This window comes from Actinoplanes sp. NPDC051859, from assembly GCF_044452725.1.
Lineage (GTDB): Bacteria > Actinomycetota > Actinomycetes > Mycobacteriales > Micromonosporaceae > Actinoplanes.
On sequence record NZ_JBITBX010000003.1, the window covers coordinates 1 to 57,671 of the forward strand.

At 70.1% G+C, this 57,671-nt stretch carries 45 protein-coding genes and 1 tRNA gene (1 of these 46 running past the window's edge); 22 read left to right on the forward strand and 24 right to left on the reverse strand.

Annotated features, from left to right (window positions below; genetic code table 11):
• Nucleotides 1-66 precede the first annotated feature (66 nt).
• Complete coding sequence (locus ACIA1L_RS07870) at nt 67-6,630, forward strand: amino acid adenylation domain-containing protein (protein WP_396072443.1); 6,564 nt, start codon at nt 67-69, stop codon at nt 6,628-6,630.
• The gene (locus ACIA1L_RS07875) at nt 6,627-6,881 is read left to right on the forward strand and encodes a phosphopantetheine-binding protein (RefSeq protein ID WP_396071794.1); all 255 of its coding nucleotides are present in this window, start codon (nt 6,627-6,629) and stop codon (nt 6,879-6,881) included. The genes ACIA1L_RS07870 and ACIA1L_RS07875 overlap by 4 nt, the downstream gene beginning before the upstream one ends.
• Before the next feature lie 70 nt (nt 6,882-6,951).
• Here the strand turns inward: ACIA1L_RS07875 and ACIA1L_RS07880 are convergent, their stop codons facing one another.
• From ACIA1L_RS07880 to ACIA1L_RS07910, 7 genes are all read right to left on the reverse strand, one after another.
• Complete coding sequence (locus tag ACIA1L_RS07880) at nt 6,952-8,721, reverse strand: ABC transporter ATP-binding protein (protein ID WP_396071795.1); 1,770 nt, start codon at nt 8,719-8,721, stop codon at nt 6,952-6,954.
• Complete coding sequence (locus ACIA1L_RS07885) at nt 8,714-10,468, reverse strand: ABC transporter transmembrane domain-containing protein (protein ID WP_396071796.1); 1,755 nt, start codon at nt 10,466-10,468, stop codon at nt 8,714-8,716. The genes ACIA1L_RS07880 and ACIA1L_RS07885 overlap by 8 nt, the downstream gene beginning before the upstream one ends.
• Entirely contained in the window at nt 10,461-11,342 is an 882-nt protein-coding gene (locus tag ACIA1L_RS07890) for a siderophore-interacting protein (RefSeq protein ID WP_396071797.1), read from the reverse strand. The genes ACIA1L_RS07885 and ACIA1L_RS07890 overlap by 8 nt, the downstream gene beginning before the upstream one ends.
• Complete coding sequence (locus ACIA1L_RS07895) at nt 11,339-12,184, reverse strand: ABC transporter ATP-binding protein (RefSeq protein WP_396071798.1); 846 nt, start codon at nt 12,182-12,184, stop codon at nt 11,339-11,341. The genes ACIA1L_RS07890 and ACIA1L_RS07895 overlap by 4 nt, the downstream gene beginning before the upstream one ends.
• A 26-nt stretch (nt 12,185-12,210) precedes the next feature.
• Nucleotides 12,211-13,284: a FecCD family ABC transporter permease gene (locus ACIA1L_RS07900; RefSeq protein ID WP_396071799.1), complete on the reverse strand. Its 1,074-nt coding sequence runs from the start codon at nt 13,282-13,284 to the stop codon at nt 12,211-12,213.
• A complete protein-coding gene (locus ACIA1L_RS07905) occupies nt 13,281-14,339 on the reverse strand; it encodes a FecCD family ABC transporter permease (RefSeq protein WP_396071801.1) in 1,059 nt (352 codons plus the stop codon). Before ACIA1L_RS07905 ends, ACIA1L_RS07900 begins: the two co-directional genes overlap by 4 nt.
• Nucleotides 14,340-14,416: 77 nt before the next feature.
• Nucleotides 14,417-15,511 carry an ABC transporter substrate-binding protein gene (locus tag ACIA1L_RS07910; protein ID WP_396071802.1) on the reverse strand — a complete coding sequence of 365 codons (1,095 nt, stop codon included), beginning with the start codon at nt 15,509-15,511 and terminating at the stop codon, nt 14,417-14,419.
• A gap of 196 nt (nt 15,512-15,707) precedes the next feature.
• On the opposite strand from ACIA1L_RS07910, the gene ACIA1L_RS07915 reads away from it, so the two are divergent.
• Nucleotides 15,708-16,469, forward strand: coding sequence for a helix-turn-helix domain-containing protein (locus tag ACIA1L_RS07915; protein ID WP_396071803.1), 762 nt, complete (start codon nt 15,708-15,710; stop codon nt 16,467-16,469).
• On the opposite strand, the gene ACIA1L_RS07920 is transcribed toward ACIA1L_RS07915, so the two are convergent.
• Nucleotides 16,460-17,299: a sugar phosphate isomerase/epimerase family protein gene (locus tag ACIA1L_RS07920; RefSeq protein WP_396071804.1), complete on the reverse strand. Its 840-nt coding sequence runs from the start codon at nt 17,297-17,299 to the stop codon at nt 16,460-16,462. The two genes, ACIA1L_RS07915 and ACIA1L_RS07920, sit on opposite strands and share 10 nt — an antisense overlap.
• A 197-nt stretch (nt 17,300-17,496) precedes the next feature.
• Here ACIA1L_RS07920 and ACIA1L_RS07925 point away from each other — a divergent pair, with 197 nt between their 5' ends.
• Together ACIA1L_RS07925 and ACIA1L_RS07930 are read left to right on the forward strand one after the other, a co-directional pair.
• On the forward strand, nt 17,497-18,123 hold the full coding sequence (locus ACIA1L_RS07925) for an isochorismatase family protein (RefSeq protein WP_396071805.1): 627 nt from the start codon (nt 17,497-17,499) through the stop codon (nt 18,121-18,123).
• A gap of 25 nt (nt 18,124-18,148) precedes the next feature.
• Nucleotides 18,149-19,486 carry a lysine N(6)-hydroxylase/L-ornithine N(5)-oxygenase family protein gene (locus ACIA1L_RS07930; protein WP_396071806.1) on the forward strand — a complete coding sequence of 446 codons (1,338 nt, stop codon included), beginning with the start codon at nt 18,149-18,151 and terminating at the stop codon, nt 19,484-19,486.
• Nucleotides 19,487-19,488: 2 nt separating this feature from the next.
• Here the strand turns inward: ACIA1L_RS07930 and ACIA1L_RS07935 are convergent, their stop codons facing one another.
• Entirely contained in the window at nt 19,489-20,694 is a 1,206-nt protein-coding gene (locus tag ACIA1L_RS07935; RefSeq protein ID WP_396071808.1) for an acyltransferase family protein, read from the reverse strand.
• A 498-nt stretch (nt 20,695-21,192) separates the two neighbouring features.
• On the opposite strand from ACIA1L_RS07935, the gene ACIA1L_RS07940 reads away from it, so the two are divergent.
• A complete protein-coding gene (locus tag ACIA1L_RS07940) occupies nt 21,193-22,683 on the forward strand; it encodes a hypothetical protein (RefSeq protein ID WP_396071810.1) in 1,491 nt (496 codons plus the stop codon).
• Here the strand turns inward: ACIA1L_RS07940 and ACIA1L_RS07945 are convergent.
• The 5 genes from ACIA1L_RS07945 to ACIA1L_RS07965 all read right to left on the reverse strand — a co-directional run bounded on the left by ACIA1L_RS07945 (nt 22,667) and on the right by ACIA1L_RS07965 (nt 27,862).
• A complete protein-coding gene (locus ACIA1L_RS07945) occupies nt 22,667-25,033 on the reverse strand; it encodes a hypothetical protein (RefSeq protein ID WP_396071812.1) in 2,367 nt (788 codons plus the stop codon). The two genes, ACIA1L_RS07940 and ACIA1L_RS07945, sit on opposite strands and share 17 nt — an antisense overlap.
• Nucleotides 25,034-25,142: 109 nt before the next feature.
• Nucleotides 25,143-25,218: transfer RNA gene (locus ACIA1L_RS07950), tRNA-Arg, on the reverse strand.
• 82 nt (nt 25,219-25,300) lie between these two features.
• A complete protein-coding gene (locus ACIA1L_RS07955) occupies nt 25,301-26,941 on the reverse strand; it encodes a methyl-accepting chemotaxis protein (RefSeq protein ID WP_396071814.1) in 1,641 nt (546 codons plus the stop codon).
• A gap of 85 nt (nt 26,942-27,026) precedes the next feature.
• On the reverse strand, nt 27,027-27,533 hold the full coding sequence (locus ACIA1L_RS07960) for a hypothetical protein (protein WP_396071815.1): 507 nt from the start codon (nt 27,531-27,533) through the stop codon (nt 27,027-27,029).
• Complete coding sequence (locus ACIA1L_RS07965; RefSeq protein WP_396071816.1) at nt 27,530-27,862, reverse strand: hypothetical protein; 333 nt, start codon at nt 27,860-27,862, stop codon at nt 27,530-27,532. Before ACIA1L_RS07965 ends, ACIA1L_RS07960 begins: the two co-directional genes overlap by 4 nt.
• A gap of 413 nt (nt 27,863-28,275) precedes the next feature.
• Here ACIA1L_RS07965 and ACIA1L_RS07970 point away from each other — a divergent pair, with 413 nt between their 5' ends.
• The 3 genes from ACIA1L_RS07970 (at nt 28,276) to ACIA1L_RS07980 (ending at nt 31,264) form a co-directional block, all read left to right on the forward strand.
• Complete coding sequence (locus ACIA1L_RS07970; RefSeq protein WP_396071817.1) at nt 28,276-29,310, forward strand: hypothetical protein; 1,035 nt, start codon at nt 28,276-28,278, stop codon at nt 29,308-29,310.
• A gap of 204 nt (nt 29,311-29,514) precedes the next feature.
• Nucleotides 29,515-30,126, forward strand: coding sequence for a GNAT family N-acetyltransferase (locus ACIA1L_RS07975; RefSeq protein WP_396071818.1), 612 nt, complete (start codon nt 29,515-29,517; stop codon nt 30,124-30,126).
• Between the two features lie 28 nt (nt 30,127-30,154).
• Nucleotides 30,155-31,264, forward strand: a complete 1,110-nt coding sequence (locus tag ACIA1L_RS07980; RefSeq protein WP_396071819.1) for a DNA glycosylase AlkZ-like family protein — start codon at nt 30,155-30,157, stop codon at nt 31,262-31,264.
• Nucleotides 31,265-31,273: 9 nt separating this feature from the next.
• On the opposite strand, the gene ACIA1L_RS07985 is transcribed toward ACIA1L_RS07980, so the two are convergent.
• The 4 genes from ACIA1L_RS07985 to ACIA1L_RS08000 all read right to left on the reverse strand — a co-directional run bounded on the left by ACIA1L_RS07985 (nt 31,274) and on the right by ACIA1L_RS08000 (nt 36,594).
• Nucleotides 31,274-31,570, reverse strand: coding sequence for a DUF3040 domain-containing protein (locus ACIA1L_RS07985; RefSeq protein ID WP_396071821.1), 297 nt, complete (start codon nt 31,568-31,570; stop codon nt 31,274-31,276).
• Nucleotides 31,571-31,663: 93 nt separating this feature from the next.
• Nucleotides 31,664-32,920 carry a glycosyltransferase gene (locus ACIA1L_RS07990; protein WP_396071822.1) on the reverse strand — a complete coding sequence of 419 codons (1,257 nt, stop codon included), beginning with the start codon at nt 32,918-32,920 and terminating at the stop codon, nt 31,664-31,666.
• A 143-nt stretch (nt 32,921-33,063) separates the two neighbouring features.
• Nucleotides 33,064-35,442: an ArnT family glycosyltransferase gene (locus ACIA1L_RS07995; protein WP_396071824.1), complete on the reverse strand. Its 2,379-nt coding sequence runs from the start codon at nt 35,440-35,442 to the stop codon at nt 33,064-33,066.
• 72 nt (nt 35,443-35,514) lie between these two features.
• On the reverse strand, nt 35,515-36,594 hold the full coding sequence (locus ACIA1L_RS08000; protein WP_396071825.1) for a 3-deoxy-7-phosphoheptulonate synthase: 1,080 nt from the start codon (nt 36,592-36,594) through the stop codon (nt 35,515-35,517).
• 278 nt (nt 36,595-36,872) lie between these two features.
• On the opposite strand from ACIA1L_RS08000, the gene ACIA1L_RS08005 reads away from it, so the two are divergent.
• Nucleotides 36,873-37,277 (forward strand): hypothetical protein, encoded by a 405-nt coding sequence (locus ACIA1L_RS08005; RefSeq protein ID WP_396071827.1) that lies wholly within the window; start codon nt 36,873-36,875, stop codon nt 37,275-37,277.
• Here ACIA1L_RS08005 and ACIA1L_RS08010 read toward each other — a convergent pair.
• Complete coding sequence (locus ACIA1L_RS08010) at nt 37,224-38,834, reverse strand: ATP-binding protein (RefSeq protein WP_396071828.1); 1,611 nt, start codon at nt 38,832-38,834, stop codon at nt 37,224-37,226. The genes ACIA1L_RS08005 and ACIA1L_RS08010 overlap by 54 nt on opposite strands.
• A 1-nt stretch (nt 38,835) precedes the next feature.
• On the reverse strand, nt 38,836-39,570 hold the full coding sequence (locus ACIA1L_RS08015) for a response regulator transcription factor (RefSeq protein WP_396071829.1): 735 nt from the start codon (nt 39,568-39,570) through the stop codon (nt 38,836-38,838).
• A 227-nt stretch (nt 39,571-39,797) separates the two neighbouring features.
• Between ACIA1L_RS08015 and ACIA1L_RS08020 the strand changes: the two genes are divergently transcribed.
• Complete coding sequence (locus tag ACIA1L_RS08020) at nt 39,798-41,372, forward strand: hypothetical protein (RefSeq protein ID WP_396071830.1); 1,575 nt, start codon at nt 39,798-39,800, stop codon at nt 41,370-41,372.
• On the opposite strand, the gene ACIA1L_RS08025 is transcribed toward ACIA1L_RS08020, so the two are convergent.
• Entirely contained in the window at nt 41,317-43,482 is a 2,166-nt protein-coding gene (locus tag ACIA1L_RS08025; RefSeq protein ID WP_396071831.1) for a hypothetical protein, read from the reverse strand. The genes ACIA1L_RS08020 and ACIA1L_RS08025 overlap by 56 nt on opposite strands.
• A 131-nt stretch (nt 43,483-43,613) precedes the next feature.
• Here ACIA1L_RS08025 and ACIA1L_RS08030 point away from each other — a divergent pair, with 131 nt between their 5' ends.
• Both ACIA1L_RS08030 and ACIA1L_RS08035 read left to right on the forward strand, forming a co-directional pair.
• Nucleotides 43,614-44,003 (forward strand): tetratricopeptide repeat protein, encoded by a 390-nt coding sequence (locus tag ACIA1L_RS08030; protein WP_396071833.1) that lies wholly within the window; start codon nt 43,614-43,616, stop codon nt 44,001-44,003.
• Nucleotides 44,004-44,012: 9 nt separating this feature from the next.
• Complete coding sequence (locus ACIA1L_RS08035) at nt 44,013-44,303, forward strand: Smr/MutS family protein (protein ID WP_396071834.1); 291 nt, start codon at nt 44,013-44,015, stop codon at nt 44,301-44,303.
• Here the strand turns inward: ACIA1L_RS08035 and ACIA1L_RS08040 are convergent.
• Nucleotides 44,300-46,690: a M20/M25/M40 family metallo-hydrolase gene (locus ACIA1L_RS08040; protein ID WP_396071835.1), complete on the reverse strand. Its 2,391-nt coding sequence runs from the start codon at nt 46,688-46,690 to the stop codon at nt 44,300-44,302. The two genes, ACIA1L_RS08035 and ACIA1L_RS08040, sit on opposite strands and share 4 nt — an antisense overlap.
• Before the next feature lie 73 nt (nt 46,691-46,763).
• Here ACIA1L_RS08040 and ACIA1L_RS08045 point away from each other — a divergent pair, with 73 nt between their 5' ends.
• The 9 genes from ACIA1L_RS08045 to ACIA1L_RS08085 all read left to right on the forward strand — a co-directional run bounded on the left by ACIA1L_RS08045 (nt 46,764) and on the right by ACIA1L_RS08085 (nt 56,911).
• Nucleotides 46,764-47,111: a hypothetical protein gene (locus ACIA1L_RS08045; protein ID WP_396071836.1), complete on the forward strand. Its 348-nt coding sequence runs from the start codon at nt 46,764-46,766 to the stop codon at nt 47,109-47,111.
• 196 nt (nt 47,112-47,307) lie between these two features.
• Entirely contained in the window at nt 47,308-48,498 is a 1,191-nt protein-coding gene (locus tag ACIA1L_RS08050; RefSeq protein WP_396071837.1) for a PP2C family protein-serine/threonine phosphatase, read from the forward strand.
• The gene (locus ACIA1L_RS08055; protein ID WP_396071839.1) at nt 48,495-50,087 is read left to right on the forward strand and encodes an ATP-binding protein; all 1,593 of its coding nucleotides are present in this window, start codon (nt 48,495-48,497) and stop codon (nt 50,085-50,087) included. Before ACIA1L_RS08050 ends, ACIA1L_RS08055 begins: the two co-directional genes overlap by 4 nt.
• Entirely contained in the window at nt 50,084-50,539 is a 456-nt protein-coding gene (locus ACIA1L_RS08060) for a response regulator (protein WP_396071840.1), read from the forward strand. The genes ACIA1L_RS08055 and ACIA1L_RS08060 overlap by 4 nt, the downstream gene beginning before the upstream one ends.
• Nucleotides 50,532-51,341 carry an inositol monophosphatase family protein gene (locus ACIA1L_RS08065; RefSeq protein WP_396071841.1) on the forward strand — a complete coding sequence of 270 codons (810 nt, stop codon included), beginning with the start codon at nt 50,532-50,534 and terminating at the stop codon, nt 51,339-51,341. Before ACIA1L_RS08060 ends, ACIA1L_RS08065 begins: the two co-directional genes overlap by 8 nt.
• Complete coding sequence (locus tag ACIA1L_RS08070) at nt 51,341-52,099, forward strand: SDR family NAD(P)-dependent oxidoreductase (protein ID WP_396071843.1); 759 nt, start codon at nt 51,341-51,343, stop codon at nt 52,097-52,099. Before ACIA1L_RS08065 ends, ACIA1L_RS08070 begins: the two co-directional genes overlap by 1 nt.
• Before the next feature lie 64 nt (nt 52,100-52,163).
• Entirely contained in the window at nt 52,164-53,177 is a 1,014-nt protein-coding gene (locus ACIA1L_RS08075; protein ID WP_396071845.1) for a coiled-coil domain-containing protein, read from the forward strand.
• 41 nt (nt 53,178-53,218) lie between these two features.
• Nucleotides 53,219-54,715, forward strand: coding sequence for a fused MFS/spermidine synthase (locus ACIA1L_RS08080; protein WP_396071846.1), 1,497 nt, complete (start codon nt 53,219-53,221; stop codon nt 54,713-54,715).
• A gap of 126 nt (nt 54,716-54,841) precedes the next feature.
• Nucleotides 54,842-56,911 carry a protein kinase gene (locus ACIA1L_RS08085; RefSeq protein ID WP_396071847.1) on the forward strand — a complete coding sequence of 690 codons (2,070 nt, stop codon included), beginning with the start codon at nt 54,842-54,844 and terminating at the stop codon, nt 56,909-56,911.
• Between the two features lie 25 nt (nt 56,912-56,936).
• Here ACIA1L_RS08085 and ACIA1L_RS08090 read toward each other — a convergent pair whose 3' ends face one another.
• Together ACIA1L_RS08090 and ACIA1L_RS08095 are read right to left on the reverse strand one after the other, a co-directional pair.
• Complete coding sequence (locus ACIA1L_RS08090) at nt 56,937-57,605, reverse strand: potassium channel family protein (RefSeq protein WP_396071849.1); 669 nt, start codon at nt 57,603-57,605, stop codon at nt 56,937-56,939.
• A protein-coding gene (locus ACIA1L_RS08095) for a TrkH family potassium uptake protein (RefSeq protein ID WP_396072444.1) crosses the window boundary here: on the reverse strand, nt 57,598-57,671 show its 3' portion. 1,183 nt of this gene lie beyond the right edge of the window; 74 of the gene's 1,257 nt are visible here — the last part of the coding sequence; the start codon falls outside the window, past its right edge — the gene reads right to left on this strand; it ends in the stop codon at nt 57,598-57,600. The genes ACIA1L_RS08090 and ACIA1L_RS08095 overlap by 8 nt, the downstream gene beginning before the upstream one ends.

The window sequence follows — 57,671 nt, forward strand, 5'->3', positions numbered from 1 at the left end:
GTCCCAACGCTCGGTGGCACGGCTGGGCGGGTGCCGCAGACCCACACCGAGCAGGTGCTGGCCGAGGTGTTCCAGGAAGTTCTGCAAGTACCGGCGGTGTCGGTGGACGATGACTTCTTCCGGCTTGGTGGGCACTCACTGCTGGCGACTCGGGTTGTTACTCGGGCGAATGCTCGCCTTGGTGCGTCGCTGACGTTGCGGAATCTGTTCGACCGGCCCACCGTAGCCCGCCTCGCCGCGCTGCCGGAGGCCTCGGTGACCGCGGCCGCGCCGTCCGTTCGCTTTACGGACGTGACGCGTCCCGAGGTGATCCCGGCCTCCTACGGGCAGCAGGCGCTCTGGCTCACCGAGCAGGTGTCCGGCGACAGTGCCTACCGTGCCGGGGACGCTTTCCGGTTCCGCGGTCGGGCCGACGCTGCCGCGCTCGACCGGGCGCTCAGCCGGCTGATCGAGCGGCACGAGGTGCTACGGACGACGTTCGCGTTCGACGGTTCCGGTGCGCTGACTCAGGTCGTACACCCGGCACCCGCAACCGGTGTGCTGCGCACAGAGCAGATTTCACCAGACGCGGTGCAGCAACGGATCGCGGCGCTGCTCGACCAGCCGGTCGACATCACCGCTGAGCCGGGGATGCGGTTCACGCTGCTGCGGACCGGCGAGATCGACATCCTCGCGGTGCACGGTCACCACATCGTCACCGATGAGCAGTCCGCCACGCCGATGCTGCGGGACCTCGACGCGTACTACACCGAGGAGACTGGCGGAGCCCCTGCCGGACTCGTTCCGCTGGCCGGGCAGTACGCGGACTTCGCTGTGTGGCAGCGGCGGGTGCTCGGTGAACGGGACGACCCGAAGTCGCTGTTCGCCGCCGAGCTGACCCATTGGCGGGAGACGCTCGGCGGGCTACCCGTCGAGACACCGCTGCCCCTCGACCGCGAGCGAGCCGGGATCGAGGCACCGACGGTGCGTTCGGTGGCGGTCGAGCTCGCCGCCGCCGAGGTGGACGACCTGCTCGACCTGCTGGCCGAGCGGGCGGCCACCCCGCTGCACGCGCTCGTCGGCGCGCTCGCGCTCGCCCTCTGGAGCGAGGGAGCGCCGACGTCGATCGGGGTGGGCACGCCGGTGGACCTGCGCGACGACCCTGGTCTCGACGATCTGATCGGCTACTTCGTGAACACCGCCGTCGTGCGGGCGGACATCGCACCGGACCGTGGCTTCGCACAGACGCTGCGGGCCGTCCGCGATCGCGCGATCGAGGCCAGCGAGCACAAGCTGGTGCCGTTCGAGAGCATCGTGGAAGCGGTCAACCCGCCGCGGCTGCCGGGAGTAAGCCCGCTCTTCCAGGTGATGGCGGCCTTCTTCGACCTCGATGACGAGTCGCAGGCCGTCGCCGGGGAGCACCTGCTTCCGTACGCGCCCGAAGCGCCCGACTACACCGAACTCGACGACGACAACGCCCCACCGGCGCTGTTCGACCTGGTCTTCGCCCTGGCTCGGAAGTCCGGTGGCGGGTACCGGTTGCACCTCGACGGCGTACGCGAGTTGTTCTCGGCCGAGACCACCCGGCGGTTGTTGGCAACCACCCGCCTGTTCCTGGTGCTCGGTGGCCGCCACCCGGCCCTACCGGTGATTCAGCTCGCCGAGTTGGTGCGGTTGGCCCGCGACTCCGCTCCGTCCGTCGACGTCGCACCGACCTACCGGTACGCGATCCCTGATTTCGACATCGTCGACGCGCCGCTCTGGCGGGCCGCCGCCGACCATCTGACGCTGGCACTGCCCGGCGCCGCGCCTCTGGTGGTGAGCATCGATGACGGCGGGCTGGGCTGGCTCGCCACCGCGGACGCGAACCCCGAGGTGTTGGACGCGTTGACGCCGGCGGCCGCTCGACTGGTCGAGGCGTACCGGGTCGGCACGGTGTTGACGGTCCGCCCGGGCGAGGAGTCGTCGGTTGACGTCGGCGACCTGCGTACGGTGCTCGACGATCCTTTCTGGGACGACCACGTCGATGCCCTCGCCGACGCGGAGCCGTGGCAGCCGATCATCCAGAATGGACAGACGGCAGCGTCTGTCGTGGGTTCGGCACCGGTGTGTGCTGGCGAGCCGTCCGCCGTCCGCGCTCGCCTTGCGGCCGCCGTGGTGCGAGCACTGGGCGTGACAGACGATCTCGTGATCGAGTTTGCGGAGCCGGTCCCGAATCTGGCCGGCGGCGTGCGCTGCCTCCCGGCCGTGATCCCCGGCGATCTCTGCGCCGACATCATCGCCGGCGACGAGGCGATGCCGGGCCTCCAAGCGGCACTCACCTGGGACCCCCGGCGCGCCGACGAGTACGCGGCATTGTCGGGCGACCCCAACCTGAGCCGCTACCTCGACGACGTCCCCGACCCCACCGTGCGGATCGAGCTGTTCCGGACGGCCGCGGAGAACATCGGCGACCGGGCCAGCAACGCGCCCTTGTCCGTCGCAGTGCTCGTCGCGCCAGGCCAGGTGACGGTACGGGTGGTGACCACGGCCGGTGTCGACGCCGCGCAGGTCGCCGAAGCGATCCTCGAGGACATCGCGACCCGAGGGCTGGTCGCCGGCGACGTTGCCGTTGCCGCGCCCGAGCTACGTCGCGCCGACCGGCTACCGCTGTCGGCCGCTGAGGCGGCGCAGGTACGGGCACGCTACGGCGCCGATGCTGAACTGATGCCGCTGTCGCCATTGCAGAGCGGCCTGCTGTACCACATGGTGCGGGCCCGGGAGACTGACGACCACAACGCGTACGTGTCGCAGGTGACCCGCAACCTGTCCGGTCTGGTCGACCCGGTGCGGATGGGCGACGCGGTGGCGGCGGTGCTGCACCGCCACCCGAACCTGCGCGCGGGCTTCGTCGCGCTGGGCGAGGGCGAGGTGCAGGTCGTGCCGGCGGCCGCCGCGCTGCCTTACCGGGTCGCCACAGGAGTGGCCGACCCGGCCGCGTTCCTGGCTGCCGAGCGGGCGGCGCCGTTCGACCACGAGCAGCCTCCGCTGCTGCGCTTCGTGCTGCTGGAACGGGCGCCGGCCGAGTGGACGCTGGCGATGACCTTCGAGCACATCCTGATGGACGGCTGGTCGCTGAACCTGGTGATGGCCGAGGTGATCGCGGCCTACCAGGACCCGGAACGCGCGGATCGCGTCGCGGCCGTACCGTTCCGCGACTACCTGGACTGGCTGGCCGACCGGGACGCCGAGGCCACCTACTCGGCCTGGCGGGACTACCTCGCCGACCTGGCCGGACCTTCGATCGTCTGGCCGGCCGGCGGCGACCTCGGTGACAGCCGGGTCGACACTGGGGACCTGCACCACGATCTCGAGCCGGCCACCGCGGCGCGCGTCTTCGCGGCTGCCCGAGCCGCCGGGAGCACGGTCGGAACCCTGTTGCAGGCAGCCTGGGCGATCACGCTGGGCCGGCTTACCGGCAGCGGCGACGTGGTGTTCGGCAACACCGTCTCGGGGCGACCGCCGGAACTGGTCGGGGCCGAGCGGATCGTCGGCCTGCTGTTCAACACGTTGCCGCTGCGGGTCACCCTCGACCCGTTCGAGCCGGTCGAAACCCTGCTGTCCCGGATGCAGGCCGACCAGGCGACCGTGGTGGACCACTCCTACGCCTCGCTGAGCCGGATTCAGGACGAGACGGGGCTGGGCACGCTGTTCGACACGCTGTTCGTCGTGCAGAACTTCCCGTACGAAGTGGACAGCGATGCGGGCAGTGACGCGAAGGTGACCGGTGGCGGGTTGGACGACGCGACCCACTATCCACTGACGTTCGCGGTCAACCCGTGGGAGACCGCGGGCACCCCGGCCGTGCACGTCCGGCTTTCGTTCCGCCGCGACGCGTACGAGCAGGAGGCCGCCGGTGTGGTCATGGAGCGCTACCTGCGGGTGCTGGGCTTCCTGACCGAGCACCTCGCGGATCCGGTCGGCCTGGTTCCTGCCCTGCTGCCCCACGAGAAGAGCGCACCAGACGCCGCCGCGGTCCGTGCTGTCGATGCGGTGACGGTTGGTGACCTCCTGGCGGAGCAGGTCACGCGGTCGCCGGGAGAGACCGCGCTGGTCGCCGGGGACCGGTCCTACACCTTCACCGAGTTCGCCGCCGAGGTTCACCGGTACGCCCGTCTGCTGCTGTCCGAGGGGGTGCGGCCGGAACACCGGGTCGCGCTGCTGCTGCCCCGGGACGAGCGCATGGTGATCGCGATGTTCGCCGTGTTCGCTGTCGGCGCGGCCTATGTGCCGGTCGACGCCGAGCACCCCGACGACCGGATCGACTACATGCTGTCGGTCGCCCGGCCCACGGTCACTCTGGTGACGGACCGCGACGCGCACCGGCTCAGCGACCACGCCGGCCGGATCGTCAACCTGGACACCCTTTCCGTACGGGAGCGGATCGCCGGCTTCGACACCGGGGCGATCACCGTGGCCGAGCGTGGCGGCGCCATCTCGCTCGACAACCTCGCCTACGTCCTGTTCACCTCCGGTTCCACCGGGCGCCCCAAGGGCGTGGCCGTTGGCTACCGCGGCTTGACGAACATGTACGCCAACCACGTGGAGGAGATCTTCGACCGGGTCGTCGCACATCAGGGCGGCCGGCGAATGAAGATCGCGCACACCACGTCGTTCTCCTTCGACGCCTCCTGGGAGCAGCTGTTCTGGCTGCTCAACGGGCACGAGGTACACGTGATCGACGAGGAGTTGCGGCGCGAGCCCGCCCGTCTGCTGGCCTACTACGACGAGACCCGGATGGACGGTTTCGACGTCACCCCGTCGTACGGTCAACTGCTCGTGGACGACGGCCTGCTCGACCGGGACCGGCCCGCGGGCCGCTCGGTGTCGGCCGACGCACCCGGCGTGGTGTTCGTGTCGCTGGGCGGTGAGGCGGTGCCGGAACGGCTGTGGCAGCAGCTGCGCGACGCACCGGGCGTCGAGGCCTACAACCTCTACGGTCCGACCGAGTACACGATCAACGCGCTCGGCGCCGATCTGGCGGACAGCCCGACCTCGAGTGTGGGCAAGCCGATCTTCAACACGCGGGCGTACATTCTCGACGAGAACTTGCAGCCCACCCTGCCCGGCGTCGCCGGTGAGCTGTATCTCGCGGGGGCCGGCACCGCCCGTGGCTACTGGGAGCAGGCCGCGCTGACCGCCGAACGGTTCACCGCCTGCCCGTGGGAGCCGGGGCAGCGGATGTACCGCACCGGTGACCTCGCACGGTGGACTCCGGAGGGGAACATCGACTTCCTCGGCCGGGCCGACGACCAGGTGAAGATCCGCGGCTACCGGATCGAGCCGGGCGAGGTGGCCGACGTGCTCGCGGCCGACCCGCAGGTGGCCCGCGCCGCGGTGATCGCCCGCAAGGACGCCTCCGGTGCGGTGCAGTTGTACGGCTACCTGGTGCCCGCCGCCGGCGACCCCACGGGTGTCGACATCGACGCCGTCCGGTCCAGAGTCCGGGCGCTGCTGCCCGACTACATGGTTCCCGCCGGCCTGGCCGCGGTCGCGGACATCCCGCTGACCGTCAACGGCAAGATCGACGCCCGGGCGCTGCCCGAGATCGAGACCGCCGGTGCGGAATACGTCGCACCGCGTACGCCGACCGAGGAGCTGATCGCGGCCGCGGTCGCCGAGCTGATCGGGGCCGAGCGGGTGTCCACGACGGCGAACTTCTTCGAGATCGGCGGCAACTCGCTGCTGGCGATGCGCCTGGTAGCCCGGGTCAACGCCGCAGGCGAGCACGGTCTGCTGGTGAAGCAGGTCTTCACCCATCAGACGGTGGTGGCGCTGGCGCAGAGCATCGACGCACGGGCGGGATCCTCCGGTCCGACCCTGCACGACGCGGTGGTGCTTCCGCTGCGCGAGAGCACGGGCGACCGGGCGCTGTTCTGCTTCCACGAGTACACCGGACTGGCCACGATGTACCGAAGGCTGCTCGGCATGCTGCCGGACGACTGGGGCCTGTACGGCCTGCAGGACCCGGCGCACGGCGGACTGCAGGTGGACTTCGCCGACTTCGCGGACCTCTGCCGGGCGTACACCGACGTGATCGTGGAGACGCAGCCCGCCGGGCCGTACGATCTGCTCGGCTTCTCCTGGGGCGGGCACCTCGCCTACGGGGTCGCCCGAGAACTGACCGCCCGCGGCCATCGCGTACGCGGCCTCGGCATCGTCGACGCCATCCCGGTCGCCGAGGGGCCTTTGCGGGAGAACGTGGACATCGTCGACGTGCCGATGGCGGACCTGCTGGCCGACGTCGCCCTGCAGGACCGGGTCGCCGACCAGTTGCAGGAGGAAGTTCTGGATCTCCGCGAGCGGGTATTCGGTGGCCTCAGCGCCGAGCAACGGCGTTCGATCGCCATCGCAGCGACCCGCGCCGACTTGCTGCTGGCCGAGCCAACCCGCGGCAGGCTGGACGTGCCGGCGCTGCTGGTCGCAGCGACCGAGGACGGCGAGGCGGAGGACTACCCGCAGCAGCTCGCCACGATGTGGTCGTCGTTCCTGCCGAAGCTGCGTACGGTCTCCGTCGCGGCCAGCCACCTGGAAGTCATCATCGGGGACGCTCCCACCCAGCAGTGGGTGCCCCGCCTCGTGGAGCTGCTCACCGAAGGAGAAAGTGCATGAACATCACTGCCGAGCAGGCCTTGGCTGACATCGCCGAACTGCTGTATCTCGAGCCTGCCGACCTCGATCACGAGGCCGACCTGCGCGACCAGGGCATGGACTCAGTCCGCGTCATGGAGCTGGTCGAACGGTGGCGCAGCGCCGGCTTGACGCAGATCGACTACATCGCGCTCGCCGAGGACCAGCGTGTGGCGCACTGGCTCACCGTGTTACGCGAGCTGCAGCTCAGTGGCGAGAACGTGGCCGGCTGACGAGGTAGGGCCGAGGCGGTGGCGGGGGAACGCCATCACCTCGGCCCTCAGCTCATCAGGTACGCCAGTCTCAGGAGCGGCCGTTGTCCCAGGCGCTCCAGAGCTCGGCGTACCGGCCGGCCGCGGCGATCAGATCGTCATGGGTGCCGCTCTCCACCAGCCGCCCGCCTTCCAGCACGATGATCCGGTCCGCGGTGCGGGCCTGGGAGAGGCGGTGGGCGATGACGAGCGCGGAACGGCCTGCCGTGACGGCGGTCGTTGCCCCGTCGAGCACAGCGGTGTCGGCCGTGTCCGCCTCGGCGGTGGCCTCGTCCAGGATGACCAGGGCCGGGTCGGCGAGCGCCAGCCGCGCCAAGGCGAGGTGCTGGGCCTGCGCCCCCGTGACGGCATAGCCGCCGTCGCCCACCTCGGTATCGAGGCCGTCGGGTAGCAATGCGACGATGTGCTCGGCGCCGACCCGCCGCAACGCCGCGGTTACCCGTTCGTCGGTGGCGCCGGGCGCGACGAGGGTGAGGTTGTCCCGCACGGTGCCGGCGAACACGTGTGTTTCCTGCGTGACGGTGACGATCCGCTGTGGCTCGACCCGGCGGATGACCTCGCCCTTTCCGGGCCGGTAGACCCCGGCGACCAGTGCGGCCAGAGTGGACTTACCTGACCCGGTGGCTCCGACTACGGCGAGCATCGTCCGGTCCTCGATCCGGGTGTCGACCGCGGTGAGCACCGGCCGATCCGGTCGGTAGGCAAAGTGCACACCGGCAAGCTCGACGGCCGGCCCAGCGTCCGTCCGGGTGGTGTCCGACGTGCTGTCGGCGGTGTTCGGCACGGTCGACGTGACGCCGATGATGCGGCCGAGCGAAGCCAGGGCCGACTGCAATTCGTCCATCAGGAACAGCAGTTCCGCGATGGGTGCGACGGTTCGCAGGAACAGGAGAACGGCGGCGGTAACCTGCCCGGCCGTGGCCTCGCCGGTGAGAGCGAGCCAGATTCCGATGCCGAGCACGGCCAGCAACCCGAGCACCTCGGCGACGTTGAGATGTCCGTACATTCGATTCTGGATGATCCGGGTGCGCATCGCCCACCGGACGGTCTGCCAGGACGCCGTCTTGATGCGGTGCAACTGGCGGTGTTGCAGCCGGTGTGCCGTCACCGTCGGCAGTTGGGTCAGCGTGCCCAGGATCTCATCTCCCCTGGCCGACTCGGCGGCGCGCTGGGCGACATAGACGCCTGGAGCACTGCGCAGATACCACCGTACGGTCAGGGCGTACACCGGGACGGTGAGTGCATAGCCCGCCAGGAACCATGGGTCGAGCGCAGCGAGGCCACCCGCGACCAGCACCATGGTCAACACCGAGACGCTCACCCGCGGCAGCACGTCCGGCAGCGTGCCGGAGACCTGCGAGATGTCGTCAGACGCGCGGGTGACCACATCACCGGTGCCGGCGGTCTCGATCGTGGCCCGCGGTAGATCCAACGCCGCCGCGACGTAACTTTCCCGCAACTCGGCGACCACAGTTTCGGCGAGCCGGGCCAGGGCAAACGTGGCCAGCCAGGCTAGCACCCCGGCTGCCACCGCCGTGGCGGGGAGCAGCGCGACCTGCCACCAGAACGACCCCGGCACCCCGGCACCGCCGGCGGCCCGTACGGTGTCGACCAGGTTGCCGATCACCATCGGAAAGACGAGTGCGAGGCCCGCCTCGATCAGGAAGAGCGCCAGAATTCCGCACAGTGCCGGGCGGCGTCCAGCGAGCATCCGCCACAGGACGGACGCGACCGTGCGACCGGACGCGACCGGCAACGTCCCGCCAGCGGCGTCCGGCCCTCGGGAGGTCGGCTCAGACATCGACACTCGTTTCCTGTTCGGCGGTGATGACCCGGTCGGCAACCGCGCGGAAGGCTGGTGCTGCGGTCAGCACGACGGTGGTCCGGCCGGCGCGGTGGGCCCGGAGCGCAGTGGCGATGGTGTGCTCGGTGACCGCGTCCACCGAGGTGGTGGGTTCGTCGAGGATTAGCAGCTCGGGGTCGGCGGCGACCGCACGGGCCAGGGCGATGCGCTGCCGCTGCCCGCCGGAGAGTTGCCAGCCGCCGTACCCCGCGATCGTCTCGAAACCGTCGGGCAGTTCGGCAGCGCTTAGCGCCGCCACCGCCAGTGCCGTGTACGCGGCCTCGGCCGTGACCGGCTCGTCCCCGGTGGCGCGGACGTTGTCGAGCACCGTCCCCGGCAGCAGCGCCGGGGTGTGCGGGGCGATGAGTGCCCGTCTGCGCCAGCGATCCGCAGAGTGCTCAGCCGGTGGCCGGCCAGCGAAAGTGAGGATGCCGGCGGCGGGTTCGACCCGAAGGGAAAGGAGGTCGCCGAGTGCTCCTCGTGCCGCGTGCGGCAGGTGCAGGACGACAAACTCTCCGGGGTCGATCCGCCCGTGCAGGATCAGGCCGTCGGTCAATGCCAGATGCTCGAACGCCAGAGCCGGCGCCCCGTCCTGGCCGGCCGCAGCGGTTCCGGCACTGGCGGGGTTACGGGGCGTGCGGAGCAGGTCGAGCAGGCGTTCGCCGGAGGCCTGGGACATGGCCCAGATCGATCCCTGTACGCCGATCAGCGCGTCGAGCGGACCGATCAGGGTGAGGGCGACGCCGGACACCGTGATCAGCTGACCCACGGTGATCTGTCCACCGAAAGCCAGCAGTGCCGCCGTGATGGTCACCCCCGCAGCGAACAGGTTGCCGACAGCGGTGCTGGCGCCGTCGAACGCCGCCTCCGCGGACCGGGCTGCCAATGTCGCCCGCAGCGCGTCCCGGCTGACCTTGCGGTAGCGGCCGGCGGCGGTGCGCTGGGCGTGCAGGCCGCGGATCACCCGGAATCCGGCGACCAGGTCGGCGGCCTCGGCGGCGGCGTCGGCGAGCCCCGCCTGCTCGTCTTTGCTGCGCAGCCGCAGCGGGTAGGCGGCCAAGTGCATCAGCCCGAGCACGATGGGCAGGGCCAGGATGACCCCGATGCCGAGGGCGGGGTACACCGCGAACAGCACTCCCGCGGCGACCAGCAGTCCGATCAGCTCACCGGGCGGGTAGATCGACACGTACACCGACTGGCACGCCTGGAATGCGTCGGACGTCACCAGCGAGAGCAACCGCCCGGGCGGCTGCGCGGTAGCCCCCAGGTCGCGCTCGTCGAGCACCCGCTTCAGGGTGCCCTGGGACAGCTCGTAGTGTGCGCGCTGCACCCCGTACCACCCCAGCCGCCCGCCGAAGCGGAAGCCGATGTTCATCAGCACGTACAGGCCGATGAGGGCGCTCGTCCAAGCCGCCAGCGGCAAGCCGATGTCCCGGGCGCTCGCGCCGCTGGCCGCCGGCGCGACGACGTCGTCGACCAGCGTGCCGACCACGACGGGTACCAGCACCTCGGTGACATTGAACAGTATTCGCAGGCTGGCGCCGGCCGCTGCGTACGGCCAGACCGACGCGATGATCGCCCGGGTCAGCCGGGCCGGTGACCAGGCCGGATCGACACGCAGCCGGATCCGCTCGTCGGGCACGGCGGGCGCCTCGAACCGGCCCCAGCGCTGCTCGGCCGGACCGCCGGATGCCGGTTCAGTCATCGTCGATGTCGGAGTCGTGGTGGTCGAAACCGCCGACGCCGCGCTTCCAGTACCCGTCGACGACGACCTGGTCCACGGTGAGGCCCATCTCGTTGCGTAGGTACCGCCGGATCGGCTTGAGCGAGTTTGTCTCCCCGGCAGCGAACGCGAACAGGCTGCTCGAATCCGCCGGCGACTGCCAGGCGCGCAACGCGGTCTCCAGGGGGCTCAGGTGTCCGTCGCCCACCGGTGCCGAGTCGCGGTGGATCCAGTGCAGGTCGACGTCGGCCGGGCCGGTCAGCTTCTGCTGCTCGCCGGCGTCGGCGATCTCGATGAAGGCTGTGACGTGCGACCCGGCCGGTGCTTCGCTGATGATCCGAGCGAGGGCCGGTAGGGCGGTCTCGTCGCCGAGCGCGAGGTAGTGCGGGTAGTTCTCGGGCAGCCGCCAGTTCGAGCTCGGACCGTTCACCACCAGCAGGTCCCCCGCCTGGGCCCGCTGCGCCCACCGGCCGGCGACGCCGTGGCCGTGCAGGACGAAGTCGAGGCTGAGTTCGCGGGTCTCGGGATCCCAGGCCCGCACGGTGTAGTCGCGGTGGATCGGATCACCGGTGCCACCTTCGTTGGGCCAGCTCCCGTCGGGCTGCTCCCGCGGCGCCACCAGCTCCCCGGTCTTGGGGTGGGGGAAGAACACCCGGACGTGATCGGGGGAGAAGGGCACGTACGGAAAACCGTCGGCCAGGTCGTCTCCGACGAAAACGACGCGCCGGTACCGCGGCGTGATGTCCTCGGTCCGTGCCACCCGCAGGTCGCGACGAATGAGCCGGTCCAGGTAGTTGAACTGAAGTTCACCGGTCAGGTTCGGTCCGGTGAACCGGGGCAGCTTGTCTCTGTTCATCGAATGCTCTCCTGGGGGCGTGGTTCTTCGTGGGGCTCGACCGGGTGGACTGCCGCGGTACGGGGATCGAGGGGAATGACCGTGGGGGTGCCGGTGACCGGATCGGGCGCGACCAGGGCACGCAGCCCGAACACGGCCTCGACGAGCTCGGCGGTGATGATGTCGCCCGGCGCCCCGGTCGTGACGATCCGGCCGTCACGCATGACGATTAGGTGATCGGCGTAGCGGGCGGCCTGGTTGAGGTCGTGCAGCACGCTGACGATGGTCTTGCCCTCGTCGTGGAAGGTGCGGAACAACTCCATCAGTTCGTACTGGTGGGCGATGTCCAGAAACGTGGTGGGCTCGTCCAGCAGCATGATCGGGGTGTCCTGGGCCAGCAGCATCGCCACCCACACCCGCTGCCGCTGCCCGCCGGACAACTCGTCCACCAGACGTCCGGAGAGCTCGGTGAGGCGGGTCGCCGCGAGCGCGGCCACCACCGCCTGCTCGTCCGAGGAACGCCACTGCTGGATCAGATTTTGGTACGGGGCACGCCCTCGGGCGACGAGGTCGGCAACCCGGATGCCGTCCGGAGCGAGCGACGTTTGCGGCAGCAGCCCGATCCGGCGAGCGACCTCTTTGGATTTGTACGAGCCGATCGCCTTGCCGTCGAGCAGCACCGTCCCGGTGGTGGGCGTCAGCACACGCGCCAGTGCCCGCAGCAGGGTCGATTTGCCGCAACCGTTGGGGCCGATGATCGCGGTGAACGACCCGTCCGGGATCGCCACCGACAGCCGCTCCGAGATGGTGCGCTTGTCGTAGCCGATGGTGGCGTCGCGGGCGGCGACACGGGAGTCGGTCATCTCGTCCTTTCCGGGTTCGCCGGGGCTCATCGGGTGAGTCCGTACCGTTGGTGGGCTTCGCGGATCAACAGCCAGATGAGGTAGCCGCCACCCAGACACACCGTGATCAGCCCGACCGGCACCGGGCGGTAGGCCTGAGCGATGAGCAGGGAGATCAGGTGGGCGCCGGACAGGAGCGCGGCACCCATGGCCGCCGAGGCCAGCAGGCTCACTCCGGGCGATCGGGTCAGCCGGCGGGCGACCTGAGGCGCCGCGAGTGCGATGAAGCTGATCGGGCCGGCAGCTGCGGTGACCACCGCGACCGTAGCGACGCCCGTCACGACCAATCCGAGCCGCGCCGGTCCGGGCCGGGTTCCCAGCGTCACGGCGGCGTCGTCGCCGAGCTCGAGCCGTCGCATCGAGGGGGCGAGCAGTATCGCCGAGACGGCGATCGCCGCGGCGATCAGGAGGGAGGGGAACATCGAGGCCCAGGTGACGCGCGCGATGGAGCCGGCACCCCAGTAGCCGACGGAGAGCGCGTCCTCGAGCGTGGCGCGGGAGACCAGGTAGGAGTTCAGCGAGCCGAGCATCGCTGCCACGCCGATGCCGACGATGATCAGGCGGAAGCCCTGGATGCCGCCCCGGTAGGACAGGAGGTAGACCGCGAGCGCGGTCACCAGCCCGCCGACGATCGCCGCCGCCGCCAGGTACCAGTAGTTTCTCGTGTCGACGACGAGGATGGCGACCACGACCGCGGTGTACGCGCCGGCGTCGAACCCGATCACATCCGGCGCGCCCAGCGGGTTGCGGGTCAGCGACTGGAAGATGGCCCCGCCGGTGCCGAGCAGCGCGCCGAAAACGACGGCGGCGAGCACGATCGGTAGTCGCCAATCGACGACGATGGTGTGCTCGAAGCCCTGCACGCTTCCGGTGAGCGACCCGAACACCTGCTGGATCGTCAGCGGGTAGTCCCCGTGGGTGAGCGCGACGACCGCCAGTCCGACGGCGATCAGGGCCAGGGCGGCCGAGGCCACCAACAACCGGATGCTGAGCCGGCCGGAGAACGAGCGGTGCCGCACGGTCCGGGAGCGATATCCGAATGCGATGCCGTCCTTGCTCACAGGCCGCTCGCCTTCCGCCGTCGCACCAGGGCGATCAGCACCGGCGCACCGATGACCGCGGTCACGATGCCCACCTCGATCTCTCCCGGTCGGACGATCACTCGCCCGATGACGTCCGCCGCCAGCACCAGGACGGGCGCGGCCAGGGCCGAATAGATGATGATCCACCGTTGGTCCGGGCCGGTGAACCACCGGACGACGTGCGGCACCATGAGCCCGACGAAGCCGATGCCGCCGGTCAGTGCCGTCCCCCCGCCGGCCAGCAGGGTGAGTGCGACGATGCCGAGGATCCGGGTGCGCCCGACCTTGGTGCCCAGCGAGGCGGCCAGGTCGTCGCCGAGCGCGATGGAGTTCAGCGGCCCGGCGAGCATGATCGCGATCAAGAGGCCGGCCAGGAGGAACGGTAGGACGGTGCGGATCTCGTCGGGGCCGGTGCGGGCGATCGAGCCGAGCCCCCAGTTGCGCAGCGCCCGGAACGTCTCCTCGTCGATCAGCGTGAGGAAGGTGGCAAACCCGTTGAGCACCACGGTCAGCGCGACCCCTGCCAGGACGACTGCCTCGGGTGGGGCCGAGGCCCGGCCGGCGGAACCGATCAGGTACACCAGGACCGTGGCTACTGCGGCGCCGACAAAAGCGAACCAGATGTAACCGTTGATGCTGGTCAGGCCGAAGAACCCGACGCCGACGGTGACGGCGAACCCGGCACCGGCGGAGACGCCCAACAGGTCCGCGTCGGCCAGCGGGTTGCGGGTCAACGCCTGGATCAGCGCGCCCGCCACTCCGAATGCCGCACCGACGAGAACACCGAGCAGGGTGCGGGGCAGCCGGATGGTCCACACGATCTGGGACGCCTCGCTGCCGTCCCGGTCCCACAACACCGCCCACGCCCGTACGGGTGGCAGCGGGTTGGCGCCGAACGAGAGGCTCAACAGCCCGACGACCCCGAGCGCCGCCAGGATGACCAGCAAGCCCGCTGCGCGGCGGCCGTACCACGACGGTCGGGTTGCGGCGGCCCGGGGTTTGGCAGGCGGCTGGAGCGTGGGGATTGGCGGCACGGCTTCTCTTTCGAAGACGGTCAGGTGCCGGGATCAGGACCGTGGTGGCACTGTCCCGGCACCTGCTGCGATCTGGGTCAGGAGAGCTTGGCGCCGGCCAGCCACTGATCGGCGACCGCCTTGACCGCCCAGGGCAGGCTGGCCGTGCTGGCGCCGGCCCGCAGCACCCAGGTGGCGTTGTCCACCTGCTTGCCGGCGGTGGTCACGAGCTTGGTCGAGTCGTCCTTCGCCAGGGTCAGCGGAACGTAACGGCCGTCGCTGACCGCCTTGATGGACTTGAACAGGGGCTTGGCCTCGCGGGCCTTGCGGACCTCGTCGCTGACGTAGGTGACCACCAGGATGTCGGCGTCGAGCAGGCCCAGGTTCTCGTCGGAGATCACGTCTTCGTCGACGAACTTCTTCGCGTTGGGGTGCGCGACGAAGCCCAGCTTGAGCATGACGGCCTCGGTGAAGGTGTCCGCGATGGTGTAGTAGGACAGGCCGTACTGGGGGCCGTAGTCGTTGGCGATGGCGATGGTCTTACCGGCGAATTCCGGGTGCGCCTTGGCGACGTCGGCGATTGCCTGCTCGGCTGACGCGACCAGCTTGTCGGAGGCGGCGGTGAGGTCGAGCGTCTGACCGATCAGCCGCTGCAGGTCCTGCCAGGTGATCTCGGCCGCCTCTTCCTTGGTGTCGAGCACCGGGGCGATGGCGGTCAGCTTCGTGTAGTCGGGCTTGCCCTCGAGCGCGCCCACCGCGACGATCAGGTCGGGCTTGGCCGCGGCGATGCCTTCGAAGTTGATCGGGTCCCGCCGGGTGGCGGTGTCCACCTTCTCGATCTTCTTCAGCCAGGCCTGGTCACGCCAGGGCGCGGCGGGGTCGTCGGTGAGGGTGTAGACCGGCGTCACGTTGAGCGCCTGGAGCGCGTCCGCATTGGGGTTCAGGCCGATGACGGCGATCCGCTCGGGCCGCTTGGTCAGGGTCGACTCGCCGGCCCACGTGGTCAGCTTCAGCGGGTAGGCCGTGGTGCCCTCGGCGGCCGGCAGCGCGCCTGCCGGTGCCTGAGAGGAGGAGGTGGCCGGCTTGTCGCTGGCGCCGGTCGAGGCGCAGCCCGTGATCGTCAGGATCGCGGCCAGCGCGGCGACGGAGGTCAGGCGCCACCGCCCGCCACGGCGGAGCAAGGAGCTGGACATGGGGGGTTCCTCCTGGTTATGAGCGACACCGTCTGGTGTGTAGTGAGGCGCGACCGTCGATGCCGCACGCGCCCACTATAAGGTTAGGCGTACCTAAGCTTGTGCGGTGCACTGATTCCGACAGACGTCGCGCAGAATCCGACAGTCTGCGCGCCATCATTCGTGGCCCGCCCTGAAAAAGACCGAGGTCAGTGGAATGTCACAGCGCGCGTACGGCGACGACGTGAGCTCGCCTTGGCGGATCTGGATGCCGCCGGTCTCGATCCCGGTGCAGCAGGAGGACCGCCTGCATGTGCTGCTCTGGCAGGTATGCGGGGACGCGGACCTGGTGGTCGACGGCGTCGAGCGCTCCCTGGTGGCGGGACATGCCCTGTGGGTGCCCGTCGGTGTGCGGCACGAGTTCACGGTCCGGGCCAATTCGGTGACGATGCCGTTGTTCTTCCAGGCCGCGGACATCGCCACCACGCTGACCGAACCCACCCTGGTCACTGTCGACCGGGACCTGCACACTCTGATGCTGGCGTACACGGTGTCGTGGAACACGATCATCGAGCCCGCGCCGAACCTGGCCCGGCAGATTCTCGCCCTGATCGAGGAAAGCCCGGTGTTGTCCACTGTGCTGCCGATGCCGGTCAGCGAGCCGGCCCGGACGATCGCCGAGGCCCTGCGGTTCAATCCGGGCGACATCCGGAGCGTGGAGAAGCTCGCGGAATCGGTGCACACCTCCGCGCGTACGGTCGAGCGGACCTTTCAGGCCGAGACCGGAATGACATTACGGCAGTGGAGAATCCGTAACCGGATGGAAGCGGCCGCCATTCTGCTGCGCTTGAGCGCGGCCCTGGACGCGGTGGCGCACCGCGTCGGTTACACGAACGTGAATGCCTTCCGGCGGGTTTTCAAAGGCCATTTCGGCATTTCGCCGACCGAATATCTCGATCGTTATCGGGCTCAGCGGTGATCGCCGACCGCGGCGACCGGCCGCTCGGGCGATTCCGTCACCTCGGCGATGAGTCGTCGCAGCGCCTCGGCGCCGGCCTTGGCGACCTCGTGCGCCGGCCGTTCCCGGTATCCGGGGTTGAAGATCTCGAGCGAGAGCGGTCCGCGGTAGCCGGCCGAGACCACAGCCGCGACCTGCGCCGCCAGGTCGAACTCGCCCTCGCCGGGGAAGCAGCGGTAGCCGCGGCTCCACGGCAGCAGGTCCATCGGCAGCCAGGGTGCGTCGGCGATCTGGAGGAAGCCGACGGCGTGCGGCGGCAGCTGTGTCAGCATGTCCGTGGTCTCACCCCGGGCGTTCATGTGGAACGTGTCCACCACCAGGCCGAGGTTCGGGTGGCCCGCGTCCCGGATGGTCGCGAAGGCGTCGGCGGTGTGGCTGATGTGGGTGCCCCAGGCCAGCGCCTCGAACATGACTTTCATCCCGTGGTCGGCTGCCGCGGCGCCCAGGATGGCCAGCTGCGCCGCCGAGAGATCGCGGCTGCTGTCCGCGTCCGGGTCGGTATTGGACACCACGAGAATCGCGTCGGTGCCCAGTCGGCGCATCACCTCAAGCTCGGCGCGGAAGCGCGAGAGGACCTCGCGAAATTCGCTCGGTGTCACTCCTTCCGCCCGGCGGAAAGGCTGATACAGCTCGATGGTGAGGCCCAGATCGGCGCATCTGAGGGCGCATTCTTCCGGTGTCATACCGGAGCGTCGGAGGTCGTCGTCAAGCAATTCGATGCTGTCGAAACCCGCGGCGGCAAGCGCGGAGATCTTCTCCTCGAGACTGCCGCCTATCGATACGGTCGCCATGCACATCTTCATCGTCTGCCGGCCTCACTGGTAAGCGGGAGAGTCCCTGCCACGGTGGCGAAGTTAGGATAGCCTATCCTACTTCGCGGGCAAGGCCGTGCTGAGAGGCATGGATGTGTGTGAACCCTCCACGGAGTTTCCCGAGGCTGAGCCTTAGGTTAGGCTGACCTTACTAACCGGGAGGAGGGTTGTCATTAGTGTTGCCGCGCATCTGCCCGTACGCCATTCCGACCGGCTTCGGCCTGCACCAGGCGCGGGTCACCTGGAAACTCGAACCGGCCCGAGCCGTCCTACTCGTACAGGACATGCAGAACTACTTCCTGGCGCCGTTCGGCATCGCCGACCGGGCGCTGCAGGCCCGGGTGGTGGACAACATCGACACCCTGCGCAAGCACGCGGCCGAGCTGGGCGTCCCGGTGGTCTACTCGGCGCAACCGGGTGGACAGAGTCGGGCCGAACGGGGCCTGCTGCAGGACTTCTGGGGCGACGGCCCGCCCGACAACCCGCGACTACTAGCCATTGTGGATGCACTGACGCCGGTCGCCGGTGATCTCCGGTTCACCAAGCGGCGCGAGAGCGCGTTCGCCGGCACCCCATTGGCCGACCTGCTGGGCGACCGGGACCAGCTGATCATCACAGGCGTCTACGCGCACCTCGGCGTGCTCGCGACCGCGCAGGATGCCTTCACCCGCGACATTCAGCCGTTCGTGGTGGCCGATGCGGTCGCCGACTTCAGTCCGGCGTACCACCGCGACGCCCTGCGCCGCGTGTCCGACCGGTGCGGCGTGGTCGGCACCGCCGCCGAGATCGTCGAGTCCCTCTGAGTTCCTGCTTGAGAAAGGGCAAACTATGTCTGCCGCGGACATCAACGTGTATGACCTCGTCGGCATCGGCTTCGGCCCATCGAACCTGGCCCTCGCCATCGCCATCGAGGAACACAACGCCCGCTGCTCACGGGACGAGGACCGGATCTCCGCCCTCTTCCTGGAGAAGCAGGACGACTTCGGGTGGCACCGCGGCATGCTCTTCGACGACGCCACCATGCAGGTGTCGTTCCTCAAGGACCTGGTCACCATGCGCAACCCGGCCAGCGACTACAGCTTCGTGTCCTACCTGCACGCGCACGACCGGCTCGCCGACTTCATCAACTACAAGACGATGTACCCGCTGCGCGTCGAATTCCACGACTACTTCCGGTGGGCGGCCGCCCGGATGCGCGACGTGGTGCGATACAGCCACACCGTCACCGACGTCGCCCCGGTGACCGGCGGCGACTTCGTCGACGTGATCGCGGCGACCCCCGACGGCGTCCGTACCGTCCGCGCTCGCAACGTCAGCGTCGCGGTCGGCCTCGAATCGAGCCTGCCGCCCGGTGTCGAATCCAGCGAACGGGTCTGGCACAACCTCGACATCCTGCACCGGGTGGCCGAGTTCGAGGTCGCCGCACCCCAGCGCTTCGTCGTCGTCGGCGCCGGCCAGAGCGCCGCCGAATCCGTCAGCTTCCTGCACAGCCGATACCCGACGGCAGAAATCTGCTCAGTCTTTTTTCGGTACGGCTACAGCCCCGCCGACGACAGCAACTTCGCCAACCGCATCTTCGACCCGAAAGCCGTCGACGTCTACTACGACGCCCCCGCCGACGTGAAGCGGATGCTGTTCGACTACCACCGCAACACCAACTACTCGGTGGTGGACGGCGAGCTCATCCAGGACCTATACCGCCGTCAGTACGCCGAAGGGCTCCAGGGTCGGCCCCGACTCCGCATGCTGAACGCCTCCCACGTCGCCGAGCTTTCCCCCCGACCCGACGGCGTACGAGCAGTTGTCGAACATCTGCCCACCGGTGACCGGGAATCCCTGGAGGCCGACGCGATCGTCTTCGCGACCGGCTACCGCCCGGTGGACGCCACCCGGCTACTCGGTGCGGCCGGCGCGCTGTGCCTCCGCGACGACGAAAACCTGCTGCGGGTGGGCAGGGACTACCGACTGCAGACCGACGAGCGGCTGCGGGCCGGCCTGTACCTGCAGGGCGGCACCGAGCATGCGCACGGAATGACAGCCACCTTGCTCTCCGCGAGCGCGGTCCGCTCCGGCGAAATCGTCGCCTCCGTCGCGGCTTCCGTTGCCGACCGACCGCCGGCCCCGCCCGCCGCCGACCGGCCGTTCGCCCTGATCGGCGATCGCTGACCCTAGGACGCGTGCGGCAAGCGGGCCGCGGCAGCCGACTCAGCTGATCCCCGGTCGATCGGCCCGCGCGGCTCGACCAGCCCGGCTGGCTCGAGGCTCTGCAGTCTCGCTCTCGGCACACGTGCCGGCTCCTCCGCCCGGGCGGCCGCAATGCCCCGCTGAACCGCAGCACGCAGCCGTGGACTCAAAGGGCGCTCGACGAGCCGGTACACCAGCCAGGAAACCGCGAGCAGGACGACAATCGCGCCCGCGACAAGCACGCCGGCCGGCAGGCCCGTTGCGTCGAACCCGTACTGGATCAGCACGAAACCGATCCGCCGGTGCAGGAGGTAGAAGGGAAACGTCAACGCGCCCGCCACCGTCAGCCAGCGCCAGTTCAGCCGATCCGTATAACCCAGCGCGATCACCAGCAGGGCGGCGTACGACAAGGTCACGATGAGCGCCGCGGGCCAGAGCGCCACCTCCCAGCCCGGCTGGACGGTGCCCCGTGGGCCGAGGTTGTAGAGGTTGACCACCCACGAGAGGGCGACGATTGCCCACAGCAGCGGCGTGGGCCCGTACCGGTGCATGAGATACATCGTGATCCCGGCGACGAAGAAGGGACCGAAGTATCCGAGCGTCACCATCGTGAAGACCGGATGGTGGACCGCGGGAGTGAGCACCGATGCGGTCATCCACCCCGCACAGAACAGCACCGTACGACGGTAGGTAGTCCCAGGGATGACGACGAAGACGGCGAACAGCAGGTAGAACCGCAACTCCGTCCAGAGTGTCCAGTACACGGCATCGACCGACGGCGCCCGCAGCGGCTCCTGGAGCATGGTCAGATTGATGGCAACGTCACCGAGTGATACGGACGTGTTCCCGGGAACGATGCCGCTGACCGGGAAGAGCACGATCACGATCGCCGACAGCACAACGCAGGCCCAATAGGCCGGATAGAGACGCGCCACCCGAGAAGCGAAGAACTCACCGAGGCTACGGCCCCAGCCGCTCATGCAGATCACGAAACCACTGATCATGAAGAACAGGTCGACACCGAGGTAGCCGTAGACGGTGACCCGGCTGACGTCCGGCATAAAGGATGAAGCCGAATGTTCTCCGTCGAGCTCCCAGAACGTCGTGAAATGGTAGACCGCGACCGCGAGCGCGGCGACCAGGCGCAGGCCGTCGAGCGCAGCCAGTCTGCGCACCCTTTCCGTCGGCATGCCTGGTCTCCTTTCCAACCGCACACACGGGCACGGTGGGCGATTCGGACCGCTGATCATCGATCGCGGCGTGTGATGACCAGGTGAAGTAAACATCGATGAACGTCGCGCCCGTGGTGCGGGGGTGCGATGGCCGCCGTACGGTTCAAGCCGCGCGGCCTGCTCCGACATGCCGCAGGTGGCGAGGTGCCACCCCGGCGGCGGCGAGTCGATCGGCCAGCACGACCGATGTGTGGTCGGGGATCAGGCTGGACACCGATAGATCCCGTCCGTTGGCCCGGTGCGCCGGCATCGGTGGACATTCGCTAGGTTCGGGTGATGCCCGATTCTCATAATCAGCCGGGAGCCGGGAGCCGGGAGCCGGGAGCCGGGAGCCTCCTACGTCCGGATAGAGATCGATGGGTAACTGTTCGAGCTGAACGAACTGTGCTCGCGGTCGCGCGGACTGTGACTTCGACGCTGCGGGTACTCGAAGCACTTGAGGTCTTCCGTGATGATGTGCGGGTCCAAGCCGTCTTCGCCCTCAACGACTCGTCGCCGTTTTCTACGGATGTTCGGGAGCTGCTCGCTGCTCACAATGTGGCCGTTGTGCCGTGGGATCGGCTGGATCGGTTGCGTTTTGATGCCGCGGTGACGGCGAGCGAGAACACCGAGCTTTCAGCGATCAACGCGCCGGTGCTGGTGCTCCCGCACGGCGTCGGCTTTCACAAGGCGTTGCCGAATTCGCGTGGCAATGGGCGGCGACTGTCTGGTTCCGTTCGCCCGGCGGACCTCCTCGGGCGGCCCGTGCAGATCGCCGTGACACATCCGGATCAGGCCGAGCAGTTGACGGCGTACGTTCCCGAGTCGCGTGGCCGTACGGTGGTGGTTTCGGATCCGATCCGGCAGCGGCTGGCTGCGTCCCGGGTGTTGCGGCAACGGTACCGCACGGCGTTAGGTGTCGATGGCCGGCGGTTGGTGGTGGTGGGGTCGACCTGGGGAAGCCAGTCGCTGCTCGGGCGATGGCCGGATCTTCTGGTACGGCTGTTGGCCGAACTCGACATGGACCGCTACCAGGTCGCCTCGATCATGCATCCGAACATCGTGGCTCACGGCGCTTGGCAGCTGCGGTCGTGGTGGTCGGCCGCGCGTGCGGCGGGGCTGATCATGGTGCCGTCGCAGGCTGGTTGGCCCGCGGCGTTGCTCGCTGCGGACTGCCTGATCGGCGATCACGGCTCCGTCAGCCTCTATGGCGCGTCGATCGACGTGCCGCTGTTGCTGGCGGAGTTCGGCGATGAGGTCGTTCCTGGCACGCCGATGACGCAGCTGGGCGGGATGGCGGCTCGGTTCGATCCGACCGCGTCGTTGGCGGCGCAGGTTGACGCCGCTATCGAGACTCACCTGCCGAACAGGTATGCCGCCGCCGTCGATGCCGCGTTCGCGCCGGAGCCGCTGGCGAGGTCTTTGCGCAGCGTTCTGTACGAGCTCATCGATCTGCCCGTTCCCCGCGGTGTGCCGCCGCTGCTGGCGTGGCCGCCGATGAGGCCGGCGGTGACCGATCCCGCCTCCTGGGTGGTGCATACGCGAATCGTCGGCGAAACCGTTGAGGTGCGGCGCTTTCCGGCGGCCGTCCAGGCACTCGTGCCCGAGCCCGCAGCGGGTTGGTGGCGACACCTCGCCACGAGTGACGACGAGTGGGATCTGCGCGTCCTGCAAAGCGCGTCGGTCATCCTGCGGACCGCTCTGTCCACAGTCGACGTTGCCGAGCGGTGGGCAGTCGAGGCGCTGCAGCAGTTTCCCGGTTGCCTGCTGGCGGCGGCCGCCATCGCGGACGGGGCGATCGTCGCGGTGCGGGACAGAGCGGTCGTGGTGGTACGCAATGGCGGGTCCGGGGCGTTGGCGTCGGCGGCGTACGTCTATGCCTGGCTGCGTGCTGACCGCGTGCCGCCCGAGGATGGTGCGCTCCGGTGGGGGAACGCCACGGTGCCGGTCGCTATCGGGCCGGGCTAGTCGCCGTGCCGGTCAGTTCTGCGATGGTGGTTGCCCGATCGCGGTGTTGCTGTGCCGTCACGGCGTCGCCCATGGCCTCGTAGGCATCGGCGAGGTCGTTGCGAACGGGGACTTCGTAGTGCCACAGGCCTTCGGCGGCGAAGAAGTCGGCGGCAACATGCAGCTCCGTACGCGCGCGGCGTGGGGCGCCGGTGCGCAGCAGCGCCCGGCCGATCGCCGCGTCGGCGCGGGCGGACATCCGGTCGTCGTCGACGGCGTTGAGTTCATCGCGCGCCTGGTACAGGGTCGGCAGGCCTTCGGTGGCGCGGTCGTGGTCGACCAGGTGAGCGCCGAGGAAGAAGCGGCACAGGGCGATGCCACGCGCTATCCCGGCGGCGGCGTTGGCCTCGATGGCGTCCTCGAAGACGGCGCGAGCCTCGTCGGGCGCGATGACGGAAAGGAGCCGGCCCTGGAATTCGCGTACCGACGCGGTCAGAGCCGGGTTGGACACTTGGGCGAGGGCGTCGACGGCCGCATCGATCGCCTCCCGGGCCCGCCGGATGTCACCGAGGTCGGTGTGGCACCGCGAAACGAGGCTCTGCAGCCGAGCCACAAGGTCGTATCGAGACTTGTGGACGGCTGCCTTGACTCCGAGCTCGGTGGACTCGATCCACTCGGCCGCGTGACGGTGGTTGAGATACAGGGCGGGCAAGCTCTCGGCGAGACGCAGCGCCGACATGTCGTCCCGCTGGTCGTCAGCGTGGCGCAGCGCCTGAAGCAGGTCCTGCCGGTGGTTTTCGAGCCAATCCAGCGCGACCCGACGACCAGCCGGCCCGGTGAACGTCGACGGTGCGTCGTCGGCGTCCGGCGGCGGCTCCACCAGCAGAAGTCGGTCGCCCATGACGGCCCGCGCGGCCTGCCACGCACGGGTGGCGAGGTGCTCGACCGCCGCTGCGGCGAGGATGCTGTTGCGCCGGGGTTGTTCCACTGCGGCCAGGTGCTTGGCGTGGGCCCGGAGCAGGGGATGCTGCCGGTATCCCCGGCGGGTGGTCCGGTTCAGCAGGCGCGTGCCGACGAGCTCGTCGAGTGCTTGTTGCCGCAGGTCCGGGTCATCCCACCCGGTGTGGGCCAGCAGGTCGTCGGTGACTCTGAGGACCGGCAGGGCACCGAGGTCGCGGTAAAGGCGCCGCGCATCATCGCCGAGTGACTGATAGGTGAAATCGAAGAGCAACACGACCGATCCGCGCACTGTGCGTCCGGCGCGTCCCGGCAGGGTCAGCTCGGCGAGCCCGTGGGGATCCGCGGCGATCGCGTCGGCCAACTCGTCGACCGCGAATGTCGGGTCGAGCACGAGTCGCGCGGCGGCTACCTGCAGCGCGGCGGTGTGGCCCTGACATGACGTGACGAGCCGGCGCGCGGCATGGGCCGCGGGCGCGATCCGGTCCGCGCCGCACACCGCCGTCAGGAGATCCACGCCCTCGGCGATGGTCAGTGGTTCCACGTCGATGAACTCGGCGTTGTCGACGGCGAGTTCGCCCAGGTCATGGTCGGAACTGACCACCAGCATGCTGCCGGCCACGGTCGGGAGCAACGCCCTTACCTGGGCTGGCTCCGTCGCTCCGTCCACCACGACGAGAACTGGCTGCGCTCGGTTGCTCATGAGGGTGCGGTATTGCGCGGTGAGCGTCGCGAGGTTGCCGGTGAGCGCTCCGTCCGGCACGCCCATCGATCGGAGGAAACCTCGCAGTGCCGACAGCGAAGCCGCCTCGGCGTTCCACTCGTCGCCGCGGAGGAGGCGGTAGTCCGCGTACAACTGGCCGCCGGGAAACCGATCCTGACGTTTGGACCCCCACCGCACAGCGAGCGTCGAGCGCCCCACGCCCGGCATTCCCCTCAGCACCACCATCCGGGTGCCCGTCCCGCTGTCCGCGACCCGGTCCATCCGCGCCTGCTCGCTCAGTCGGTTGACGAACACGCTGGACGAAGGCGGCAGCTCACGGGGCGGGGCAGCGACGGCGACAGCGGCAGGGGCGAGGTGGTAGTGGACCTCCAGATCGTTCCCGGCCACGTGCACCGAGTCCCCCGAGGCGGTGATCTCGATCCGGGCCTGCTGCCAGAGAGACTGCAGACGCGCCCGAAACGCTGGATCGGCATCGACCGCCAGCTGCAGGGACTTCTCCAGCTCGGCCTGTCGGGCATCGGGGTCGTCGTCGGTGTCGTCCGCTGGCAATGCTTGTCGGCCCAGCTTCTCGGCGACGAGCCGGGTCACCCGCGACCAACTCGACGCCGCCGCGTTCGCGACGCCCTCACCGGCCCGATTGAGTAGCGCGCCTGCCACGGCCGCCACAAGCGGATCGATGATCTCGAACACGCTGCCTCCCGACGCCGATGCGCGAACCGCGCAATGCGAGCGTCAGGGTATAGAACGACATACGACCATGTCACCCCACAGCGCTCAGAGGCGTGGTGGCTGAGTCGGATGGTGGCCCAGGCGCGAATCGAACGCGCGACACCCGCTTTAGGAGAGCGGTGCTCTATCCCCTGAGCTACTGGGCCGTGACCGCAGACTACCAGCGTTCACTGCGTGGCCGCCATGCACCCGTCTGAGCTGGGCAGGACGCCACCGGTGCCGAGACAGTCACAGCCGGAACTGCCCGACGAGTTGGTGCAGGTCGGCGGCCATTCGCGTGAGGTCCTCGGCGGCGCGGGCGGTGCCGGTGGCACCGATGTTGGTTTCCTGGACGGTCTGCGCGACCTGGGAGGCGTTGCGGGCGATGCTCGCGGCGCCGTCGGCAGCCTGCGCGAGGTTCCGGGAGATCTCGCTCGTCGTCGAGGTCTGCTGTTCCACCGCGGAAGCGATAGTGGTCTGCGAGTCGTTGATCCGCGCGATCACCGTGGAGAAGCCGTCCAGCGCGGCGGCCGCCGCGGCGGTGTCTGTCTGAATGGCCTGAACCCGGCCGGCGATGTCGTCGGTGGCCCGTGCCGTCTCCTGCGCGAGGTCCTTGACCTCGCCGGCGACGACCGCGAACCCTTTGCCGGCGTCCCCGGCGCGAGCGGCCTCGATGGTGGCGTTGAGGGCCAGCAGGTTGGTCTGCTCGGCGATCACGGTGATCAGCTTGACGACATTGCCGATCTCGGCGGAGGAGGAGCCCAGCCGCTGCATGGTCGCGGCCGTGTTGTCGGCCATCCCGACCGCTTCGGCGGCGATCGAGGTCGCACCGGCGGCGTTTTGGGCGATCTCGCGGATCGAGGCGTCCATCTCTTCGGTGCCGGCGGCGACCATCTGCACGTTGGCGGAGACCTGCTCGGCGGAAGCCGAGACCACACTGGTCTGGTCGGCCGAATCGGCGGCTCCCGCGGAGAGCTGCGTGGCGGTTGTGGACAGTTCTTCCGCGGCGGCGCTGAGGGTGGTCGCGCTTTCGGCCATTTTCCGTACGGTGGCGGCGAGTGTGTCGAGGGCCCGATTGAGCGCGCGGCCCATCGTGCCAACTTCGTCGGTGCTGTCGATGGCGAGGCGCTCATCCAGCCGGCCGTCGGCAAGTGCTTCGAGGACCTGTGCCGCTCGGCGCAGCGGCACCACGACGAGTCGGCGCAGAACGTAGACCATTGCGACGCTGATCAGCACCGCAGCGATCACAGCCCCGGCGGTCAGGATCTCCGACGTCCGGGATGCGGCGGCGCTGTCGGCCAGGAACGTACGCCCGGCGTTTTCCTCGATGGCGACCAGCTGAGCGAGGTGTGCCCGAGCCTCGACGAGGATCGGTGCACTGGTGCTTTCCCGAGTCTGGCGGTACTCGTCTCCGGAATTGCTGCCCAGTGCGATCGGCACCAGCGCATCGTCGCGGCTCTGCCGCCACCGCCGGAGTGCCTCGGCGAAGCCGTCCCGGGCCTGCTCACGACCCGTCATGTCGGTAGCGGTGTACGTCGCGAACTGGGCGTCCAGTCGGGCGTCCACCTCTTTCACCCGTTGCACCACCGCCTGCACCCCGGCCTGGTCCGCCTGCACGAACATCTCGGTGGTCAGCCCCTCGGATTCGGCCAGCAGGGTGCTGACACCGCCGAGATCGCGGAGGGGAAGAGCGACGTCCGCGTACAGGGTTTCGGTGCGTTTCTCCGCGGCCTCTTGTTGACTCACAGCGATGCCGCCCAGGACGATCACCACCAGTGCGACCAGGAGAAACGCGGCGGCCAGTTTGGTCGCCGTGGGCCAGTCCTGGATTCGCCGGCGCGACGCGGACGTCGGCCTCCGGCTGCGCTCGGCGGAAGTGGCGGTGGTCATGTTTTCCGAGTATGGCGGGCAACGTCTCCGGGTGCGGCCAGATCGCCTAGGTCACGTGGTCCGCGGTGGGCAAGGTGCGCGAAGGTCAAACGTCGCGCTGCAGCCGCCACTGCCGTACGCCGAGGAGCGCGGTCGCGATGAGGCAGGCGCCGCCGATGATCCACTTCCAGGGGTTGTCCAGCTCCAGCATGAGTGCCATGAACTGGGCCAGGACGCCGACGATCACACTCAGTGCCACCACCTGGATGGCGGGACGGGCGCGGCGCTCGTGGAGCGTAGCGGGGCGCAGCCGCACGTATCCGCCGTCTTCGGCTCCCAGCGCCGCAGCCGTTGAGCTGTGCAGGACCGCACCTGGCGGCAGTGCGGCGGCCCGGATCTGTGCGGTGGCGGTGACGGTCGGGTCGCCGAACGTGAACCGTCCGTCCTCGTCCTTGAAGACCGCTTGCAGGCACACGGCCTGGCCGTCCGCGATGCCGTGAGCCTCGCCCGGCGGCAGCTCGATGACGCCTGACGGCACCCGGTTGTCGGCGCGGACGCCCAGCGTCAGGTACGCGTATCCGTGGGCCGTCCACACGTGCACCCGGGCCGTCATGTCGTCAGGGTGGGCCCGGCCGGACCGTCGTCCCAGCGCTGGATCATGTCCCGGTCCCAGCGCCTGATCATGGGATCCGGGTCGGTTTCCGACACCAGGCCCCGCACGAAGGGATTGCGTCTGAGCACGGGATGGCGCTGGACCGCGAGCCGCGACAATTCTGTGCCCGGTGCCAAGCCGGCGGTGTAGACGCCCAGTCCGGCGAGTGCCGCCGCCAGGTCCGGTTCCACCTCCGCGCCGGCGGCTTGGGCGAGTTCGGCTCCTCGAGGTTGCAGAGCCCGATAGTGCGCTCTGGCGAAGGAGGCGGCCTCGGGGTAGTCGCGGCGCAATTGCCGCATTGTGACGATGGGGGGTCGACCACGACCGGTCGGCGGGGGCAGGGCGGCGCCCGGCACGCAGGCGAAGCATTCGAAAGCGTTGACTGAGGTGCGAACGCCACCGTGCAACTGACATGCCAGCACACTGCACACCGTGCAGACGCCCACGCCGGGATTCGCGGACGTCGTTCCGTAAACGCAGCACCAGCAGGTCGCCATGGGACCACTGTGCGGTATTCAGCCGGTCCGGACGCGCGGCAGCGGGAAATTGACCTCCACGGTGGATCCACCCAAGGCGAGTCGTATCAGGGTGGCACAACGGCGGGCAAAGGCCCAATAGTGCCAGCGGGGCCTCCGGCACGGTGCTGGGGCTGGTCGTGCTTCAATGACGCCCGCTTGAGCGAGTAGGAAACGGGGACAGGTAGATGCGTACACGGGGGCTGCTGACAGCGCTCGCGCTCGCGGTGAGTTCGATGGTGGTGGCCGGCCCGGTGCCGGCGACGGCTGCGGTGGTGCGGGGCGTTTCGGCCGAGCAGGCAAAGACAGACCAGGATTTCGTACGGTGGCTCTCCACCAGTGACTACCGTGCGCAGGTCCGGGACGCGGCTCGGGCGGCGCTGGGGTCGGACGGGAGCGTCGCGGCTTTCCTGGCGTCGGGTTTCCGCGTGGCGGCGGGCCGGTATGAACAGATCCGGGTCGGCCACGTCGACTTTGCGACCCGCATGGTGATCACGCATCCGGCAGCAAAGTCTCCGTGGGTGCACGCGGCCGGCCGGCGAGCGCTGCAGGGCACGGACGCTGAGCTGGCGACATTCGCGCGTACGGAATATGCGGCCGCGCTGAAGCGCGATAAGAAGAAGGTCACACTCACTCGCGATCGGGTCCGTCAGGGAGATCGGGATGCGGTGGTGCGGCTGCGGGACGGTGACCCGGGCACCCAGGTACGGGCCTGGGCGGGGCACGCCGCGGCGGTGGGTGCGTCCGACGCCGAGGTGGCGGAGTTTCTGACGCATTGCTGGGCGAGTTCGGCGGGCTTGGATCTGCAGTGGCACCGGCAACGCAGCGCCGACGATGAAGTCCGTTGGCGGGCGCAGGTGCGCGTCCTGGTAGCCGAGGCCGAAACGGCGGAGAAAGCCGCCCAGCGGGCCACCGGTTCACAACGAGAGCAGGCACGCGCTGATGCTGCCCGAGCATGGGCTGCGGTCGGTGCGCAGACCGTCGAGCCGCGGGCGGCGTGGGCTGCCGCTTTGCAGGTCGCTCAGCGGCAGACCGAAACCTGGTCACGCTCCGCGGCCGGGCCCCGCTCACGGATCGTCGAGGAGGCAGCGCCGGGCATGCACAAGCAGTGGTCGGCTCAGCTGAACAACGCGGTCGCCCAGGCTGCGTCGTGGCAGGCGTTGCACGATCAAGCCGCTGCTGCCGAACTGGCGCTGAAGGCCCCGGCCGCGCCCACCGCTTGAGGGGCCCGGGGCGGGAAGAGGATCAGTCGCGGAGACGTCTGTCGATAAGTTGACACGGGGTATTCGCGGCCCGCCCGGCTGACCGCGTACCCAAGAAATGGCTTGGGTTTTGCGGTAAGCCGCAGCCGCCGCAACGATGTCGCCGGGCGCGAGCGGAGACTTGCCCTCTGGCAACAACCGGGTGCCAACCGGCAGGATCGGCGCATGACGACCCCCGGCCGCCTGCCCTACCCGATCAGCCTGACCGGGGACGGGATAACCCTGCGCGAGTGGCGGGACGAGGATCTCGACGAGCTGGTGGCGATGCTCGACGAACCCGACATCGCCCGGTGGACCCCGATGCCGTCACCGTTCGACGTCGAGGCCGGGATCGCCTATCTCAAACGCGCGCGGCAGGGCCGGGTCAGCGGGCAGCGCATGCAACTCGCGATCACCGCGGACGGCGGCAAACCGCTCGGCGAGGTCCTGCTCTTCGGCGTCGACGTCGGGCTGCGCGAGGCGGAGCTGGGCTATCTGGTCGGTGCCGCCCACCGCCGGCGCGGTCTCGCTCGCCGTTCCCTCACCCTCCTTTCCGGGTACGCCCGCAGCACCCTGAGCCTGAACCGGCTGCTCCTGCGCATCGACGCGGGCAACACGGCGAGCATTGCGGTCGCCCGTGGGTGCGGGTACCGGCTGACGGGCGAACCTCCGATCCTGCAGGAGGGGCCGCACGGGTCGACCAGCCTGGACACCTGGGAGTCCGTCCCAACCGGGGGCGGCAGCCGGATGGAACGGCTGAGAAATGTCGCAGCCCGGCGGTACGGTCGTCGCGTCTGACCTCGTCACCGTCTCCGAGGGGTGTCGCGTGGAAGTTGACCGTGATCAGGTGCTGGCCTTCCGGGTTGCTGCGTCGGGCCTGGCTGAGCGGGGCACTGCGCGGCCGGGCGACCTGCCGGTGCTCGACCTGGGCATCCAGGAATACACGCCGGGCTCGGTGCAGGTGGCGCTGGCCGCCCGCACCGACGCCGACCTGGTCGACGACCGGCTGATCACGGTCTGGGCCGCTCGGGGCGCGCCGCATCTGCACCGCAAACGGGACCTGAAGCAGCTGGTCACCGCGTTGTGGCCGGTCAGCGACGCGGATGCTTCCGCGCGGATCAAGAGCGCCCAGATCGCGCAGGGTGTGCCGCTCGGCCGTAAGGCATTCGAGGCGACCGCGTCGGCGTTCCGCGAGGTGGTGAAGTCGACGATGCCGCGCGGCGAGGTGAGCACGGCTGTCAGCAGCCTGGTGCCCCGCGAGCTGACGTACGACTGCCGCACCTGCGGCGCCCGACACATCGCGGGCAACGTGTGGCAGCACTCCGGCCTGGCCGGGGGAGTGCAGGTGGTGTCGCGGGGCAAAGACGCCACACTCGCACCGATCCCCAGCGCCCCGCCGCAGCCCACCGAGAACCAGGGCATCGAGGAGCTGATCACCACCTACCTGCGGTTGCTGGGTCCGGCCGGTCCCGCCGAGGTCGCAAAATACCTAGGCAGCTCAGCCACGGAGATCAAGAAGGTCTGGCCGACGTCCGGCCTCGACGAGGTGTCGGTGGCCGGCCGCAAAGCCTGGCTGCCGACCTCGGCCGGCGCCGACCTCGCCGCTGCCGGCAAGGTCACCGGCGTGCGGTGGCTGCCGGCGATGGACCCGCTGCTGCAAGCCCGGGACCGAGACGTGCTGGTGCCGAACCGTGCGCACCAGAAGGAGGTGTGGCGCGCGCTGGGCAACCCCGGAGTGATCCTCGTGGACGGCGAGATCGCGGGCGTGTGGCGCGCCAAACTCGCCGGTGGCAAGCGGGTCGATCTGGCGGTGACCCCGTTCGGCAAGCTGGCACCGAAGGCGCGCAAAGCCTTGGAGGAGGAAGCCGCGGTGGTCGCCCGCGCTCGTGCAGTTCCGGATGCGGCGGTCACCTTCGACCAACCGGCGGCCGGCTGACTAGGGGAGTCACCAGGCGGGCGGAAGGACGTCCGGGCCGGGGTGGCGGGACATGCGGCAGTGGTGGCCGAGGGCGACCATGATGACCAAGGCCCAGACGCCGGCGACGATGGCGGCGGCCCACCAGCCCAGGACGGCCAGGACCAGCGCCGTCGCCCAGATCACCGTCGCCGCCAGGATCAACGGGACCGGGACCTGCTTTCCGGTGGGGCTGCCGCCGGTCATCCGGGAGCAGAAGTCGGGATCCTCGCGGCGGAGCTGCCGTTCCAACTGGGACAGGCGGCGACTGTCTTCCTTGCTGAGCATCGGCGCACCTCCGGCGGGGGCCCGGGCTGGGAGAGCACGAAACCGAGATCGCGAAAACCATCGCGGTCGATGTCCTCCATTGTTACCCGACGGTCACGGAATTCCTACCGTTCTGGGGGTTGTGTTCATGGCAGATCGTGTGGCGCGGAAAACCCAGATGCGGAGGAGGAGGAAGCGAAGCCCAGTCGCGACCAGGTTGGCGACCACGAGGACGCCCAGTTCGAGCGCCGTCGCCGGGGCGGTCAGCGTGTGCAGCAACGCCAGCGAGCCGCTGGTCAAGCCGAGACCGACAGCGAAGACTACGAGGCCCTGGGCCTGGTGCCGCAGGACGCTGTCCGCACCGCGTACGCCGAAAGTGACCCGGCGGTTGGCGGCGGTGTTGCCGATCGCGGTGACCAGCAACGCCACCAGGTTTGCCCACTGTGGGCCGGTGGCGGTGCGCAGGACCGCGAACAGCGCCAGGTAGGCGAGGGTGCTGGCCGCTCCCACCGCCGCGAAGCGCAGGAGCTGGCCGGTCAGCCCGGTGGGGACGCCGGCGACCGGCAGCGGGTTGCGGCCGAGCTGCTCGCGGAGGGCGGCCAGCGGCAACCGGCCCGACCCGAGTCCGCGGGCGACCCGGACGATGCCCCGCAGATCCGCTACCGCGGTGGCGACGATGTCGACGCGGCTGTCGGGATCGTCGATCCAGTCGACCGGCACCTCGTGGATGCGCAGGCCGGCCTTCTCCGCCAGCACCAGCAGCTCGGTGTCGAAAAACCAGCCGGTGTCCTCGACCATCGGCAGCAGCCGTTCGGCCACGTCCGCCCGGATTGCCTTGAAGCCGCACTGCGCGTCGGAAAAGCGCGCCGACAGGGTGCCGCGCAGGATCAGGTTGTAGCTGCGGGAGATGAATTCTCGCTTGGCGCCGCGAACAACCCGGGAGCCGCGCGCCAGCCGGGAGCCGATAGCCAGATCCGAATGCCCAGAGATCAGCGGCGCGACCAGCGGCAACAACGCCCCCAGGTCGGTGGACAGGTCGACGTCCATGTAGGCCAGTACGGCGGCGTCGGAGTGCGACCACACGTGCTTCAGGGCGCGACCCCGGCCCTTCTGCGTCAGGTGCACCGAGGAGACCCCGGGCAACGTCTCGGTGAGCCGCCGCGCCACGTCCGCCGTGGAGTCGGTGCTGGCGTTGTCCGCGATCGTGATCCGGAAACGGTACGGGAACTCAGCCGCCAGGTACGCGTGCAACCGCCGTACACAGGGCTCGAGGTCGATCTCCTCGTTGTAGACCGGCACGACGACGTCCAGGACCGGGGCGACGACCTGGACCGGGCCGGAAGCGGGAGTAGGCAACGTGGAAAGGCTCATGCCACCAAGGTCGGCGCCGCGGCTTTGCCCGGTGTGTGGCAACCCTGTGCCCGGCCTGTGAGTGCGCGAAGTCGCCCGTTCGGGAAACGCCGCGAAGCGGCCCCCGTTTCCGGGAGCCGCCTCGCGGTCGAGGTAGGGCAAGGTCACTGCGCGGCGGTCAGGTCGTAGATGGTCACCCCACCGACAGTCCTCGCCGCGTACGTCGTGGACACCCATTCGGCGATCTGCGAGCTCGCGCTGCTTCCGCTGCTATTCCCGCCCCGGCCACCGAACCCGCCCCCACCGATGAAGTAGTGGATCTTCCCCTCGGCCACGTACTGCTGGAACTGCGCGAGCGTGGGCGACGGGTCGCTGCCGTTGAAGCCGCCGACCGCCATGACCGGCTTTTCGGTGGCAAGCTGATATCCCGAGGCGCTTTGCGACCCGACCGCAGCCGCCACCCAGGTGTACTTGCCGGCATCGGCCTCGAGCAGCGCCTTCATCTCAGCACTGACGGTCGCGGCATTGAGCAGCCCACCCATCCCGCCACCCCGGGCACCCCCGCCCTGCGGCGCACCCCCACCCTGCTGGCCCGTGCCAACCTGCGGCGCACCGCCGCCTTGAGCTGTGCCGCCTTGAGCTGTGCCGCCTTGGGCCGTGCCGCCCGGTGCTGTGCCGCCCGGTGCTGTGCCGCCCTGCTGGCCCATGCTGCCGCCGGGGAAGCCGCCACCCTGGGGAGCCCCGCCGCCCGGGAAGCCACCTTGCGGAGCCCCGCCACCTTGCGGAGCCGTGCCGCCTTGCGGAGCCCCGCCACCTTGCGGAGCCGTGCCGCCTTGCGGAGCCGTGCCGCCTTGCGGAGCCCCGCCGCCTTGCTGATTGGTGCCGGGGAAGCCGCCACGGCCGCCGCCCGGAGCGCCGCCCCGACCACCGCGTCCGCCACCCGGGCCGGAGCCGCCCTGCGTCGCCGGTCCAGCCGAGGGGATCGAACCGGTGTGCGGCTCGGACGCGGTCTGCACCGCGTAGGCGGCCGGCCCGGCCAGCACCGCGACCAAGGTCAGCCCGGCAACCCCCAGCGCCATCCGCGGGAGCCGCAACGTGACCACGACACCCAGTGCCGCCACGATGCCGCCGACCAGCACCGCCCAGCGCAGCCACGGCAGGAAATCGGGACTCCAGCCGAGCATGTGCCACGACCACCAAGCGGTCACACCGATCGCCGCGGCCAAGGTGAGCGCCGAGAGGAGATTGCGCCGAGTGGATGCCGACGCCGGAGCGGTGGTCAAAGCCGGAGCGGTGGCCGCAGGAGCAGCCGTCACCGCAGGAGCCGGGGTGCCGTACGCCGAGCGCCACACCAGGACGGCGCCCATGCCGACCACCGCCCCAACCGCCGGTGCCAGAGCAACGGTGTAGTACGCGTGGAAGATGCCTTGCATGAAGCTGAAGACGAGTGCGGTGCCGACGAGCCACGTTCCCCAAAGGACCAGTCCAGCGCGCAGCCGGTCGGTACGCGCGGCACGGAGCGTCAGGACCAGGCCGGCGACCAGCATGATGAGCGCGGCCGGCAGCAGCCAGGCGATCTGACCGCCCTGGCTGGTGTCGAACATGCGCAGGATCCCGGTCTCGCCCCAGCCGCCACCGCCACCCCCGCCGACGCTGCCGGTCTCTTCGCCGTTGAGCCGGCCCAGGCCGTTGTAGCCGAGGGTCAGTTCGAGCAGGCTGTTGTTCTGAGATCCACCGATGTACGGCCGCATCGAGGCGGGCACCAGCTCGACGATGGCGATGTACCACCCGGCGGAGACGACGAGCGCCAGCCCGGCGAGCAGGAGTTGGCCGATGCGCTTACCGAGCTTCGGCGGCCCGGCGATGAGGTAGGCGAGGGCGAACGCGGGCACCACCAGCAGGGCTTGCAGCATCTTGGTCAGGAAGCCGAACCCGACGAACGCACCGGCGAACACCAGCCATTTCGTGGCGCCATTCTCCAGGGCGCGGACGGTCGCGTACGCGCCGGCCACCATGAGCAGGACGAGCAGGGCGTCCGGGTTGTTGAACCGGAACATCAGGACGGCGATCGGGGTCAGTGCTGACACCGTGCCCGCGATGAGGCCGGCGGCGGGGCCGTACCAGCGGCGGACGGTGGCGTAGAGCAGGGCCACGGTGCCAACGCCCATCAGGGCTTGGGGGACCAGGATGCTCCACGAGCTGAGGCCGAAGATGCGGACCGACAGCGCCATGATCCACAGGGCGGCCGGCGTCTTGTCGACGGTGATCGAGTTGGCCGCGTCGGAGGATCCGTAGAAGAACGCCTTCCAGCTCTCCGAGCCGGCTTGCACCGCCGCCGAGTAGAAGGCGTTGCCCCACCCGGAGGCGCCGAGGCCCCAGAGATAGAGGACGCCCGTCAGCACGAGCAGGGCCAGCAGCGCCGGCCGGACCCAGGCCGCGTCTTCGGCACGACCGCGCAGGAAGCGGAAGCGGGGACGGGGCTTGGATTCGGCCGGCGGGTCCACCGGTTGCAGCACCGGTGGCACAGGCATCGTCGTGGTCATCAAGGGTCCTTACGCAGGCGGAAGCACTGACCCACTCACTCTCGGCGGCCGCCCTGTCGGACCCTTGTGGCGTTACTGTGCGGCTCCTGTGAAGCTGGATCGGCGCTTGGCGGCGGCCGCAGCGAGCCGGTCGAGGACGCCTACAGTCGGTTCCCAGCCCATGCAGGCGTCGGTCACGCTCTGCCCGTACACCAGGTCGCCGCCCAGGTCTTGGCGCCCGGGGATCAGGAAGCTTTCCAGCATGACGCCGCGGATGCCCTGCTGGCCGGCTTCGAGTTGGGCGGCGATGTCGTCGGCGACGATCGGCTGGCGCAGGTGGTCTTTGTTGCTGTTGCCGTGCGAGCAGTCGACGACGACCCGTTCCGGGAGCCCGGCCTTGGCGAGCAGTCCCAGCGCGGCCTGCACGTCCTCGGCGCCGTAGTTGGGGCCTTTGCCGCCGCGCAGCACCAGGTGGCAGTCGGGGTTGCCGGTCGTGTGCATGATCGCCGGGGTGCCGGAGACGTCGATGCCGGGGAAGACGTGCGGCGCCGCGGCGGCGTTGATCGCGTCGATGGCGGTGGAGATGCTGCCGTCGGGGCGGTTCTTCATGCCGATCGGCATGGACAGGCCGGAGGACAGCTGGCGGTGGACCTGCGATTCCACCGTACGGGCACCGATCGCGCCCCAGGCCACGGTGTCGGCGATGTATTGCGGGGTGATCGGGTCGAGGAACTCCACGGCCACCGGCAGATCCCGGTCGAGCACTTGGAGCAGCAGCGCCCGGGCGACCCGCAGGCCCTGGCTGACGTCGCCCGTACCGTCGAGGGCAGGGTCGTTGATCAGGCCTTTCCAGCCGACCGTGGAGCGCGGCTTCTCGAAGTAGACGCGCATGACGATGAGCAGGTCGTCGGCGAGCCGGTCCCGGACAGCGGCGAGCCGGTCCGCGTATTCGGCGGCGGCGACCGGGTCGTGCACCGAGCAGGGGCCGACGACGACCAGCAGGCGGGGATCTCGGCCGTCGAGCACGGCTTCGACCTGGCGGCGGCTGTCGAGCACGCGTGCGGCCTGCTCGTGGGTGAGCGGCAGCTCGTGGTGGAGCAGGGCCGGGCTCATCAGGGGCACGACACGGTCGATACGGTGGTCGCTGACCCGCTGCACCTCGGGGATGGTCATGACTGGTCTTACCTCTCCGCCGGCGCCTCCCGGGTCCGGCGTCCCGGGGCCTGGGCCGGCTCGTTGCAAACGAAAAGGCAGCGACTTCGCGTCGCTGCCTCTGCCGGCCCTGCGGGGGTGTCTCAGGTCATGACCTCATGGCCGAGCCACCGGCGGAGCCGGCCTCGTAAACCACGAATACTCACGGGACACGCGGTCATGGTAGCCGACGCTTGTCGCACATTGTCCGTCAGCCGGGGTATGGGCACATGCAAGTTGCGTGTGCTGACATGAGACGCATGAACAACGCGAGCCCGGCGCACCTCCTCGACGGCCTCTCCGATCTGCCCCCGGTCGACCGCCGCCAGGCGGTGTCGGTGGTGGTGTTGCGGGTCTGGGAGACGCCGCAAGTGCTGCTCGGCGAGATCCCGCCGTTGCAGGCGCTCGCGGCGATAGCGGCGATAGCCGCCGGTCTGCCCGGCGCTCAGGGCCGGCCCTGGCTCGACGACCGCCTGCGCGCGGCCGCGATCACCGGGGTCACCAGCGAACTGGCCGGCAGGGCCCTGTGCGCGCTGGACGTGCTGGTCGGCCGGGACCGCGAGTCGGTCCCGCTCGAGTTGCACGTTTCCGACGGTGACGCGGCCGGTGCCCTACTGGACGACCTGCGGGACGTACTCATGGACGGCATCCGGCTCGGCTGGTAGCTCCCGCGCCAGCGGCAACCGTACGGTGAACTCGGTCCGGCCCGGCGCGCTGTCGACGCCGACCGTGCCGCCGTGCGCGGTGACCACCGCATGCACGATCGACAGGCCCAGGCCGGTGCTGCCCGCCGCGCGGGACCGGGAGCTGTCGCCCCGGGCGAACCGTTCGAAGATCTTCGGCCGCAGGGCCTCCGGAATGCCGGGACCCGCGTCCGTCACCCGCAGAACTGCCGCGTCACCCTCGGCGGCCACGCCGACCACGACGGTCGTCCCTTCGGGAGTGTGCGTACGCGCATTCGCCAGCAGATTGGCGAGCACCTGGTGCAGGCGCTGGCCGTCTCCGGTCACCGCGACCGGCTCGTCGGGCAGATCGAGCTGCCACACGTGCCGCGGACCGGCCGCGTGCGCGTCGCTGACCGCATCCACCACCAGCATCGTCAGGTCCACCGGGTCGTGCGCGAGTGGCCGACCGGCGTCCAGCCGGGCCAGCAGCAGCAGGTCTTCGACCAGGGCCGTCATCCGGCCCGCCTCGGACTCCACCCGGCGCAGCACGTGCCCGATCTCCTCCGGCACCGGCTGACGGCTGCGCCGGCTCAGCTCGGCGTAGCCGCGGATCGCCGCGAGCGGGGTACGCAGCTCGTGGCTCGCGTCGGCGACGAACTGACGTACCTGCATCTCGCTGGCGTGCCGTGCTGCGAGCGCGTTGCCGACGTGGTCGAGCATCCGGTTGAGGGCGGCACCGACCGCGCCGACCTCCGTGCGGGGATCGGTGTCGGGCTCGGGCACCCGCTGGGCCAGGTCCACCTCGCCGCTGTCGAGCCGCAGCTCGGACACCTTGGTGGCGGTGGCCGCGACCCGGCTTAGCGGTTGCAGGGTCCGCCGAATGATCACTGCCCCGGCCCACCCGGCGGCGAGCAGCGCGAGAACGACGGCACCGCCGATGACGCCCGCGATGCCCAGCAACGTCCGCTGCGTGTCGGCGAGCGGGATCCCGGTGACGACCATGAAGGTGCCGTTCGGGGTTTCGCTGATGACGCTGACCGCGCGGAAGTCGCCGAGTTTGTCCCCGAGATCGACATCCACCCGCCTGCCGTCCGGCGTGATCTGCGAGAGCGCGGTGATCGCTGAGGTGGGGGCGGGGGCGTATTTGTTCCGCTGCTGGCGGTCCGTCTCGGTCCCGTCGGCTCGCAGGTATTGCACGATACCGCCGTAGAGCCGGGTGCCCACGCCGGCGTCCGACCAGTGATAGACCAGCACGATGGAGCCGGCCTGGGCGCCGGGCGGGGGGTCGGGCTCTTGATTGACCGGAGGGAAGCCGTCGCCGGGCCGAGGTGATCCGGCCCGGAAGGGTCCGCCGCCGCCTCCGGCGGCGCGTCGGCTGGCCTCATCGAGCTGGTCGTTGACCTGGTCGTAGAGGGTTTTGTGCAGGTAGATCTCGGCGGTGGCGCCGACGACGAGGCCGAGCGCGGTCAACAGGACGACCATGAGGGCGATCAGCCGGGTGCGCAGCGACCAGCCCACCGGCGAGCGCCAGCGGGCTGGACGGCCGATCAGGGTCATGTCAGTCCGCCGGCTTCAGGACGTAGCCGGCGCCGCGCATGGTGTGGATCATCGGGGTGCGGCCCGCGTCGATCTTTTTGCGCAGGTAGGAGATGTAGAGCTCGACGACGTTGGCCTGGCCGCCGAAGTCGTAGTTCCACACCCGGTCGAGGATCTGGCTCTTGCTGAGCACCCGGCGCGGGTTTCGCATCAGGTAGCGCAGCAGCTCGAACTCTGTGGCGGTCAGCGTGATCAGGTCGTCGCCGCGGCGGACCTCGTGGCTGTCCTCGTCCAAGCTCAAATCGCCGACGATGAGTTCGGACTCGGTCCGCATCGGGGAGCGACCCGTCCGGCGCATCAGGCCGCGCAGTCGGGCGACGACCTCTTCCAGGCTGAACGGCTTGGTCACGTAGTCGTCGCCGCCCGCGGTGAGTCCGGCGATCCGGTCCTCGACGGAGTCCTTGGCGGTCAGGAAGAGCACCGGGACCTCGGGCGTCTCGCCGCGCAGCCGGCGCAGGACCTCGAGTCCGTCGATGTCGGGGAGCATCATGTCGAGGACGACGGCGTCCGGGCGGAAGTCGCGGGCGGTGCGGACGGCGGCCTGGCCGTCGCCGGCGCTGCGGACGTCCCAGCCCTCGTAGCGCAGCGCCATGGACAGCAGTTCGGCCAGGGTCGGTTCGTCGTCGACCACCAGGACCCGGACCGGGCTGCCGTCGGGCCGCCGGAGCTCGCTGGGAGCAGCGTTCGCCATCGTCATGCCCTTACTGTCGGGGCCTTCGCTTTGCCGGAGCTTTCCGGTTCCTGTGTACCACCTGTGGGTCGGTCCAACCGCCTGACCTGGGGCGGCGGAACGGTGCCGGATTCGCGACAAGAGCGGCAGTGCGTGTCAAAACGGACTAAAGCCCCGAGAGTGAGCATAATCCCCGGGTTGCGTCGTCGGGTGAGCGGAGAAGCAGGGTGCGTCTGGGCCGATTCGGAGCCGCCGTGGCGGCGCTGGTCCTCGCCGTGCTGCCCACAGTGCCCGCCGCCGCGCAGGGAACGTACCCGCCCGGAGTCACGGCCGACACGCTGCGGATCGTGAGCGCCGGGGCGGGCGGCATCGCGGCGGGCGGCGCGCACTCCTGCGCCATCACCAGCCTGGGCGACCTCTCCTGCTGGGGTGACGACTCCTCCGGACAACTCGGCGACGGCTCCCGCCCCCACGGCTTCGCCGAGCCCGTCGTGGCACTGCCCGACGCCGTACGGGTCGACGCGGGCCGGGCGCACACCTGCGCCGTCGACGCCGCGGGTAGGGCGTACTGCTGGGGTGACGACTCTGCGGGTCAGCTCGGCGACGGCGGGCACACCGACCGGGACGCGCCGCACGTCGTCGAGGCGCTGCGCGACCGCACCCTGGTGGCGATCGCCGCCGGCGCCCGGCACACCTGCGCCGTCGACGACGAGGGCGCGGCGTGGTGCTGGGGCGACGGCTCCCGCGGTCAACTCGGCACGCCCGGCACCACCGGCTCGGCCACGCCGGTGCGGGTGCGGACCGGCGGCCGTACCGATGACCCCGTCGTCGACATCGCGGCCGGTGGGGACACCACCTGTGCGGCGACCGCGGGCGGTGCGGCGTACTGCTGGGGTGCGGACCCGGCTGACGGCGCCGACCGGACCGGACCCACGGCGATCACCACCGGCGGCAAAGTACGCCAGATCGCGACCGGCGGGCAGCAGTCCTGCGCTCTGGACACGGACGGCGCCGCGTACTGCTGGGGCATCGACAAGCGCGAGGCCGGGCCGTACGCCGCGGTCAGCTCGGGTGCCGCGCACACCTGCGGGATCGACCGCGAGGGGCGCGCGTTCTGCTGGGGCGACGGTGGAGACGGGCGCCTCGGCAACGGGCAGACCGCCGATCGTCGTGCGCCGACCGGTGTCGAGCTGGCCGCCGAACTCGCCGCCATCGACGCGGGCACCGCGCACAGCTGCGCCGTGGACTCCCGTGGCTACACGTTCTGCTGGGGCGCGGGCGCCGACGGTCAGCTCGGAGCCGGGGTGAGCACGCAGTCCGCCGTACCCGTGCGGGTGGAGGGGTTGCCGCGACCACCCGGGGCCGCGACCGGCGTGCAGGTGCGGGCGCTCGACGGCGGCCTGCGGGTTTCCTGGTCCCCGCCCGCGGACCCGGGCAGCGGACAGTTCGAGTACGTGTGGGTGACGACCGCTGGACACGAGTCCGGCTGCACGCTGCCCGCACTGGACACCGCCGGTTGCGACCTGACCGGGCTGCGCAACGGTCAGGATTACGACGTCGCTGTGGTGGTCAAGACCAGCGACGGCCTGTCGGTCGGCGACTATGTCACGGCAACGCCGGCGGCGGTCGCACCGAACCCCGCTGCCGTGCCCGAGACCCGCCGCGAGTTGCAGCCCGGCGAGAGCGGCGGTCTGCTGACGGCCGGGCTGAGCCCGGTCGCCCTGGTCGCACTCGGGACGATGCTGCTCGGCGGCGGACTCGTCGCCTTGCTGGTCAGGAAGCCGCCGTCTCCAGCGCCGCATCGCGAAACAGCACAGCGCCAGACTTGAGCCGCTCGGTGGCGTAGGCCCGGTTCCAGTTCGTCCAAGTCACCGTGCCGGCCGCCTGCTCGGTGCCGGTCGCCGAGACGGTCACCCCGACGCCTGGAGTGACCGTGCGGGTCAACACCTTGCCCCGCGGAACGCCGATCATGTGGGCCGACGGGTCGGCAAACCCGAGCATCCCCCACGGCACCCGGATCACCAGGTCGTCGCCGTCTCGGTACCAGAGCGCACGGCTGTCGTCGCCGGGCCTGCCGTAGCGCAGTGCCCCCGCGTTCTGCAGCTCAGCAGGCAGCCGCTCGCCGGTCGTCGGCACGGTCAGATCCCGGTTGACGATCAACTCGAACCGCCGCCAGCCGTCCGGCGCCGGACCGCGCAACCCGGCCGGGACGGCATAGTCCAACGGCATCGGATCCAGCTCCTGCCGCAGGTAGGCCTGCCCGCCCCGGCCGATGAGATCGAACACGAAAGCGGCATCCGCGTCCTTCGAGTCGGAGCCGGGTGGCGGCGGACCGGTGAGGCCGGGCAGCACGTCGAACCCCAGCGTCAAGGCGCTCGGCGGTGCGGCGCCGAGCCCCACCCTGAACTGCACGTACGCCTCGTTCACCCGCGCTGTCACCCGCCGGGCCGGCCAGTCCGTCTCGTCGTCGACCAGGTATTGCGCGGTTGCCTCGGGCTGGCCGGCCGGGTCCATGGCGACCAAGCCGAAATGCTGCTCGTTGGTGAGCGGGTCGTGCCACAGCTGGCGGCGTGCGCCGTCCTGGTGGGCGATCGTGTTCCAGGTGAACTTGAACCACTCGTCCACCCAGCCGAACAGGAAGCCCCCGGCCAGCCCCTGATCCCGGATCAGCCGCAGCAACTCCGCATCGATCTGCATGGCCTCGCGCTCGCTGTGGTCGCCCTGCGAGCGACCGAGCGGGCTGTTGTGCGCCGACCCGAGCGACGACGGCACACCGAACTCGGTCACCAGCGTGGGCATGTCCCGGTGGTGCTGCTTCAAGGCCGTCAGATAGCCCGCGTACGGGTCAGCCCGCCCGGCGTACTGAAACTGCAACAGCGCCGGCTCATGCCGTTGGAAGTCCGGGTAGTACGGGTACGCGTGGTAGCTCGCGAACGTCCCCGCCGGCCACGCTGCGGTAGGCAGCACGTGGTTGGCGTCGAGCTGAAGCAGGTCCTCCTGTTCGAGGGGCTCCTCGGGATGCCGCAGCGGGTCGGTGGTCGGCCAGTTGACGAAGGCGATCGGCTGGCTCAGACCCTGCTTCGCCTCGTACCCGGCCAGCTCGTTCATCCGGGCCGCCAGCCAGCGTTCGGTCGGCGAGGCGTCGGTGGTGCTGCGGAAATACTGCCCCTTGGTGGCGGGCGCGGCGGCGTTGCGCCGGTCGGAGTGATAGGTCGCGTACGGGTCCAGCTCCAGCCCGACGATCCACGCCGCGAGCCACGGCGTGACGTCCGTGTCCCAGGTGCCGCTGGACCTGCCCAGCTTGGGCGCGCGGGTGAGCTGGCCTCGGACGGCGGCACTGGCGTCGCGCAGCTCAGCCTGAAACGCCTTGGTCACCGTGGGGTGAAAGAGGTTCTGCTTCTCGATGTACGACTCGTCGGGCGGGTAGACGCCCTGCACGAGGTAGAGCGGGCGGTCCGGCTCGGCGCGGTTGTGCCGGGCCAACTCCTGGTAGAACACGGGCGGATGAATGGTGTAGATCCGCAACACCCGAGTGCCCAGCCAGCTCATCGCCGCGAACCAGGTGCGGTACTGCGCGCCGGTGATCGACAGCTCGCCGGGCTGGTGGCCGGGGGTGGTGCTGCCCAGGTTGACGCCGGGCAGGAAGGTCATGTCGCCGCCGGCCGTACGCAACTCGAAGGTTTGTCCGTGGGTGACTGCGACGCTGGTGAGGCCGCCGTCCGCCCGCGGAGCCGGCGCCCAGGACGGCCCACTGGGCGGCGCACCGACGGCGTCCATGCCGGCGATGCCGAAGGCGTCGGTCGACAGCTCGGGCTGAGCCGTGGCCCCGGCCAGGAACAGGCACATCACCAGGGTCACCACGCCGATCGCGGTGGCCTTCGCCCGGCCGAACCGCGGTACGGGTGGCGCCTCGACGAGCTGGCGCGGTAAGTCGCCCACCCCGGCATTCTGTGCGGCCGCGGTTGCAGAACTGGGCGATTTGTCGCTAAACCTGGTCCGGGAACACTCGCCGCGCGGCCGAAGTTGTGCCAGCGTTGGTCATCGGCGTGCGTGGAGGGGGGAGCGGGTCAGTGGATCTTCTCGAGGAGTACCGCAAAGCCACCGCCGTGTTCGAGTCCGGCGACCCGTTGCAGGCCGCCCGGCTGTTGGAGCCGATCGTCGAGGCGGAACCACACAACGCGGCCGTACGGCAGCTGCTGGCCCGGGCATATTTCAACTCGGCGCAGCTGTCCGGGGCGGAGACCCAGCTCAGAGCCCTCATTGAGCATGATCCGTCGGACCACTACGCGCACCACGTGCTCGGCCGGACCCTGGAACGGGCCGGCCGGTTCCGCGAAGCCCTGCCGCACCTGCGGCTCGCCGCGGCGATGAAACGCCACGACGACTACGACGAGGCGCTGCGCCGGGTCGAGGCGTGGGTGGGCAAGAACGGTGGCCGCTCCAGCCCCGAGGCTGAGTAGGCTGCCGACGTGAAGCTCAAGCTGGATCTCCACGACATCTTCAACAAGGGCACCGAGATCGACAAGGCGCTCCGCGGCATCGTCGACGAGGCGATCGAGAAGAAAGCCACCCTGGTCGAGATCATCCCGGGCAAGGGCAGCGGGCAGCTCAAGAAGAAGGTGCTGCGGTTCCTCGACCAGAAGGAGATCAAGCAGCTCTACCACCGGGTCGAGAAGGACGGCGACAACTGGGGTCGCCTGTTCATCCACTTCCGGTTCGACACGTCGACCGGCCGCAAGGGCCGCGGGCGCGGCCGCTAGAACGTGTAGGTCTTGGCGACTGCCAGCATCTCGGAGCTGTGCGAGCCGACCACACCGACGTCCGCCGGGCGCGGCCGGAAGCCCGGCAACGCGGCGAGTCCGTCGCTCGCGTCCATCGCCCGCAGCTTGAGCGGAGCACCCACCGGCACGGTCAGGGTCACCTCGAGACCGTCCGCCGGCGGGGCGTGGAAGACGAAACCGAAGCCCCACGTGCCCCCACCCGTCCGGCCATCCGCCAGTGGCCGCCCACCCACCGTGGCAGCCGAGACCTCCGCCGCCGCGCCCACGTGCAACGTCACCAGGCGGACCGGGCGCTTCGGGGTGAGCTTGAGAGTCACCGTGCGCCTGTCGCCCGCGCTGCTGTCGGCGGTTTTCGTCAGCTCGGGTGCGGGCAGCGCGGCCGGCTCGGCGGGGCCGGAGAGCAGACCCTCCGCGCCGAAAGCGGGCAGCGTGTCGGTGACAGTGGTGTGCTCCGTGCCGACATAGTCGCCCGTCCACTCGGACGGGGTACGCGACTCGCTGAGCCAGCGGGCCTGCTGGGTGTCGGCGTCTAGCGCGTACATGAGGTGGGTCGGCACTGGATGGTCGGCGTCGAACCGGTCCACGGCCAGCCCCACCGCGGCAAAGACCACCATGGCGACCGTCGCAGCGAGCGTGGGTAGCAGGCCACGGCGGCGAGCACTCAGGGCGGTGAGGCCGCGCTGGCCGCCCGCCTCCGGGTGCAGCAGGTCGATGACCGGCAGCAGGGTCAGGGCCAGCAGGACGGCGAAGAACGCCCCGGCGGCGGCCAGGTTCATGCCCATGGCGGGGAAGAACATGACCATCGTCGGCAGCAGGATGACCACCCCGCCCGCCGCGCCCAGCGTGACGGCCGCCGCCGACAGCAGACCCCGGCCGCGCAGCAGCACGGCAGCGATACCCGCCACCCCGCCGGTCAGTGCCGGCACTGCGCCCAGGTAGGACCCGCCGGGAGCGAGTGCGGCCAGGACCAGGCCGAGCACCGCCAGCCACGCCAGCCCGGCGACGGCCAAGGCGGCCGGGCCGAGCCGGCGGCGCAGCAGGGCGTACCAGGCGCAGACCACGGCCGCGGTCAACGCCACGATCGCGAGCCGATACCACCACGGCCGGTACGGGTCGATCGGCAGTTCCGCGTACCCGGGACGGATGAATTTCAGGGTGATCCACAGCAGCTGGGACAGGGCCGGAACCGTAAGGACCGGGATGAGCGTGAGGCCGAACGCCCCGAGCAGGCGCGGCACGGACAACAGACCGCGCCGCCGCGCCAACCAGGCGCAGCCGAGCACCGCGACCAGCGCTGCCCCGGCCAGCGGCCAGATCCACGAACTCGAGTAATGCACCAGCGCACCAGGCACCGGGAAGTACGTCGCGTCGCCCGCCGAGCGCAGCGCCGGCAGGTCCCGGCCGCCCAGGTCCTGCGCGAGGGCCAGGAGATTGACGCCGTGCTGCTGCAAGGTGTCCCGGTTCATCGACTCCGGCGTGTCCACCGGCGTGTGATACACCGCAGCCCCGTCGATGTACGCCGTGTTCAGCCCGGTGAATCCGCGCTCCCGGAACGCGGTGAAGTCGGTGTTGTTCGGCAACAGCCGGTAAACCTCGACCGCGAACGAGGTGCCCACCGGCTCGGGCACGTCCGCGAACGCGCCCACCAGCGCGGCGTTGGCGGTGGAGGTCTCGAACATGATGGCCGGGCCGCTGCTGCCGCGAGCCTCCAGATTGAGCACCACCCCACCGTCCATAGCCAGCGGGTGCTGCTCCACGAAGGCCTGCGCGCCGCACAGGCACGCCTCCTCCGCGTCGGTCAGCACGAACACCACATCGTTGCGCAGCCGCGGGCCTGCGGTCAGCACCCGCGCGGTCTCCAGAATCGCGGCCACTCCGGCAGCGTCGTCGTTGGCGCCCGGCCCCGTCTGCGCCGAGTCGTAGTGCGCCACCAGGAAAACCCGACCGGTCGACGCCGTGCCCGGCAGCGTGGCGATCACATTGCGTACGCGGGCCATGCCCACCCCACCGTCGCTCGCCGACAGTCGGGCACCCTGAGTCGTCACGGTGTCCTGCACCTCGGGTGCCAGGCCGAGGCCACGCAGCGTGGTCAGCAGATGCTCGCGGACGGCGTCGTTCGCCACGCTGCCCGCCACATGCGGACCGGCGGCGATCGTCTGCACATGGGTGAACGCCCGCCCCGCGCTGAACTCAGCGGCCGGGGCATCCGCGGACCGCGCCGCCGGCGGCCGTACGGACTGCACGGCCAGCACACCCACCGCCACCAGGAACAAGACCGCCGCCAATGCCGCCCAGCCCCGCCGCGCCGGCCGGGTCAACGCCCGATCCGCCGCTCCGACCCCCGACACGCCTGCCGTGCGTTCCATAGTTCCCCCGGCTCGCTCACATTCGCGCACCTAGCCGAGCGATCTTATGGTCTCGTGGCATAACTTGGGAGCCGTGACAGCCCCGCTCGACCCCGCCGCCGTCATCGCCGAGTTCGTCGAGCGGACGGCGCCGTACGACCCGGCTCCCGAGGCCGGACCGGTTGCCGTGCTCGGTGTGCGTACCGCGCTGGGCGAGGCGACGTTCCAGCTCGGTGATCATGTGGTGCGCGCGCTGTGCCGGGCGCTGGAGGCGTACCGGGATCCGGAGGACCGGGGCCTGTGCATCGAGTGCGGTGGCCGCCGACTCGACGAGAATCTGCACTGCCAGGACTGCGGGCGGTTGCACGGCATCCTCGGCGAGGTCATCGCCCGGCACGCCCGCCGGGTCGCCGAAGACCCGTCCTACGGTCCGTCGACATGACCATCGGGCGGTCACGCTGGGTGGCGCTGTGGTCGCTGGGTCGCCGGCGTCGGGTGGCCGGTGTTGTGCGCCCGCGGCCGGTGGTGGACGATCAGCGGGGTCACACCCGAAGGAGTTCCGCCATCATCCGTCCCCGCCGAGCTGGTGCTGCCGACCTGCGTACCGCTGACGGTGCGACGTGGGGCGGAGTGGCGTCGTGACCGAGGTCGCCGTACCGCGGCCCGCCGTGCTGGTGCCGGAACGCCTGCGGATCCTGCTCGTCGAGGACGACGAGGGCGACGCCTTCCTGGTCCGTGAGCTGCTCGCCGAGGCCGGTGCCTCGTTCGACCTGCAGATCGCCACCAGTCTGCGTGAGGCGCAGACCATGATGCGCGGCGTCCAGTGCGTGCTGCTGGACCTGGGCCTGCCCGACGCTGAGGGCATCGACGGCCTGCGCAAACTGCTCGCCGTCGCCGGCAGCGCGGCGGTCTGCGTGCTCACCGGCCGCTCAGACGAGCACCTGGGTGCCCAGGCGGTCGCCGAAGGTGCCCAGGACTACCTGGTCAAAGGCCAGGTCGACGGCGTCCTGCTGTCGCGGTCCCTGCGCTACGCCGTCGAACGCAAGCGGGCCGACGAGAACACCCAGCGCCTGCGCGAGGCCGAGCTGCGCCAGGCCGAATCGGCCCGCCTCGAACGCGGCCTGCTGCCTCAGCCACTGATGAAGACCACCGACGTCGCCGTGCACACGTTCTACCGCTCCGGCCGCGCCCTCGGCCTGCTTGGCGGTGACTTCTTCGACGTCGTCCAGGTCGGCTACGACAAATTGCACGTCATCGTCGGCGATGTCTGCGGGCACAGCGTGGACGAGGCCGCGCTCGGCGTCGAACTGCGAGTCGCGTGGCGGGCCCTGGTGCTCGCGGGTGTGCCCGAGGAGCAGGTGCTCGCCGCTCTCGAACAGGTGCTGATGAGCGAGCGTCGGGCGCGGGAGGTGTTCGCCACCGTCGCGATGGTCTCCCTCGACCTGCCCGGCAAGCGCGCGACCGTACGCCTGGCCGGGCACCCGCCGCCGGTCCTGCTCTCCGGCGGCCAGGCGATGGCGGTGACCGCCCGGACCGGCATCGTGCTCGGCGTCCGGCCCACCCCCACCCCCGCGACCGACCTGGAGTTCACCGGCGATGACTGGTCCCTGCTGATGTATACCGACGGGCTCATCGAGGGGCACACCGGCGCGGGCAACGAACGCCTCGACGTCGAGGGGCTGTGCGGCCTGCTCGCCGAGCCCGCCGCCCGCTCGGTGCCGCTGCCAGCCCTGCCGGCGTGGCTGGTGGGGCGTGCCGAGCAGGCCAACGGCGGACCACTCGCCGACGACGTGGCGATGCTGCTGATCTCCCGTGGCGGTGGCAGGTGAGTCTGCTTCGGGTCGGCACCTGGTCGCTGCGCGGTCGGGTGCTAGCACTGTGCGTCACTGTCGGCCTGATCCTCGCCGGGCTCGGCGTCTTCGCGGCGCTGACCGCCGCCGCGAACAACCGGCAGCTCGACGACGTGGTCAGCCGGGCCACTCCGATGCGTGCGGCGGGGGAGCGGCTCAGCACCGCCCTGGTCGACCAGGAGACCGGCATCCGCGGCTACGCGATTACTGGCCGTCAGGCCAACCTCAAGCCCTACGAGCAGGGCCTTGCGACCGAGCAACAGCTCATGGCCTACATCGACGGGCTGTTGCGGACCGGACCGCTGGAAGACACCGTGCGCCGTGACCTCGCGGAAGTGCGCAACCGTGCCGACGCCTGGCACACGGCCGTCGCCGACCCGATCCTGAACGCCGTTCGCACCGAGGGCCCGGAGGCAGGCCAGGCGGTCGTGGCGGGTGGCGACACCGCCGAATTCGACGCGCTGCGGGCGGCCATTGAGAAGATGCAGGACGACATCGGCGTCCTGCGCGACCGGGCCGCTGCGGACGCCAAAGAGACCAGCCAGCGGATGGTGGCACTGCAGATCGGCGCCGCGGCGATCATCGTCATCGCCGGCGTGACCCTGTTGCTGCTGCTCGACCGGATGGTCAGCCGCCCGGTCACCGAGCTGGCCGCGCAGGTGCGCGAGGTTGCCGACGGCGACTTCGGCAAGCACATCGAGAGCAGCGGGTCGCCCGAACTGCGCGGCCTCGCTGACGACGTCGACGGGATGCGCAAGAAGATCGCGGCCGAGCTGACCGAGGTACGCGAGGCCCGTCAACAGATCGAGTGGGTCAACGACCAGCTCAAGATGCAGGCCGAGGAACTCACCCGGTCCAACCGGGACCTCGAGCAGTTCGCGTACGTCGCCTCGCACGATCTGCAGGAGCCGCTGCGCAAGGTAGCCAGCTTCTGCCAGCTGCTGCAACGCCGCTACGCCGGGCAGCTGGACGCGAAGGCCGACCAGTACATCGGCTTCGCCGTGGACGGCGCGCAACGGATGCAGCGGCTCATCAACGACCTGCTGGCGTTCTCCCGGATCGGCCGGCTCACCGCGGGCTTCACCGACGTCGACCTCGACCGGGTGCTGACCGAGGTCACGTCGCAGCTCGAGTCGCGGATCGGCGAGGACGGGGAGATCCGCTGGGTGGACCTGCCCACGGTCGAGGGCGAGGAGCCGCTGCTCACCACGCTCTTCGTCAACCTGATCGGCAACTCGCTCAAGTTCCGCCGCCCGGACGTGCCGCCGGTCATCACGGTCAGCGCTGACCGCGACGAGGACGAGTGGCGGATCAACGTCCGGGACAACGGCATCGGCATCGAGGCCGAGTTCGCCGACAAGGTCTTCGTGATCTTCCAGCGGTTGCACGGGCGGGACGCGTACGAGGGGACCGGCATCGGTCTCGCCATCGTCAAGAAGATCGTCGAATATCATGGCGGCCGGATCTGGCTGGATCTCGACGTCACCGAAGGCGCCTCCATCTGGTTCACGCTGCCGCTCGTGGCGGGGATCCCGGTGAAGGAGAAACTGAAAGAGGTCGGCGCATGACCGGAGCGATTCGTGCAGACGGCACCCCCATCGAGGTGCTGCTGGTGGAGGACGACCCGGGCGACGTGCTCATGACGCAGGAGGCGTTCGAGGAGCACAAGGTCCGTAATCGTCTCACCGTGGTCTCCGACGGCGCCGAAGCGTTGTCCTACCTGCGCCGCGAGGGCCAGTACGAAAAGGCCGTCCGCCCGGACCTGATCCTGCTCGACCTCAACCTGCCGCGTCGCGACGGCCGGGAGGTGCTGGAGGAGATCAAGAAGGACGACGAGCTGTGCCGGATCCCGGTCGTTGTGCTCACCACCTCCGCGGCCGACGAGGACATCCTGCGCAGCTACCAACTGCACGCCAACGCGTACGTCACCAAGCCGGTCGACTTCGAACGGTTCATCTCGGTGATCCGCCAGATCGACGACTTCTTCGTCAGCGTCGTGAAGCTGCCACCACGTGCGTGACGACCTGATCGACCAGGTGGCCGACCTGATCCGCGAGGTCGCCCGGACGATCGTCATGCCCCGCTGGCGCCGCCTCGACGACGGCGAGATCCACCAGAAGTCGCCCGGCGACCTGGTCACGATCGCCGACCAGGAGTCCGAGCGGGCGTTGACCGCCGGGCTGAGGAGGCTGCTGCCCGGCTCGGTCGTGGTCGGTGAAGAGGCGGTCGCCGCGGACGCGAGCGTGCTGGACCGGCTCGGCGCTGACGGCCCGGTGTGGCTGGTGGACCCGGTCGACGGCACCAACAATTTCGCCTCCGGCGAGGGACCCTTCGCCGTGATGGTGGCGCTGGTCCGCGCCGGCGAGCCGGCCGCTGGCTGGATCCTCGATGCCCCCGGCGACCGGATGATCGTCGCCGAGCAGTCGAGCGGCGCGTTCATCGACGGCGTACGCCTCAAAACCCGCGCCGACGATCCGGGTGCTGCCGCGCTGACCGGCTCGATCTCGCGCACCTACTTTCCCGCCGATCTGCGCGCGGACCTCGACGCGAACGCGCACCGCTTCGGTCGGGTCACCGCTGGACACCACTGCGCCGGCTACGAGTATCCGAGCGTGGCCACGGACGAGCAGCAGTTCGCGGTCTTCTGGCGGATCCTGCCGTGGGACCACACGCCCGGCTCGCTCATCGTGCGGGAGGCCGGTGGCGCGGTGCTGCACCTCGACGGCTCGGCGTACCGGCCGGGTGACGCCGATCGTGGCCTGCTCGTCGCCGCGAACCACGAGATCTGGCACACCGTCCGCGGCACGCTCCTTCCGCCGTGATGTCCGCGTACCTGGAAGAGCTTTTTGGTCTGCGCGGCCGGACCGCATTGGTGACGGGCGGCAGTTCCGGGATCGGCCGGGCGATGGCCTTCGCGTTGGGCCGGGCCGGAGCGCGCGTCATCCCGGTGGCGCGCCGGCCGGAGCCGCTGCGGCAGGCCGCGGCCGAGCTGGCCGCCTGCGGCACCGAGGTGGAGACGGTCGCCGCCGACCTGGCGGACCGGTCGGCGCTCGCACGCGTCACCGCGTGCGCCGACGTGGACATCCTGGTGAACGCGGCGGCGGTCAACCTGCGCCCACCGCTGGACCAGCTCACCGAAAGCGACTGGGACGTTACCCTGGCTGCCAACCTGACCGCGCCGTTCCTGCTCGGGCAGCACTTCGGCCCGGCGATGGTCGCGCGCGGCTGGGGACGCATCATCAACGTCGTTTCCCAACAAGCATTTCGCGCGTACGGACACAGCGGCGCCTACGGCGCCGCCAAGGCCGGTCTCGTGGGCCTCACCCGCTCGCAGGCCGAAGCGTGGTCCCGCCACGGGGTGACGAGCAACGCGATCGCCCCGGGAGTCGTGCACACCCCGCTGACCGAACCGCTGTTCGCAGATCCCGATCTGGCGGCCGGACATGCGCGGAGGGCGATGATCGGGCGTAACGGCGTACCCGAGGATTTTGCCGGTTGTGTGGTGTATCTGGCGAGTTCCAGTAGCGCTGCGGTGACCGGGCAAACACTCTTCGTCGACGGCGGATATTCGGCGACCTGACGATCTGCAACCACCGCGATTCCCGAGGTAGAGTTCCCCGCGCTCACCACTTGGGAGGTAGACCGTGGCGGCGACGTTCCTGCGTCGGGCCAAGCCCGTCCTCGCGCTGCTCGCGGCGATCTTCGTGCTGCTCGCCGCGCCCCCCGCGGCACACGCCGACCCCGACGAGGAAGGCGCCAGCAAGAAGCTCCGCACGGCGCTCGAGTCCGCGGTCAAAGGCCACGTCGAAGCCAAACAGAAGCTCGCCGCCTCCAAGAAGCGGCAGGGACAGCTCAAGACCACCCTGGCCCAGGCGAAAGGGCAGAGCGCCCAGCTGACCGGCCGAGTCGGTGAGATCGCCAACCGCTCCTACCGGCAGGGCCGCCTCGGCGCCATGACGATGCTGCTCAACACCGGCTCGTCCGACGAGTTCATGGACCGGATGATCCGCCTCGACCAGATGGCCCAGGTCGACAGCCACACCCTCGCCGGCTACCGCGATGCCCTGACCACCGCCGAAAAAGCCGGCACCGCCATCGAGCTCGAAATCAAAGAACAGCAGAAGCAAGTCACGGTCATGGCCAAGCAGAAAGAACAGGCCGAGACCGCGCTGATCGCCTCCGGTGGCGGCACCCTGACCAGCGGCTTCGGCAACGGCAAATCGCCCAAGGCCAAGGCGGCCCCCCGCAACGGCAACGGCGAACTACCCGGCGAATCCTGCTCGGCCGACGACCCCACCACCACCGGCTGCATCACACCGCGGCTGCTCAACGCCCTGCAGCAGTCCCGGGCGATCGGCTTCAAACGGCACACGTCCTGCTTCGCCCAACGCGCCTCCGGCGGCGAACACCCCCAAGGCAAAGCCTGCGACTTCTCCGCCGCACCGGGCGGCTTCGAAAACGTGGACGCCAGCGGAGACGACCGCACCTATGGCAACAACCTCGCCGCGTACCTTGTGGACAACGCCGACCGCCTCGGCGTCATGTACGTCATCTGGTACCGCGAGATCTGGCTGCCCGGCTCCGGCTGGCGGTCCTACAGCGGCTCCGGTGGCCCGGCCGCCGCCCACACCAACCACGTGCACCTGTCGATCCTGTAGGCCTACCGGGAATCCCCAGCATCCGCCGGTACCATCCGCCGATGGAATCCCCACGGGCACTGCCGTCCGCCCTGGCCACCGCACTCGTGTTCTTCGCCAGCGGGGCCGTGCTGGTGCTGGAAATCGTGGCGCTGCGCCTCGTCGGGCCGTACGTCGGCGTCACCCTGCAAGTCAGCAGCTCGGTGATCGGCCTGGCGCTGGCCGCCATCGCGTACGGCACCTGGGTCGGCGGGCGGCTCGCCGACAAATACGACCCGCGGGTCCTCCTCGCCCCCGCGCTGCTCCTCGGCGCCATCACCACCGGGCTCACGCTGCCCCTGGTTCGCTGGGGCGGCGAACTGCTCCGCGGCGGTGCGGCCCCCGCCGTGCTGATGCTCGCCGCGCTGGCCGTCTTCCTCCCCGCCTTCCTGCTCTCCACCATCACCCCGATGACCGTCAAGCTGCAGCTCGGCGACCTGCGCCGGACCGGCGAGGTGGTGGGCCGGCTCTCCAGCTTCGGCACCCTCGGTGCCATCACCGCGACGCTCGGCACCGGCTTCATCTTCGTCGCAGCGATGCCGAGCAGCTGGATCGTGCTGACCCTCGCCGGACTGCTCGCGGTGGCCGGGTTCGCGCTCGGCTGGTGGCTGCGCCGCTCTGTCTCGGAGGTGGGTAAACCGCGGACCCGGGCCGTGCTGGTCACCATCGGGCTGGTCGGGGCCGGGCTGGGAGCGTCCGCGCCGACACCGTGCGACGTCGAGACGGCGTACCACTGCGCCCGAGTCGAAGCCGACCCGCAACGGTCGGGCGGGCGGACGCTGTACCTCAACTCGGCGCGGCACTCGTACGTCGACCTGACCGACCCCACCCACCTGGAGTTCGCGTACGTCCAGTGGCTCGGTGCCCTCATCGACATCCAGAAGAGCCCGGCCGCCCCGATCGACGCCCTGCACCTCGGCGGCGGCGGTTTCACCGTGCCGAACTACGTCGCGGCAACCCGCCCCGGCAGCAACCAACTCGTCGTCGAGCTCGACGGCGCCCTGGTCGACCTGGACCGACGCGACCTGGGCCTGCGGACCGGCCCACAGCTGCGCACCCGCGTCGGCGACGCCCGAGTCGGCCTCGGCGAGCAACCCGACCGCGCCTACGACGTCGTGGTCGGCGACGCCTTCGGCCACCTCGTCGTCCCCTGGCACCTCGCCACCCGCGAAATGGCCGACGACGTCTCCCGCGTCCTCCGCGACAACGGCCTGTACGCCCAAAACGTCATCGACTACCCACCGCACCGCTTCATCCGCGCCGAACTAGCCACGGTCGCGGCCGCCTTCCCGCACATCGCCGTGATCCTGCCCCAGGGCGCGTTGAGCGGGGACATCGGCGTCAACTTTGTCATCGTGGCCTCCCGAACTGCCCTGCCGCTCGACCAAATGCGCAATCACCTCGACCTGGTCGACGAGCCGGTGGAACTAATGTCCGGAACCGCCCTCAACGACCTGATCGGGGATGCGCGGGTGCTGACGGACGATTACGCGCCTGTGGACCAGCTGCTCGCCGGCTGAGGCCCGGTGCCTGCCCTCTGTGCGCAGGGGTGGTGGTCGTTTGTCGGGCTGCTGATCGGCGGTGGAATCTGAGGGGATTTCTCGGACGCAGCGTGGCCGGGGTGTCCCTCGGGCCACAATCGGCACATGAGGTGGCTGGCGACCGGGCGAGAAGGCAGCCATGTCGGTGGCCGGTACCGCCTGATCGAGCGGCTCGGCACCGGTGGCATGTCGGTCGTGTGGCGAGGTCACGATGAGGTCCTCGGCCGTCCGGTCGCGGTCAAGGTGCTGTCCCCGCAGCTCGCCACGGACGCGGCGTTCCGAAGCCGGCTCCGTCAGGAAGCGCTGGCCGCTGCCCGGCTGTGTCACCCGCACATCACCGGCGTCTTCGACTTCGGTGAATCCCCGCTCGACAACCACACCACCGTCCCGTACGTCGTCATGGAACTCAACGACGGTGAGCCCGTCTCCGCCCGCCTGCGTCGAACCGGCCCCTTCACCTGGCGCGGCGCGGTCACCGTCGTCGCCGAAGTAGCGTCGGCGCTAGCCACAGCCCACTCTCGCGGCATCGTGCACCGCGACGTCACCCCCGCCAACGTCATGCTCACCGGCGCCGGCGCCAAAGTTGTCGACTTCGGCATCTCCGCCCTCATCGGCCAGCGCGACGCCGCCCCGGACGGCAGCCTCCTCGGCACCCCCGCCTACCTGGCCCCGGAACGACTCAGCGGCGACCCGGTAGCCCCAGCCGCCGACGTCTACGCGCTCGGTCTCCTCCTCTACCGCCTGCTCACCGGGCGCCTGCCCTGGCCCGCTGAGACGACCACCGAAGCGCTACGAGCCCACCTGTACGCCGACCCCGACCCGGTGCCCAACCTCCCCGGAATGCCGCCCGAGGTGGCCGCGCTGTGCCTGCGCTGCCTCGCGAAACGCCCCACCGACCGGCCCGGCGCAGACGAGGTAGCGACGATCCTGGCGGCGTTGGTCGGACTCCAGCCGATCATCCCGCCGGTGGGGGCCTTCGACGAACAGCCGGTCCTGGCCGGTTTCCGCTCCACGCCCGCAGGCTCCGGCTCGGCCGAGGGGCTCAATTCGCCCGCAGGCTTGAGTTCGGCTGCGGGCTTGAGTTCGGCCGCGGGCTTGAGTTCGGCTGCGGGCTTGAGTTCGGCTGCGGGCTTGAGCTCGCCCGCAGGCTTGAGTTCGGCCGCGGGCTTCGGTTCGGTGGCGGGGGTGCTGGGTTCGGCCACGGGCTTCGGTTCGGTGGCGGGAGTGCTCGGTTCGACCGCGCGCTTCGGTTCGACCGCGCGCTTCGGTTCGACCGCGCGCTTCGGTTCGACCGCGCGCTTCGGTTCGGCTGCGCGCTTCGGTTCGGCCGCCGGCCTCGGTCGGTCTACTCGCTCTGATGCGTCTGGGCGCCCGAGCCGGTCGTCGGCGCTCCCGCTGCGGCAACGGGTGCGGCTGCGGACCGGCCTTCGGGTCGCGCAGGCGCTGCGGATCGGCGGACCGGTGCCTTTGGGCGGCGGTCTGTTCCGCGGGGGTGTGCTGGCTCGCGACCTGCTCAGTGGCGGCCGCCTCGGCCAGGCTGTTCTCGCAGCTCGGCACCGCGTCCAGGCGGCCGTTGCCACGCTGGTGATCACCGCCGCGGTCGGCTTGGTCTGGTCGACGACTCGCGAACCGGTCGAAGCCGGCCCCGCCCAGGCGGCTGCGGTCGGCGCCGGCCCGGGCGCGGTGGCTCCGCACGGCACGGGCTGCAAGGTCCGCTACCGCATCCAGCGCGACACCGGCACGGACTTCGGCGCCCAGCTCACCGTGGTGAACACCGGAGAACACGCGCTCTCGTCCTGGCGACTGGAGTTCACTTTCGCCGGGGGCCAACGTCTCACCGACGGCCCTAAAAGGCTTTCCCAGAAAGGCCGCAAGCTGGTGCTGCGCCCGAAGAAGGACGCACAGTTGCGCCCCGGCCGGTCGGCGACCGTCACCCTCAGCGGAAGTTACCGGGTCAGCAATCCACTGCCGCTGAGCTTCACGCTCAACGGTCACGAATGCCAGGCCGAGGTCCTCGGAGCCGTAGCCGCGCCTGGCCCCGGCCCGGCCTCTTCGTCGGAGCCTTCGCCGCCACGGAAGAAGTCCCGGCCCGACGCGACCCCGTCCCCAGCACCATCACCCGTTCCGCCGTCGTCGCAGCCGCGTACCAAAGGTGGTTTTTCGGTCGACATCTAGCGTCCCTCTCCTTGCTGCGCGGCAGCTAGCCGGTAACTCCCGCGAAGCGCTCTACTTTGGAGGTATCGCCGGCCACGATGAGGATGCAGCCGCGCGGAACGATCGTTTCCGGCCGCGCGTATGTGAAGTCCTCGCCAGGTAGCTTGGTGCCGACGACCGTGATTCCCCACTTGCTGCGCAGGCCGACGTCGGCCAAGGAGCGGCCTACTGCTTCTTCCGGCGCTCGCACCTTCGCGATGGCGAAGCCGTCGTCGAACTCGATGTAATCCAGCATGCGGCCGGTGATGAGGTGGGCGACCCGTTCGCCCATTTCCATCTCCGGAAAGATCACGTGGCGGGCGCCGACCCGGGACAGGATCTGTCCATGTTTGCTGCTGGTCGCCTTGGCCCAAATCTCGCTCACCCCGACTTCGGTGAGGGTGAGGACAGTCAACACGCTGGTCTCCAGATTCGTGCCGATGCCGACGACAGCACGGGAGAACTCCTGGATGCCCAGTTGATGCAGGGCGTCGGTGTCGGTCGCGTCGGCCTCCACAACGTGGGTCAGCCGGTCTGACCAGTCCTGCACGATCCGCGGATCGGAGTCGATGCCCAAGACCTCGTGGCCGAGGTTCACCAGGGACTCGGCGACGGCACCGCCGAACCTGCCCAGCCCGACGACCACGACGTTGTCGGATTCTTCTTTGTCAGCCAACGAGAGGCCTCTCTTCGGGATAGCGGTAAAGCCGACGACGCGTGTTCAGCGCGATGGCGGTGCCGA

What these genes read in the sequence shown, in the direction of transcription:
- ACIA1L_RS07875 (WP_396071794.1), top strand. Translation starts at nt 6,627, where the DNA reads ATGAACATCACTGCCGAGCAGGCCTTGGCTGACATCGCCGAACTGCTG.
- ACIA1L_RS07880 (WP_396071795.1), bottom strand. Translation starts at nt 8,721, where the DNA reads ATGTCTGAGCCGACCTCCCGAGGGCCGGACGCCGCTGGCGGGACGTTG.
- ACIA1L_RS07885 (WP_396071796.1), bottom strand. Translation starts at nt 10,468, where the DNA reads ATGACTGAACCGGCATCCGGCGGTCCGGCCGAGCAGCGCTGGGGCCGG.
- ACIA1L_RS07890 (WP_396071797.1), bottom strand. Translation starts at nt 11,342, where the DNA reads ATGAACAGAGACAAGCTGCCCCGGTTCACCGGACCGAACCTGACCGGT.
- ACIA1L_RS07895 (WP_396071798.1), bottom strand. Translation starts at nt 12,184, where the DNA reads ATGACCGACTCCCGTGTCGCCGCCCGCGACGCCACCATCGGCTACGAC.
- ACIA1L_RS07910 (WP_396071802.1), bottom strand. Translation starts at nt 15,511, where the DNA reads ATGTCCAGCTCCTTGCTCCGCCGTGGCGGGCGGTGGCGCCTGACCTCC.
- ACIA1L_RS07915 (WP_396071803.1), top strand. Translation starts at nt 15,708, where the DNA reads ATGTCACAGCGCGCGTACGGCGACGACGTGAGCTCGCCTTGGCGGATC.
- ACIA1L_RS07920 (WP_396071804.1), bottom strand. Translation starts at nt 17,299, where the DNA reads ATGGCGACCGTATCGATAGGCGGCAGTCTCGAGGAGAAGATCTCCGCG.
- ACIA1L_RS07930 (WP_396071806.1), top strand. Translation starts at nt 18,149, where the DNA reads ATGTCTGCCGCGGACATCAACGTGTATGACCTCGTCGGCATCGGCTTC.
- ACIA1L_RS07935 (WP_396071808.1), bottom strand. Translation starts at nt 20,694, where the DNA reads ATGCCGACGGAAAGGGTGCGCAGACTGGCTGCGCTCGACGGCCTGCGC.
- ACIA1L_RS07955 (WP_396071814.1), bottom strand. Translation starts at nt 26,941, where the DNA reads ATGACCACCGCCACTTCCGCCGAGCGCAGCCGGAGGCCGACGTCCGCG.
- ACIA1L_RS07960 (WP_396071815.1), bottom strand. Translation starts at nt 27,533, where the DNA reads ATGACGGCCCGGGTGCACGTGTGGACGGCCCACGGATACGCGTACCTG.
- ACIA1L_RS07970 (WP_396071817.1), top strand. Translation starts at nt 28,276, where the DNA reads ATGCGTACACGGGGGCTGCTGACAGCGCTCGCGCTCGCGGTGAGTTCG.
- ACIA1L_RS07975 (WP_396071818.1), top strand. Translation starts at nt 29,515, where the DNA reads ATGACGACCCCCGGCCGCCTGCCCTACCCGATCAGCCTGACCGGGGAC.
- ACIA1L_RS07985 (WP_396071821.1), bottom strand. Translation starts at nt 31,570, where the DNA reads ATGCTCAGCAAGGAAGACAGTCGCCGCCTGTCCCAGTTGGAACGGCAG.
- ACIA1L_RS07990 (WP_396071822.1), bottom strand. Translation starts at nt 32,920, where the DNA reads ATGAGCCTTTCCACGTTGCCTACTCCCGCTTCCGGCCCGGTCCAGGTC.
- ACIA1L_RS07995 (WP_396071824.1), bottom strand. Translation starts at nt 35,442, where the DNA reads ATGACCACGACGATGCCTGTGCCACCGGTGCTGCAACCGGTGGACCCG.
- ACIA1L_RS08000 (WP_396071825.1), bottom strand. Translation starts at nt 36,594, where the DNA reads ATGACCATCCCCGAGGTGCAGCGGGTCAGCGACCACCGTATCGACCGT.
- ACIA1L_RS08005 (WP_396071827.1), top strand. Translation starts at nt 36,873, where the DNA reads ATGAACAACGCGAGCCCGGCGCACCTCCTCGACGGCCTCTCCGATCTG.
- ACIA1L_RS08010 (WP_396071828.1), bottom strand. Translation starts at nt 38,834, where the DNA reads ATGACCCTGATCGGCCGTCCAGCCCGCTGGCGCTCGCCGGTGGGCTGG.
- ACIA1L_RS08015 (WP_396071829.1), bottom strand. Translation starts at nt 39,570, where the DNA reads ATGACGATGGCGAACGCTGCTCCCAGCGAGCTCCGGCGGCCCGACGGC.
- ACIA1L_RS08040 (WP_396071835.1), bottom strand. Translation starts at nt 46,690, where the DNA reads ATGGAACGCACGGCAGGCGTGTCGGGGGTCGGAGCGGCGGATCGGGCG.
- ACIA1L_RS08060 (WP_396071840.1), top strand. Translation starts at nt 50,084, where the DNA reads ATGACCGGAGCGATTCGTGCAGACGGCACCCCCATCGAGGTGCTGCTG.
- ACIA1L_RS08070 (WP_396071843.1), top strand. Translation starts at nt 51,341, where the DNA reads ATGTCCGCGTACCTGGAAGAGCTTTTTGGTCTGCGCGGCCGGACCGCA.
- ACIA1L_RS08080 (WP_396071846.1), top strand. Translation starts at nt 53,219, where the DNA reads ATGGAATCCCCACGGGCACTGCCGTCCGCCCTGGCCACCGCACTCGTG.
- ACIA1L_RS08085 (WP_396071847.1), top strand. Translation starts at nt 54,842, where the DNA reads ATGAGGTGGCTGGCGACCGGGCGAGAAGGCAGCCATGTCGGTGGCCGG.